General features: G+C 45.0%; 42 protein-coding genes and 2 riboswitches. Of the genes, 25 read left to right on the top strand and 17 right to left on the bottom strand.

Annotation, left to right across the window (positions count from 1 at the left end; translation table 11 throughout):
- The first annotated feature begins 241 nt into the window (after nt 1–241).
- Together B1A98_RS17930 and B1A98_RS17925 are read left to right on the top strand one after the other, a co-directional pair.
- The gene (locus B1A98_RS17930; RefSeq protein ID WP_063384022.1) at nt 242–1,096 is read left to right on the top strand and encodes an STAS domain-containing protein; all 855 of its coding nucleotides are present in this window, start codon (nt 242–244) and stop codon (nt 1,094–1,096) included.
- A gap of 91 nt (nt 1,097–1,187) precedes the next feature.
- Nucleotides 1,188–2,741, top strand: coding sequence for an NAD(P)H-hydrate dehydratase (locus tag B1A98_RS17925; RefSeq protein WP_082821645.1), 1,554 nt, complete (start codon nt 1,188–1,190; stop codon nt 2,739–2,741).
- 59 nt (nt 2,742–2,800) lie between these two features.
- Here the strand turns inward: B1A98_RS17925 and B1A98_RS17920 are convergent, their stop codons facing one another.
- Together B1A98_RS17920 and B1A98_RS17915 are read right to left on the bottom strand one after the other, a co-directional pair.
- Complete coding sequence (locus B1A98_RS17920; RefSeq protein WP_087903789.1) at nt 2,801–3,982, bottom strand: YeeE/YedE family protein; 1,182 nt, start codon at nt 3,980–3,982, stop codon at nt 2,801–2,803.
- 253 nt (nt 3,983–4,235) lie between these two features.
- Nucleotides 4,236–6,341: a molybdopterin oxidoreductase family protein gene (locus tag B1A98_RS17915; RefSeq protein WP_063384020.1), complete on the bottom strand. Its 2,106-nt coding sequence runs from the start codon at nt 6,339–6,341 to the stop codon at nt 4,236–4,238.
- A 213-nt stretch (nt 6,342–6,554) separates the two neighbouring features.
- Nucleotides 6,555–6,659, top strand: a riboswitch (SAM riboswitch).
- Between the two features lie 102 nt (nt 6,660–6,761).
- Between B1A98_RS17915 and B1A98_RS17910 the strand changes: the two genes are divergently transcribed.
- The 11 genes from B1A98_RS17910 (at nt 6,762) to glsA (ending at nt 17,897) form a co-directional block, all read left to right on the top strand.
- Complete coding sequence (locus B1A98_RS17910; RefSeq protein WP_063384019.1) at nt 6,762–7,427, top strand: 2-hydroxy-3-keto-5-methylthiopentenyl-1-phosphate phosphatase; 666 nt, start codon at nt 6,762–6,764, stop codon at nt 7,425–7,427.
- 38 nt (nt 7,428–7,465) lie between these two features.
- Nucleotides 7,466–7,978, top strand: coding sequence for a 1,2-dihydroxy-3-keto-5-methylthiopentene dioxygenase (locus B1A98_RS17905; protein WP_063384018.1), 513 nt, complete (start codon nt 7,466–7,468; stop codon nt 7,976–7,978).
- A gap of 90 nt (nt 7,979–8,068) precedes the next feature.
- The gene (locus tag B1A98_RS17900; protein WP_063384017.1) at nt 8,069–9,262 is read left to right on the top strand and encodes a 2,3-diketo-5-methylthiopentyl-1-phosphate enolase; all 1,194 of its coding nucleotides are present in this window, start codon (nt 8,069–8,071) and stop codon (nt 9,260–9,262) included.
- Nucleotides 9,263–9,416: 154 nt separating this feature from the next.
- Nucleotides 9,417–9,521, top strand: a riboswitch (SAM riboswitch).
- Nucleotides 9,522–9,587: 66 nt separating this feature from the next.
- Nucleotides 9,588–10,226 carry a methylthioribulose 1-phosphate dehydratase gene (locus B1A98_RS17895; protein ID WP_041114210.1) on the top strand — a complete coding sequence of 213 codons (639 nt, stop codon included), beginning with the start codon at nt 9,588–9,590 and terminating at the stop codon, nt 10,224–10,226.
- A 135-nt stretch (nt 10,227–10,361) separates the two neighbouring features.
- Complete coding sequence (locus B1A98_RS17890) at nt 10,362–10,664, top strand: VOC family protein (protein WP_370511079.1); 303 nt, start codon at nt 10,362–10,364, stop codon at nt 10,662–10,664.
- Nucleotides 10,648–11,757: a sugar ABC transporter substrate-binding protein gene (locus B1A98_RS17885; protein WP_041101234.1), complete on the top strand. Its 1,110-nt coding sequence runs from the start codon at nt 10,648–10,650 to the stop codon at nt 11,755–11,757. Before B1A98_RS17890 ends, B1A98_RS17885 begins: the two co-directional genes overlap by 17 nt.
- Before the next feature lie 85 nt (nt 11,758–11,842).
- Complete coding sequence (locus B1A98_RS17880) at nt 11,843–13,336, top strand: sugar ABC transporter ATP-binding protein (RefSeq protein ID WP_223662658.1); 1,494 nt, start codon at nt 11,843–11,845, stop codon at nt 13,334–13,336.
- Nucleotides 13,337–14,341, top strand: coding sequence for an ABC transporter permease (locus tag B1A98_RS17875; RefSeq protein WP_063384014.1), 1,005 nt, complete (start codon nt 13,337–13,339; stop codon nt 14,339–14,341). It begins immediately after the preceding gene.
- A gap of 14 nt (nt 14,342–14,355) precedes the next feature.
- Complete coding sequence (gene mtnK, locus B1A98_RS17870; RefSeq protein WP_063384013.1) at nt 14,356–15,639, top strand: S-methyl-5-thioribose kinase; 1,284 nt, start codon at nt 14,356–14,358, stop codon at nt 15,637–15,639.
- The gene (gene mtnA / locus B1A98_RS17865; protein WP_063384012.1) at nt 15,596–16,666 is read left to right on the top strand and encodes an S-methyl-5-thioribose-1-phosphate isomerase; all 1,071 of its coding nucleotides are present in this window, start codon (nt 15,596–15,598) and stop codon (nt 16,664–16,666) included. Before mtnK ends, mtnA begins: the two co-directional genes overlap by 44 nt.
- A 301-nt stretch (nt 16,667–16,967) precedes the next feature.
- A complete protein-coding gene (glsA, locus tag B1A98_RS17860; protein WP_063384011.1) occupies nt 16,968–17,897 on the top strand; it encodes a glutaminase A in 930 nt (309 codons plus the stop codon).
- A 33-nt stretch (nt 17,898–17,930) separates the two neighbouring features.
- On the opposite strand, the gene B1A98_RS17855 is transcribed toward glsA, so the two are convergent.
- Complete coding sequence (locus B1A98_RS17855; protein ID WP_063384010.1) at nt 17,931–19,208, bottom strand: erythromycin esterase family protein; 1,278 nt, start codon at nt 19,206–19,208, stop codon at nt 17,931–17,933.
- A gap of 185 nt (nt 19,209–19,393) precedes the next feature.
- Here B1A98_RS17855 and B1A98_RS17850 point away from each other — a divergent pair, with 185 nt between their 5' ends.
- The 3 genes from B1A98_RS17850 to B1A98_RS17840 all read left to right on the top strand — a co-directional run bounded on the left by B1A98_RS17850 (nt 19,394) and on the right by B1A98_RS17840 (nt 22,075).
- The gene (locus tag B1A98_RS17850) at nt 19,394–21,340 is read left to right on the top strand and encodes a GTP-binding protein (RefSeq protein ID WP_063384009.1); all 1,947 of its coding nucleotides are present in this window, start codon (nt 19,394–19,396) and stop codon (nt 21,338–21,340) included.
- A gap of 37 nt (nt 21,341–21,377) precedes the next feature.
- Nucleotides 21,378–21,719: a YusW family protein gene (locus B1A98_RS17845; RefSeq protein WP_041101247.1), complete on the top strand. Its 342-nt coding sequence runs from the start codon at nt 21,378–21,380 to the stop codon at nt 21,717–21,719.
- An 89-nt stretch (nt 21,720–21,808) separates the two neighbouring features.
- Nucleotides 21,809–22,075, top strand: coding sequence for a hypothetical protein (locus tag B1A98_RS17840; RefSeq protein WP_223662671.1), 267 nt, complete (start codon nt 21,809–21,811; stop codon nt 22,073–22,075).
- Nucleotides 22,076–22,204: 129 nt separating this feature from the next.
- Here the strand turns inward: B1A98_RS17840 and B1A98_RS17835 are convergent, their stop codons facing one another.
- Entirely contained in the window at nt 22,205–25,255 is a 3,051-nt protein-coding gene (locus B1A98_RS17835; protein ID WP_240492416.1) for an efflux RND transporter permease subunit, read from the bottom strand.
- Between the two features lie 396 nt (nt 25,256–25,651).
- On the opposite strand from B1A98_RS17835, the gene hemG reads away from it, so the two are divergent.
- Nucleotides 25,652–27,034 (top strand): protoporphyrinogen oxidase, encoded by a 1,383-nt coding sequence (gene hemG / locus B1A98_RS17830; RefSeq protein ID WP_063384007.1) that lies wholly within the window; start codon nt 25,652–25,654, stop codon nt 27,032–27,034.
- A gap of 65 nt (nt 27,035–27,099) precedes the next feature.
- On the opposite strand, the gene B1A98_RS17825 is transcribed toward hemG, so the two are convergent.
- The 3 genes from B1A98_RS17825 to B1A98_RS17815 are packed head-to-tail and all read right to left on the bottom strand — an operon-like array spanning nt 27,100 to nt 29,328.
- Nucleotides 27,100–28,377, bottom strand: coding sequence for an FtsW/RodA/SpoVE family cell cycle protein (locus B1A98_RS17825; protein WP_063384006.1), 1,278 nt, complete (start codon nt 28,375–28,377; stop codon nt 27,100–27,102).
- Nucleotides 28,370–28,789 carry a PadR family transcriptional regulator gene (locus B1A98_RS17820; RefSeq protein WP_223662677.1) on the bottom strand — a complete coding sequence of 140 codons (420 nt, stop codon included), beginning with the start codon at nt 28,787–28,789 and terminating at the stop codon, nt 28,370–28,372. The genes B1A98_RS17825 and B1A98_RS17820 overlap by 8 nt, the downstream gene beginning before the upstream one ends.
- A 5-nt stretch (nt 28,790–28,794) precedes the next feature.
- A complete protein-coding gene (locus B1A98_RS17815) occupies nt 28,795–29,328 on the bottom strand; it encodes a sigma-70 family RNA polymerase sigma factor (protein WP_063384005.1) in 534 nt (177 codons plus the stop codon).
- Between the two features lie 192 nt (nt 29,329–29,520).
- On the opposite strand from B1A98_RS17815, the gene B1A98_RS17810 reads away from it, so the two are divergent.
- Nucleotides 29,521–29,721, top strand: a complete 201-nt coding sequence (locus tag B1A98_RS17810; RefSeq protein ID WP_041101255.1) for a cold-shock protein — start codon at nt 29,521–29,523, stop codon at nt 29,719–29,721.
- 89 nt (nt 29,722–29,810) lie between these two features.
- On the opposite strand, the gene B1A98_RS17805 is transcribed toward B1A98_RS17810, so the two are convergent.
- The gene (locus B1A98_RS17805; RefSeq protein ID WP_063384004.1) at nt 29,811–30,653 is read right to left on the bottom strand and encodes an STAS domain-containing protein; all 843 of its coding nucleotides are present in this window, start codon (nt 30,651–30,653) and stop codon (nt 29,811–29,813) included.
- Between the two features lie 146 nt (nt 30,654–30,799).
- Between B1A98_RS17805 and B1A98_RS17800 the strand changes: the two genes are divergently transcribed.
- Both B1A98_RS17800 and B1A98_RS17795 read left to right on the top strand, forming a co-directional pair.
- Nucleotides 30,800–30,988 (top strand): hypothetical protein, encoded by a 189-nt coding sequence (locus tag B1A98_RS17800; RefSeq protein ID WP_063384003.1) that lies wholly within the window; start codon nt 30,800–30,802, stop codon nt 30,986–30,988.
- A gap of 71 nt (nt 30,989–31,059) precedes the next feature.
- Nucleotides 31,060–32,052: a zinc-binding dehydrogenase gene (locus tag B1A98_RS17795; protein WP_063384002.1), complete on the top strand. Its 993-nt coding sequence runs from the start codon at nt 31,060–31,062 to the stop codon at nt 32,050–32,052.
- Between the two features lie 35 nt (nt 32,053–32,087).
- On the opposite strand, the gene B1A98_RS17790 is transcribed toward B1A98_RS17795, so the two are convergent.
- Nucleotides 32,088–32,903: an arylamine N-acetyltransferase family protein gene (locus B1A98_RS17790; RefSeq protein WP_158286041.1), complete on the bottom strand. Its 816-nt coding sequence runs from the start codon at nt 32,901–32,903 to the stop codon at nt 32,088–32,090.
- Nucleotides 32,904–33,169: 266 nt separating this feature from the next.
- On the opposite strand from B1A98_RS17790, the gene B1A98_RS17785 reads away from it, so the two are divergent.
- Together B1A98_RS17785 and B1A98_RS17780 are read left to right on the top strand one after the other, a co-directional pair.
- Nucleotides 33,170–34,564 (top strand): M28 family peptidase, encoded by a 1,395-nt coding sequence (locus B1A98_RS17785; RefSeq protein ID WP_063384025.1) that lies wholly within the window; start codon nt 33,170–33,172, stop codon nt 34,562–34,564.
- Nucleotides 34,565–34,954: 390 nt separating this feature from the next.
- Nucleotides 34,955–36,370, top strand: a complete 1,416-nt coding sequence (locus tag B1A98_RS17780) for an amino acid permease (protein WP_063384000.1) — start codon at nt 34,955–34,957, stop codon at nt 36,368–36,370.
- Between the two features lie 132 nt (nt 36,371–36,502).
- On the opposite strand, the gene B1A98_RS17775 is transcribed toward B1A98_RS17780, so the two are convergent.
- On the bottom strand, nt 36,503–37,243 hold the full coding sequence (locus tag B1A98_RS17775) for an IclR family transcriptional regulator (RefSeq protein WP_063383999.1): 741 nt from the start codon (nt 37,241–37,243) through the stop codon (nt 36,503–36,505).
- Nucleotides 37,244–37,397: 154 nt separating this feature from the next.
- Here B1A98_RS17775 and B1A98_RS17770 point away from each other — a divergent pair, with 154 nt between their 5' ends.
- The 3 genes from B1A98_RS17770 (at nt 37,398) to B1A98_RS17760 (ending at nt 40,774) form a co-directional block, all read left to right on the top strand.
- On the top strand, nt 37,398–38,270 hold the full coding sequence (locus B1A98_RS17770; protein ID WP_063383998.1) for a dimethylarginine dimethylaminohydrolase family protein: 873 nt from the start codon (nt 37,398–37,400) through the stop codon (nt 38,268–38,270).
- 23 nt (nt 38,271–38,293) lie between these two features.
- A complete protein-coding gene (locus B1A98_RS17765) occupies nt 38,294–39,055 on the top strand; it encodes a dimethylarginine dimethylaminohydrolase family protein (protein WP_063383997.1) in 762 nt (253 codons plus the stop codon).
- A gap of 120 nt (nt 39,056–39,175) precedes the next feature.
- Entirely contained in the window at nt 39,176–40,774 is a 1,599-nt protein-coding gene (locus B1A98_RS17760; RefSeq protein WP_063384024.1) for a M20/M25/M40 family metallo-hydrolase, read from the top strand.
- A 62-nt stretch (nt 40,775–40,836) separates the two neighbouring features.
- Here B1A98_RS17760 and B1A98_RS17755 read toward each other — a convergent pair whose 3' ends face one another.
- From B1A98_RS17755 to B1A98_RS20815, 7 genes are all read right to left on the bottom strand, one after another.
- Entirely contained in the window at nt 40,837–42,018 is a 1,182-nt protein-coding gene (locus B1A98_RS17755; protein ID WP_087903787.1) for an MFS transporter, read from the bottom strand.
- A gap of 163 nt (nt 42,019–42,181) precedes the next feature.
- On the bottom strand, nt 42,182–42,526 hold the full coding sequence (locus tag B1A98_RS17750) for a hypothetical protein (RefSeq protein ID WP_063383996.1): 345 nt from the start codon (nt 42,524–42,526) through the stop codon (nt 42,182–42,184).
- Nucleotides 42,527–42,680: 154 nt separating this feature from the next.
- Entirely contained in the window at nt 42,681–43,523 is an 843-nt protein-coding gene (locus B1A98_RS17745) for a prohibitin family protein (protein ID WP_082821643.1), read from the bottom strand.
- Nucleotides 43,495–43,656, bottom strand: a complete 162-nt coding sequence (locus B1A98_RS20600; protein ID WP_169713121.1) for a hypothetical protein — start codon at nt 43,654–43,656, stop codon at nt 43,495–43,497. Before B1A98_RS20600 ends, B1A98_RS17745 begins: the two co-directional genes overlap by 29 nt.
- Nucleotides 43,657–43,853: 197 nt before the next feature.
- On the bottom strand, nt 43,854–45,098 hold the full coding sequence (locus tag B1A98_RS17740) for a PucR family transcriptional regulator (protein WP_063383994.1): 1,245 nt from the start codon (nt 45,096–45,098) through the stop codon (nt 43,854–43,856).
- A gap of 159 nt (nt 45,099–45,257) precedes the next feature.
- Nucleotides 45,258–46,739, bottom strand: a complete 1,482-nt coding sequence (gene putP / locus B1A98_RS17735) for a sodium/proline symporter PutP (RefSeq protein ID WP_063383993.1) — start codon at nt 46,737–46,739, stop codon at nt 45,258–45,260.
- A 215-nt stretch (nt 46,740–46,954) separates the two neighbouring features.
- On the bottom strand, nt 46,955–47,044 hold a 90-nt coding region (locus B1A98_RS20815), incomplete at its 5' end, for a hypothetical protein (protein ID WP_231557211.1).

The following is a 47,044-nucleotide window of genomic DNA, read 5'->3' as shown; positions in this document are numbered from 1 at the left end:
TGGACGGCATTTAATTTAGTTTGTAATGAATATTTGGTCATAGAAAAACTGCACCTCCAATTGTTAGCTGTGTCTAACAATTGGGGTGCAGTTCAGAAACAGGCGGTTGTTTTTTGTTTTTAAAAAAGTAATTAATTTGGAAATTGGAGTTATTATTTGAAAAAGTGATATGATTTATAAAGACATATATAACTAGACAGTGAATAAAGACCAAAATTTCAGTTACAGGGGTGGAAGGGATATGAGGAGTATTGACTCCCAGCTTTATAAGTATTTAATAGATCATTTAACTGTGATTACAGATGAATGGCTCGCTGCGAGAGAGAAAAAAAGCGGGTCTGTCTATTCAGCAGATGCTGACCAGTCGATTGAACAATTGCTGCGGAAGCAAAACCGTTTAACGAATCTTACCGTTGCCAGCAGCCTTTTAGAAGAACAAGATACATTTGAAAAGCAAAAGAAGCAATGGGCGTTGGAAGTGGCAGAGAGCAGAGTGGCCAGCAATACGCCTATTCATGAAGTACAGGATGCCCTGCGCGCAGCAAGAGAAGCCTATTGGCATTTTGTAGAGAAGTTTGTGAAGTTAAATAAGAGCAAAGTGACTCATGAAGATATTCTAAAATGGGGAGTTGTCATTCACAAGGCGTTTGATGAGCTGAATATTAAATTTTCCGAGATGTATTTCGATATTATGATGAGCCGGCTTTCAGCCCAGCAAAGTCTTATTGAGGAGCTTGGTTCTCCTGTTATTCCCATCACCTCTTCCAAAGGTATCCTGCCCCTGGTTGGCGATATTGATACGATGCGCGCCAAAAGCATTTTGGAACAAATACCAAAGAAGTGTGTCGAAGCGGGAATTTCCCATTTATTCATCGATTTATCCGGCGTATCGATTATCGATACAATGGTGGCCCAGCAAATTTTTCAAATTATTCAAGTGTTGAACTTATTAGGTATCAAATCCACAATGACGGGCATTCGGCCGGAGATTGCCCAGACAGCGGTGCAATTAGGCATTGATTTCTCCGAGATAGAGTCCTTCAGTTCCTTGCAGCAAATACTTGGCAAGTATTCTCCGGAAGAGTTTGCTGAATGATGAATGGTTGAAAAAGTACTGGGCCCACTTGCGGTAATGAGCAATAAGGGAGCCTGCTTATTTTTTTATTGGGCAATGAAGGGGGAGTAAAGTGTTGATAGCTGGACAAACAGACATGCAAAGGATGGACCGATATACGATGGAGCAGCTTGGACTGCCCGGTGTCGTTTTAATGGAAAATGCCGGCGCAAAAGTAGTGGAAGAGCTCCTCGCCGCCTCTGCTAGTAAACAGCCGAAGGTAATTGTGCTGGCCGGAGGAGGGAACAATGGCGGAGACGGCTTTGTTGTTGCTCGCAGGCTGTGCGACTTAGGGGTGAAAACGCTTCTTTGCCTGCTTGTTGCCCCGGAACGGGTTAGCGGCGATGCTAAAGTTCACTTGGATGTCTACATAAAGCGAGAGCTGCCGATTTTTTATTTTTGCGAGCAGAAAAGGGAAGAGCTTTATAACTATCTGGAGCGGGCCGATATTATCGTCGATGCGCTGCTTGGAACAGGTATAAACGGGCCGGTCAGAGAGCCTTTTCGCCAAGTGATTTCTATGATCAATGAACAGGCGGGCAAGAAGCTGATTTTGTCTGCAGACATTCCTTCCGGTTTAAATAGCGATAGCGGGAAAGCGGAAGGAATAGCTGTTCAAGCCTCAAAGACAGTCAGTTTCGTGTTTCCTAAACGCGGCTTTTTCTTGCAGGACGGTCCCAGCTATATCGGGGAGTGGAAAGCGGTCGATATTTCTGTCCCTCCTTCAGCTGCGGCAGCTCTCGGCCTTTCACTGCCGCAGCTGATAACGGAGCAGCTCGCTAAAGAAGCTGTGCCGGCACGTCCGCCGCATGGCCATAAGGGCACATTTGGACATGTTCTTGTAGCCGGAGGGTCCCGCCAGTATGTAGGCGCTCCCATTTTTTCAGCGAAATCCGCTCTGCATAGCGGAGCAGGTCTGGTTACCATGGCTGTGCCGGAGAGTATTTACCCGCTGATTACGGCCCAGCATCCGGAAGTGTTGTTTTTGCCATTGACAGAAAAAGAGGGACGCTTTTCTGAGCAAGCAGTCAGCGAATTAGCTCCGAGTCTTCATAAATTTGACAGCGTGGCCGTCGGTCCTGGAATGAGCCGATTTGCCGGCGGCGATAAATGGATGAAAGGCCTTCTGGATTCCTTGCACGGCCAGCCGGTTGTCATGGATGCGGATGCGTTATATTTGATTAAAGACGAACTGGAAATGTTGCACCAATATGAGGGAGAGGTTATTTTGACGCCTCATCCCGGAGAAATGGCTGCTTTACTGAAGAAAACGGTGCAAGAGGTAGAGGAAGACCGATTGACGATCTCTAGAGATTTTGCTAAAGAGCATCAGATTTATGTATTGCTGAAAGGGCACCGCTCAGTGGTGGCTACACCAAGCGGAGAAGTGTATGTCAATCCGCATGGCAATAGTTCGCTTGGAAAAGGCGGAAGCGGCGATGTGCTGACAGGAATGATTGCTTCTTTTCTAGCCCAAGGAGCCCAGCCGGTCGCTGCCCTTATTGCGGCCAGTTATTTGCATGCCAGAGCGGGCGAGGAGAGGGCTGCCTTCTTATCTCATTATGGTGTTATGCCTTTTGATATTATCGCGGGGGTGTGCCATCTTCTGCAGGAGATGGAAAAGTGAAAACAGCAGAAATGAAGAAAGGTGTCCCAAAGTGAAATTTCGGAACACCTTTCTTTTGCTTAACAAAATGTATCGGAGGATTTCGGGTTTTTCAACCCGAAGAGAGGGCGGATAAATAAAGCTGCGTAAGTACCCAGCATAGCCATAACCATCCATACCCAGCCGTGAAGGCTGAAGGAGGCGATTCCGCCGAAATAGGCTCCGATATTACAACCGAAAGAGAGACGGGCGCCATAGCCCATTAATAGCCCGCCAATAATAGCAGCTGCTGCCACTTTCGGCTGAATTTTTTTCGGCTTGAATGTCCCCTGAAACGCCGCAGAAATAAAAGCCCCTAAAATAATTCCAAAGTTCATGACACTTGTAGAATCTGCCAAAACAGTTTGTGTAAGAGCCTCCCCGTTAGCACCCGAGAAAAAGCCCCAGCTTGATACGTCTATACCCATAGCCATAAGCGCTTTCCCGCCCCAAAGAGCAAAGGCGGAAGTAATGCCCCACGGATTTCCTCTAACAGTTAATGTTAATGCGTTTAACAAGGCCAGCACAACAGCGGCGGTGATTAACGGCCAAGAGCCCCGGAATACTTTCTTCCAGCCGGCAGTAGTCGGCAGGGGTTTCATCATTGGCGGGTTTTTCTTCCTGGCAATTTGCACGGTTATCCAATAAATTGCGGCAAAAAGAATCAATTGAACAATGAGCGCGCCGAAGTAGCCAAGCCCTGTTGATTCAGCTAAAGAAATCGGCGGAAGAGATGGCGTCTCTTCCATCCAGAATGTAAAGTGGTAAGCGCCAAGAACAGATCCGGCAATAAAAGCAAGAAGCGTTAAAACCATTGAAGATGCCCCGCCGCCTACCTGATATAACGTTCCTGAAGCACAGCCATTACCAAGCTGCATTCCAATTCCGAAGATAAATGAACCAAAAATCAAGCTTGTGCCTACTGGAGAGACATAGCCGGCGGGAGTGACACCCGTGAAGCTGAAGCCTGTACCCAGTATAAGCGCAAATAACGCCGAAGCCATAGCTAACATAATCATGTGTGCCTGCAGTCCTTGAACGTTGCCGACAGACATTAGCCGGCGGAAGGCAGAGGTAAAGCCGAACCGGGCATACAGCAGCGTCACTCCTAAGGCAAGCCCAATGGTGAATAAAACGCCTTGAGTCCAATTAGCCGTTTGAACAATAGCGGCAAAAAGAAGAATAGCTATAATAATCCCGGCAGCAGCCTGTGGCTTTTGCATTGGATTCAGCCGGGTAACAACCGTTGTAGAACGATAACCTCGGCTCGCCGGTGTTGATAAAGTTGTTTGCGGCAATTAAAACACCTCTTATCCTATTAAAATAGTTGGTATTATTATTTATCATACCTCTTTTTGATGAAAAAATAAAGCGCTATGTGCAAGAAAGAGAGGAAGCTGGCCAGAGCCTGATATCTGCAAAAGAGTATTCCGGTTAAATAAGGCATAAAAAAAGACCGCTGGAAAGCCAGCGATCTCAAATGGTCGGCAGCTGTGCATTTTTCCTGCGGACCGTTCTGCCAGTCTCTTTATCATCGATTACTTGCTTTATTGCTTCCACTTGCACACGTCCAGAGAAAAATACAGCTCCGCCTCCCATATCCGCTAGCCGGTCAGGAGTGAGGGAATTGACCAGACGTTTTTCGCCCGGCTCATCTGACCAAAGCCCTTGGCTCACCACTACGCCCGGAAGAACATGGTCGCCTACGACAGCGGTTAATTGACACTCTCCGCGATGATTCCAGAGGCGGACTGTAGTGCCGTTTTCGACGCCTAAACGGCCGGCATCTTCGTGATTGATAAATAGCTTCGGTGCTTTTTCGAGCTTTCTATGTTTCTCGTTATGAGAAAATGTAGAGTTTAAAAAGTTATGGTTCGGTCCGGGCACAAACAGGAATGGGAAATCCTTCTCTTCTGCTAATGGCATGTGCGTCGGCAGCGCTGGATGACCATCTATTTTCATTTTTTCGGAATACAGCTCAATTTTGCCGCTCGGCGTTTTTAAGCTGTTAAGCGGTACACGTGTATTGGTCGCCTTGACAAAGCGCTTGTTTGTAAGCTCTTCGTATGTGATGACAGGGAAGTGGGGATTGTCTTTATGATTGATAGCTTGTTCGATTAATTGCTCATCTGTATCTTTCAATGCTTGTTCTTCAAAGCCCATAGCCTGCGCCAGCAGACGGAAGACATCAGGATTCGATTTACTTTCTCCGTAAGGCGGAATGACAGGCTCTTGGAGCTGGAGATAGTTATGCCAATAAGATGTATATAAATCTGTATTTTCAAAGGCGGAGGTAGCCGGAAGAACAATATCGGCAAACCGGGCTGTTTCGGTTAAGAACAGATCATGTACAACTGTAAATAAATCTTCCCGTGCTAAGCCCGCTCTCACTTTATTAGAATCCGGCGCTACAACAGCAGGATTCGTATTATAGACAAACAATGAACGGATGGGCGGCTCCAGCTCAAGCAAGGCCTTTCCTAGATGATTCATGTTGATGATCCTTGTCGGCTGCGCCAACAGCTCCGGCCGCTGCAGAGCCCTCGTGTTATAAGCTAAATAACCGGAATTAGATTTAAGGGCGCCGCCGCCTTTTTTTCGCCATTGGCCTGTCAAGGCGGGCAAGCAAGCGATGGTGCGGACAATCATCCCGCCATTGTCGTGGTGCTGCAGGCCGTTTCCGATGCGGATCATGGAAGGGGAGGCTGTTCCATACAAACGAGCCAGCTTGTATATGTCTTCAACAGGGACACCGGTTAAAGCAGAAACGCTCTGAGGCTCGTAAGCTTCCACCTGCTCTTCCAGCTCCTTGAAGCCGACTGTATATTCTTTCAGAAATGACTGATCGACAAGCTTTTCTTTATAGAGAATGTGCATAACACCAAGAGCAAGAGCGCCATCTGTGCCGGGAAGAATGGGGATAAACCAATCGGCCATTCGTCCAGTCTGGTTTTTGTGAACATCAATGACAACGATTTTTGCTCCGTTTTTCCGTGCTTTTTGAGCAATCATCATTTGATGCATATTTGTGCTGACAGCATTGATGCCCCAGAGGATAAATAGCTTGGTTTCCGACATTTCTTCAGGGTCTGTCCCAAAGCTTCCGCCCATCGTATAGCTGAAGCCGACTGAGCCGGCAACAGAACAAATGGTTTGATCAAGCCGGCTGGCCCCGAGGCGATGAAAAAAGCGCCGGTCCATTCCTTCCGCGCTCAGCTTTCCCATGTTCCCATAAAAGCTGTACGGGAGGATGGATTCGGCCCCTTCCTCTGCCATTAGTTTTTTCCAGCGGGAGGAAATAGTTTCGATCGCTTCGTCCCAGCTGATCGGAGCGAATGCTCCTTCGCCTTTTTGGCCGATTCGCTTTAACGGTGTTTTGATTCTTTTATGGTCATATAAGCGTTCGCTCATATTTCTCACCTTGTTGCAAATGCTTCCTTGCGTTACGGGGTGGTCAGGATCGCCTTCGATCTGAACAATTTTCCCGTCTTTTTTGTGTACAAGCAGCCCGCACTGATCCGGACAGTCAAGTGAACAAACTGAAGGCACTGTTCCATTTTGGATATTAATATATGATTGCATGTTCAGCATCCTCTCCTCACAAAAATTGCTTCACCGCTTTTATCATAGCAAATAAATAGTAAGAACGTTCGGAAAATATTTCTATCTTCTGCTCGCTAACCGTCTGGCTTTCAGTAGTTTCCAAATAATGGATAAAGAAAAAACTATTGACACTTTCCGCAGGGCGTGTCATAATCCTAGTAAATTTATATGAATCTGAAAATAGTGAATAAACTCTTATCAAGAGCAGGTGGAGGGATGAGCCCTATGAAGCCCGGCAACCGACTTACATGTAAGCACGGTGCTAATTCTCACAGCAGCAATGCTGAAAGATAAGAAGTTGTTTTTTCGAAAACCTCTTCTTATTTGTGAAGAGGTTTTTTATTTTCTCTCTAGCAGAAAGCTCCAGCTATATAGTAAAAAGAAAGAAGTGATGCCACCTTGAGAAAGCCCGTCATCTTTTGCGACTTTGATGGTACAGTGACGAAGAAAGACAATATCATTAGCATTATGAAGAAGTTTGCTCCGCCCGAGTGGGAGAAGTGGAAAGAAGGGGTGCTTTCCCAATCGGTCAGCATTCAGGAAGGCGTTGGAAATATGTTTGCTCTCCTGCCTTCTTCTCTCCGCCAGGAAATGGTTGATTTTGTTTTAGAAACAGCGGAAGTGAGAGAGGGATTCGGAGAGTTTGTGCGCTACACAGAAAAGCAAGAGATTCCTCTTTATATTGTCAGCGGCGGCATTGACTTTTTTGTGAAGCCGTTGCTTGAACCTTTTCACTCCATTGCGGGAGTATATTGCAACGAAGCGGATTTCAGCGGAGAACATATTCGCATTCTTTGGCCGCATGGCTGCGATCAAGCATGCCCGAGCCAAAACTGCGGCTGCTGTAAACCAGCCCTTATCCGCCGTACCGCCAGCCAGGGAGAGCATACGGTTGTAATCGGTGATTCCGTTACCGATTTGCAAGCAGCAAAAATAGCCGATTCGGTAATGGCCAGAGATTATTTATCTGAAAAGTGCACAGAACTGTCGATCCCTTTTCAGCCGTTTGATACGTTTTATGATTGTATCGATCGTTTGGAAAAACTGAAGCAGAATATAAGATAACAATTCCGAATATTGCCAATAATCGAAGGAGGTTCGTCATGACAACAATTAAAATCCAAGAAACTAATGAAATCATTGATAACCAGGAAGAGGTCGTTTCATTTTTGCAGCAGCAGGACGTTATTTATGAGCATTGGGACATTTCAAAACTTCCTGTTCACTTACAAGAGAAGTATGTGTTAAGTGATGAGGAAAAAAAGGAAATTTTAACCGCTTTTGAAGCGGAAATTAAAGATATTGCTGAGAGGCGAGGCTATCAAGCATGGGATGTGATTTCATTAGCCGATCACACGCCTAATCTAGAAGAGCTATTAACAAACTTCCAGCGTGAGCATCACCATACAGATGATGAAGTGCGCTTTATTGCAAGCGGCCATGGCGTCTTCGTTATTCAAGGCAAGGACGGCCGGTTTTTTGAGGTACACCTCAACCCTGGGGATCTTATTTCGGTTCCAGAAAGCGTCCGTCATTATTTTACATTGTCTGATGACCGCAAAGTGGTTGCTGTCCGGATTTTTGTCACTGAAGAGGGCTGGGTGCCGGTTTACTAAAAGAGCAGTGCCCGTCCAGCTTTAACGGCAGTCTGTGCAAATAGGCGAAAGGCAGATGGAGATTGACCAAATGGCAGAGGAGGACATTTTATGGGAGTAACAGCGACTTATCTGTTTCCGGCACATCCCGATCAGGAAAAGAGAGCGGAGCAATATGCTTTGGGCCTCACCGTCGGTTCCTGGACAGATATCCCGCATCTTGAGCGGCAGCAGCTGCAGAAAAATAAAGGAGAGGTTGTATCGGTAGAAAAGGGTGAAAAGAAGGATACGGTAAAAATCCATTATCCATCCGCCAATTTTTCTGCGGATCTTCCGGCAATCTTAACGACCGTTTATGGGAAGCTTTCTTTTTTCGAAGGTCATGAGCTGATTGATTTAACCTTTGATGAGGAACTGCTTCGGCAATTTCCCGGTCCGCGCTTTGGCGTGGAAGGTGTGAGGGAGCAGTTGAGCCTTTATGACCGTCCGTTGCTGATGGCTATTTTTAAGGGTGTGATAGGAAGGGATTTGTCCTTTTTCTCTGCTCAGTTGGAGGATTTGCTGGCAGGGGGCATTGATTTAATCAAGGATGACGAAATTCTTTTTGAAAACGAGCTGACACCTTTTGAGAAGAGAATCATCGCGGCCAAAGATATTATTAGACGCCATTATGAACATACAGGGCAAAAGGCTTTATATGCAGTGAATGTATCTGGGAGATCAAACGAGCTGCATGCGAAGGCCGAACGGGCGCAAGAGCTTGGCGCGAATGCTTTATTATTCAACGTTCACGCCTATGGCTTGGATACGCTGCAAGCGCTGCGCGAGAATGACAATATTCGCTTGCCGATTATGGCCCATTCGGCTTTATCGGGTGTACTGGCTGGACAGCCGGGCGGCTATTCTTATTCGTTGCTAGTGGGAAAACTGACACGCATGACAGGCGGGGACTTTTCGCTGTTTCCAAGCCCATATGGCAATGTAGCTATCCCATCTGCGGATGCCTTGGCGATTGGCCGCGCACTAACAGAAGAAAGTTATTTTCAGCAAGCCTTTTCTGTGCCTTCAGCAGGGATTCATCCAGGAATGGTGCCGCAGCTGTTGAAGGATTTTGGCAGCGAAAGTTTGGTGATCAACGCAGGAGGCGGGGTATTTGGGCATCCGGACGGACCGATCAACGGTGCGCAGGCTTTCCGGGCAGCTATTCATGCCGGTGTGAGAAATATTTCTTTGCCGGAAGCGGCTGAAATGTCTGAACCCTTAAAGAGAGCGATCGACCAATGGGGAATTGTAACGACTTCATAAAGCGGTTGTTTAGGCTGTCCAACAAGCGGGCGTTTGCCCGTCGTTTCAAAGTTATTTCATTTTTCACGCTTTTTTATAAAAAAGCTATTGACAGTCTAGAAAGATAGTGAAATAATCCTAGTTAACTTATAAGAATGATTAACTTAATAATGCGACCTTATCAAGAGCAGGTGGAGGGATGAGCCCTATGAAGCCCGGCAACCGACTTACATGTAAGCACGGTGCTAATTCTCACAGCAGCAATGCTGAAAGATAAGAAGTTGTTTTTTCGAAAACCTCTTCTTATCGAAGAGGTTTTTTGTATAGAAAGGCAGGTTGATGCAAAATGAGCATATTTATCACCCGTATTCATGAACTGGCAGAAATAAAAGCCGAGCTGGCTGAACGAGACTGGTTTATGGGCACTAGCGGCAATTTATCTATAAAGATTCAGAATAATCCGCTCCAGTTCCTTGTGACAGCCAGCGGAAAAGACAAGCGGAAGAGCACGAATGAAGATTTTTTGATTGTTGACAAAGACGGCAGGCCCGTCGGTGAAACCAATGTAAAGCCTTCAGCGGAAACGCTTCTTCATTGCGAAATCTATGAGCGATCAAACGCAGGCTGCAGCCTTCACGTTCATACGGTAGCTAATAATGTGGTCTCCGAGCTGTATGGCGATGAAGGAAAAGTAGTATTTAAAGGGCAGGAACTGATTAAAGCATTTGGCCGTTGGGAAGAAGACGCGGAGTGGGAAGTGCCGATCATTGATAACTATGCTGAGATTCCCAGGCTGGCAGCTGCGCTGGCCCCATATGTAAAGGCTGATCAAGGAGCGGTTCTGATCCGCAGCCATGGGATTACCGTCTGGGGAAAGGATGGCTTCGAGGCTAAAAAAGTACTTGAAGCATGTGAATTTCTATTTGAGTACCATCTGGCTCTTTTGCAAGCAAAGGCAAACTTACAGGCGATTAAGCAACTATAACACGCATTTATGATAAGGAATGGCGGGAAGGAATTTGCTTCAAAGAATGGAGCATACAGGAATGACGGTAAAGGATTTAGAGAGGTCGGTTTCCAGCTTCTAGGGCGCCTCGATCACCCAAATGGCAGCATAAAGATGGCTTTCATCGGAACAGAGGACAAAAACAGGACGAAAATTGAGCTGCTGGAAGGCTATCATGATTCACTGCCGGCAGAAGGAAAAGTACACCATTTAGCGTTAAAGGCGGAGAATGTAGAGGAAGAGACAGCAAGGCTGAAGGACGCTGGTGCCCGCTTCATTGAAACGGAAAGTACAGAGCTGCCGAACGGCGCCCGTTACCTATTCTTTGAAGGGCCGGACGGGAATAGCTCGAATTATTTGAAATCAATTAATTTACAGAAAATATTCAGGGGGAGTTTAGATGAGAAAATTATTTAAAAAGCTGGCTGTGTCCGGTTTAACCTTCACACTATTGTTGACCGGCTGTTCAGCGGGTGAAGAAGGAGCTTCATCATCCAGTGGAAAGACGCCGGGGAAAATTGAAAATGTACCCGAACGATTCGCAAACGGGGAAGAAGTGAAAGTAAAAGTAATCCGCAAAATTGGCGGTGATGACCATACCGCCCAGTTTTTAGCCGGAGCAAAAAAAGAGGGCGAGGAGCTCGGTTTTAAAGTGGATATTTTCACGGCCAACGGCGATACAGCAAAATTCCATGATGCCATTGCACAAGCGGCGAATCAGGATTACGACGGAGTGGTTATTTCCCACGGGGATGACGCCGCAACAGCAGATGCTGTGAAAAAGTTAACGGAGAAAGGAAAAAGCGTGGTCGCGTTTGACTCTATTGAAAAGTTAAAAGAAGTAGAGGGTGTCACGTTGACTTCCCAGGATGACAAAGCGTTAGCTGCCCTGAGCTTGGATCAGCTGGTGAAGGATTTCAATGGAAAAGCCAATATTGCTTATCTGTGGGTCGATGGCTTTCCGCCAATGGTTCGCCGGAATGCTGTATATGAAGAGACATTAAAGAAGAACCCGGGCATTAAAGAGGTAGAAAGATTTGGCGTAGCCGCAGCCGATACATCTGTACAGACCCAAAACGCTGTTCAGGCAATGCTGAAAAAATATCCGAAAGGAAAATTAGATGCCATTTATGCCACATGGGATGCCTTTGCCATTGGCGCAGCCCGCGCCATTAAAGAAGCGGGACGGGAAGAAGTGAAAATTTACGGAATTGACGTTTCCAATGCAGATTTGCAGCTTATACAGGAAAAAGGAAGTTCGTGGAAGTATACAGCAGCCGTCGATCCGGCGCTTATTGGCAAGATTGATATGAGAATCCTCGCCAAGAAATTGGCAGGGGAGGAGACTCCGCAAGAATACGCTTTAGACGCCAGTTTAATTTCCCAAAAAGAATTAGCTTCATCGAAAGAACCGGTAAATATGGAAAGCTTAAAGAGCGTCATTCCAAACTGGGGAAAATCGGACGCGTTTGAAGAAGAGTGGATGAAAACACTGAAAGAACACTATTAAGAAAGGCGGCATTCGCTGATTTGGCAGCGGATGCGTCCGCTTTACTTAATGGCCATCCCCATTTTAGATGAAGGGAACGAGCACAATGATTGAAATGAGAAACATCTCGATTGATTTCCCGGGGGTAGCGGCTTTGAAAAATGTGAATTTCCATGTGGAAAAAGGAACAATTCATGCTTTGATCGGTGCCAATGGAGCGGGAAAATCTACATTGATGAAGGTGCTATCCGGAGCTTATGGCCATTACCGGGGCGAGATTTATTTTCATGGCGAACAAGCAGCCATTCGTTCGCCGAAAGACGCCAAGCAATTCGGTGTGCAAATGGTGTATCAGGAGGTTGATACGGCGCTCATTCCTCATTTAACCGTTGGCGAAAATATTATGCTGGAGCAAATGATTCATGGAATGGGCAAAAAACAGCTGATTCATTGGAAGCAACTTCATAAGCAGGCAGCGGATGTGCTGGCCAATCTGAATGTAGTGATCTCTACCCATAAGCGGGTGGATGAGCTGACCCTCGCAGAAAAGCAAATGGTGCTCATCGCAAGGGCAATTTCCGATCAATGCAGCTGTTTAATATTAGATGAGCCTACGGCGCCGTTAAGTCAGACGGAAACGGAAGAGTTATTCCGGTTAATCCGGCTTTTAAAGGACAAGGAAGTCGCTATTATTTTTATTTCCCACCGGCTGCCGGAGTTGTTTGCTATTTGTGAGGAAATAGCCGTGATGAGAAACGGAGAGCTGGTCATGAAAGAAAAGACCGCTTTGACTTCCCCGGATGATGTCATTGAACAAATGCTTGGAAAAACGTTAGATGAACAATATCCTTCCCGCCAGCCTTCAACCGGGGAAACGATTCTTGAAGTGAAGAATCTATCGGATGATAACATGGTCAAAAACTTGAACATTGAAGTGAGGAAGGGAGAAATTATCGGCATTGCCGGCCTCGTCGGCGCAGGAAAAACAGAAATTTGCCAGGCTTTATTCGGTGCATCTCTTCAGACGTCAGGCACTATTTTCATCCGGGGCCAGAAAGTAAACATTGCTTCCCCGGCGGATGCTGTGCGGTATGGAATGGTTCTCGTGCCTGAAGAAAGACGGAAAGAGGGAATGATCATTTCCGAGTCGGTTGCCACGAATTTAACGGTTTCTGCCATGAGCCGATTTTCTAAGCTTTTCAGTTTTATTGATTTTAAGAAAGAGAAGCGTGCGGCGGAAGACATGATTCAGCGATTGGGCATTGTGACGCCGTCCGCAGAAGCGAAGGTGGCAAATTTATCGGGGGGAAACCAGCAAAAGGTGGTCATTGGCAAATGGCTGCTGGGTGAAGCTGATATTTACATTTTTGATGAGCCGACTAAAGGGGTCGATGTCGGAGCGAAGCGGGAGATTTTTGGGTTGATCACTGAGCTTGCTAAGCAAGGAAAGGGAGTAATCTACGCCTCAAGCGAGCTGGCCGATATTCTGGGCATGACAGATCGGGTCTATGTAGTCTATGACGGCGAGGCTGTGAAAGAGGTGCCAACCAGCTCAACAAGCGAAGCAGAAATTTTGTATTACTCAACAGGAGGAAAGTAAATGGCGACAGAACAAATAGCCACAGTGAAAAAACAACCGGTCAAAAAATCTTTTCAGCTGTTCAGCTGGTTTTATAAGTACGGCACTCTGCTGACAATCGGTCTGTTAATCGCTGTTTTTACGTGGGCAAACCCCGCCTTTATCGAAGGCGAAAATATCATTAATATTTTACGGTCAATTTCTATTGTTACGATCATTGCTATCGGTGTAACGATCTCTCTGGCGATTAATGGATTTGATCTGTCTGTAGGATCGACTGCTTCGTTGGCAAATGCACTTGTTATCTCGATGTTTGTCTGGTACTCCCAAAATCTATTTGTCGCTTTGATTGCTGCGTTAGCTGCCGCGATCGCAGTAGGGGCAATCAACGCTTTATTGATTGTGAAGTTTAAAATTCCGGATATGCTTACAACTTTAGCGATGATGTTTATTATTCAAGGAGCCGCTTTGACTTATACGAAAGGGGCGACGATTACTCAAAACATGGTGATGCCGGACGGCTCCTTTGCCGCAGGAACCATTAGCCCGATATTTGAAAAAATCGGCCAGGTTCCCTGGATTATTTTCGTAATGGTCGCAGCAGTTGTTCTTGTTCACATCTTTTTGTCATATACCAAGCACGGAAGGTACATGTATATCATTGGAGGCAATCAGGAGGCAGCCCGGCTGTCCGGAATACCGGTCAACAAATATAAAGTCATTGCTTACCTGCTTTCTGCTGTTTGTGCCGCTGTTGGCGGCACGGTGCTCGCCGCGAGGCTTATGACGGCGGAGATCAACGCGGGCTCCCCGTATTTAATGGATGCTGTGGCCGCCGCTTTCATTGGTTTTGCTGTATTTGGAGCCGGAAAGCCTAATGCAATTGGCACATTTATTGGAGCTGTACTAATCGGCATTTTGCAAAACGGTCTTGTTATGATGTCTGTCCCTTACTACGCGATGGATATCGTAAAAGGAGCTGTTTTAGCGTTTGCGCTCGGGCTTACTTATTATAAGCAAAAATAAGGGAGGGGACTCATATGAGAGATTTTGCGTCAGCTTACTTTACGATGAACGAAACAGACGCAGCGGAATATGTACGGGAAAGGCTGAATATTTTTGCTGAGGATGCGGACTTGGAATGCCGGGAGATCGGAGACGGCAATTTAAATTATGTGTTTAAAGTGACGGATCTTAACAGCGGGCAGTCAATTATTGTCAAGCAGGCAGGTCCGGTAGCCCGCATTTCCGACGCTTTCAAAGTGTCTCCTGACCGCAACCGGATTGAAAGTGAGATATTGGCGCTTCAAGGAGAGCTGGCCCAAGGCTTTGTCCCGAAAGTGTATTCTTACGATCCAGTCATGAATTGCTGTGTAATGGATGATTTATCTGATCATGAGATTATGCGTTCAGCCCTTTTAAATCATAAAAAATTCCCATTATTTGCTGATCAGATCACAACGTTTCTTGCGCGCACGCTGCTGCTTACATCTGATGTCGTGATGGGGCATAAAGAAAAGAAAGGGCGGGTACAGCAATTCACGAACCCGGAGCTTTGTGAAATTACTGAAGATTTAGTTTATACCGAGCCATTCTATAATTGCGAGCAAAATGATGTATTCGAAGGAACGAAAGAGTTTGTTCATCAAACGATTTGGAATGACCGAGAGCTGGCATTAGAAACAGCCAAACTAAAGTTTGACTTTATGACCAAGGCCCAGTCGCTGCTTCACGGCGACCTGCATACCGGCTCGATTTTTATAAAAGAAGATTCGGTGAAAATTATTGATCCTGAGTTCGCGTTTTATGGACCGGCAGGCTATGATATCGGGAACGTTGTGGCGAATTTAATCTTTGCCTACGTTCATGCGAGCTACACAATCAAAGAAGAGAAGAGGAAAAACGAGTATCTTCAGTATTTAGAAGAAACAATTGCTCAAGTCATTGAGCTGTTTTCACGAAAATTCTTGGAGTTATGGGATGAAGCAGTGACTGAGCAAACAGCAACTGTTCCGGGCTTTAAAGAGTGGTATGTAGATTCTATTCTGGAAGATACGGCGGCTGCTGCAGGGCTTGAACTGTGCCGGAGGGTCATCGGCATCGCCCATGTGAAGGATTTAACCTCCATTTCTGATGAAGAAAACAGGGTGGAGGCTGAAAAGATTTGTGTAACAGCCGGAAAAGCGTTTATCCTTGAGCGGGCAAGTATCCGCTCAGGAAAAGATTTTGTAAAGGTGCTGCGCCGAAGCGTGGATCAGTTTAGTAAAGGGGCAATCAACCATGACAACACCAGTAACAGCCATTCAATCAGTACGGCTGGATGACGACAACGATATTCTTGTGCTTCTCGACCAGACCCTGCTGCCGAATGAAAAGGTCTTTCTGCAACTCTCAGCACTAGAAGATATTTGGGAGGCAATCTATCATCTAAAGGTCAGAGGAGCGCCCGCTATCGGGATTGCGGCGGCTTATGGCATTTATTTAAGCGTTAAGCGATCCAATGCAGCGTCTTATGCGGAGCTCGCTGATCAATTTCGAAAAGCCAAGCAATATTTGGCGTCCTCCCGTCCGACGGCCGTTAATTTATTTTGGGCGCTGCAGCGGATGGAAGACCGGCTGCATCAAGAAGCAGATCAAAGCGTTGCCGTCATTAAGCAAGCATTGAAGGAAGAAGCGGACAACATCCAGGCGGAAGATGAAAAGGTGTGCCTGGCAATTGGCGAACATGCGCTTTCATTACTGGAGCCAGGATGGGGGCTTCTTACTCATTGTAACGCCGGCACCATTGCAACCGCTAAATATGGCACAGCATTGGCTCCTATCTATTTGGGGCAGGAGAGGAACTATCAGTTCAGTGTGTATGCGGATGAAACGAGACCCCTGCTGCAAGGCGCCCGCCTGACAGCTTGGGAGCTGCAAGAAGCCGGAGTTGATGTGACGTTAATTTGCGATAATATGGCTTCGATTGTCATGAAAGAAGGAAAGGTGCAAGCCGTGCTGGTGGGCTGTGACCGTGTGGCGGCTAACGGAGATACCGCCAATAAAATCGGCACATCCGGTCTGGCCGTGCTGGCAAAGCATTACGGCATCCCATTTTATGTGTGCGCCCCCTTATCTACAATAGACCCGGGGTGCCCATCTGGTGCTGACATTCCAATTGAACTGCGCAGCAAAGAGGAAATAAGCACACAATGGTATGAGAAACCGATGGCTCCTCAAGGCGTAAAAATATACAATCCAGCTTTTGATGTTACGGATCATCACTTGATTACTGCTATTATTACTGAGAAAGGCATCGCTTATGCTCCTTTTGATGAAAGCCTGAGCCGCCTTCTGCAGAAAGAAAATTAAGCGGTCACTCATGGCAAGCATCCATTTATCGCCAAAAGCGGTTCGGAATAGTCGTACTCCGAACCGCTTTTTCCTATCTTTACCGGTCCTGTTGAATGGCATGGAAATCATCCGCCTCCATCCGCCAGCAAGTGAAGCTGTTTTTTGTTTGGATCACACCGTAAAAGACACGCTAAGGGCAAGCCGCCTTTTTTACAGGAGGTCAAGAGCTGAGGCGCACGGGATAAACTTCAATTATTTAGCTGAAACTAATCAAATCAATATCCCGTTTTTAAGAGCCAAAGAACAAAGGAGGATGGGTATGCCTTGCTATTCCAGTGACAAATTAAATGAATTAGTAATGGAAGCAAAAAAATATACAGCACAAGGAAAAGTAGCTGATTATATTCCAGCGCTAAAAAAAGAAAATCCGAATGATCTGTCTATCGCTATTTTTCATTCTGATGGCAAGTGCATTTCGGCAGGGGAAGTAGAGAAAAAAATCACTTTGCAAAGCATATCGAAAGTATTGACGCTGGCGCTTGCTTTAATGGATTGCGGAGAAAAAAGGGTATTTGAAAAGGTCGGGTATGAACCGACGGGAGACCCGTTCAACTCTATCGTAAAGCTTGAACTGTACAATCCGTCTAAGCCGCTCAATCCGATGATTAATGCGGGGGCGTTGGCTGTGACAAGCATGATCAAAGGATCTTCAATTAATGACAGACTGGAGCGCATCCGGGCATTTGTCCAACGGCTGGCGGGCGGCCAGCAGCTCAGCTATTCCGAGGAGGTCGCCCGGTCAGAGTTTGAAACAGCGTATTTAAACCGGGCATTATGTTACTTTATGATGGAGCATAAGATTATTGAAGAGAACGTAGAAGAGCTGTTAGAGCTGTATACAAAGCAATGTGCCATTGAGATGAATTGCCTGGACCTGGCCAGAATCGGCTTGGTCTTTGCGCTGAATGGAGAGGACCCATTCACGAAGGAACAATTAATTCCAAAAGACATTGTCAGGATATGCAAAACCTTTATGGTGACTTGCGGCATGTATAACGCTGCCGGAGAATTTGCTGTCCGCATCGGCATTCCGGCAAAGAGCGGTGTCTCCGGCGGGATCATGGGGGTAGTTCCTAATCGGTTTGGCATCGGCATATTCGGTCCTGCTCTTGATGAAAAAGGAAATAGCATAGCAGGGCTGAAGCTGCTGGAAATGCTGTCGGAGCAGTATTCCTTGAGTATATTTTGAAGCTTTTAACTTCCTGAGAGCGGCAGCAAGCCCTTACTTGTTTGGCACGGCTTTCTTTGCTGCTAAAGGTGCGAGGGCTCTTGTTTGGTCAATATAAATGAACGCATCATAACGGCTGGCAATCTGGGAGGGAACATAATTTCCGTAAGCTTCATATTCAGGATCGTACACTACCCCGATCGCTCTATGGCCAATCCAGTTATTAAACAAGGAGCGGTTGTGCTTATTAAAGAGCAGAAGTTTGTTATAGGCGCCTGCTTGGTGGAGAACTGCTTCCCACGAATGCTTTTGTGCGGGCGGAACGTCGATTGTTTGAAACGGGGCTCCCCATTCTTCAGCCGCAATGACGGTGCCGTGATAAGTGCCGAAGCCAACAGCAAATACTTCTTCTTCCTGATTTTGTTCCCGGATAAGCTGGCCGACGTTAATCATCCCTTCGTTTTTCATATCGGTAGCCGATGCATCACCTATATGGGTATTATGCTCCCAAACGATTAGTTTTGCGTCTTTTCCATGATAACTTCGCAATTCGTTGATCGTTTCTGCCATATGTTCATCACGGATATTCCACGAAAGGGTGTCGCTTCTGACCATGGCTCGATAATACCGCTCAGCGTTTTTGGCCACTAGCGCATTGATTTTTAAATTAAGGTCTGCTTCTTCTGTTCCTGCATACTGTTTTTCGTGAGTGCGGATCGAAGCCAGCAGCTTAGAAACCTCTTCTGTGCATCCATCGGAAAGATTCAAAGTGGAAACAGCATAATTCTCCGGCTGGCGGTTGAAGGGCTCGAAGCAGGAGAATGCTTTCCTGGCCAAAGTTAAATCAATGCCAGCCGGCTTTGTGCGCGATAAGTAATTAAGCACTTCCTCTATCGACTCCCATAAGCTGTATACATCAATTCCATAGAAGCCGACTTGCTGGCGGTCCTTCCTTTTTTCGTTATAAGCCCGCAGCCACTCGATGAGAATGGCCATTTCTTCATTTGCCCACATCCAGGCTGGCCAGCGATCAAATGCCTGCAATGCCTCTTCTGCCTTCCTCTTTTCCGAGTCGTATCCTTTAATATAACGGTTCACCTGCTGGGCTGAAGGCCAGTCTCCTTCCACTGCAAGAATAGAAAATCCTTTTTCGGTGATCAGCCTTTTAGATAGGGCAGCCCGCATAGAATAAAATTCAGAGGTGCCATGACTTGCCTCGCCTAAAAGAACAATTTTGGCTTCTCCGACAGCTTCGATCAGCTTTGTTAAATCCTCATTTGTTTCCAATGGGCTCGCATAGTTCCGAATGGCACCGGCAAGTGAATGATTCATAAATAAAAGCTCCTTTTTTGATTGGTTATCAAGAGAGTCTAGTTTATTATGCACCTTTACAGCCACAATACCCGTGGCATGAGAGAAGAGAATCTTCCTGAAAATGTGAAGCTGCGGACGGTGGCCGGCCGCATTTTTTGATATAATGCTTTGTATATTTCAAAGAAACATAACAGAGGTGTGCAATGAACAAAACCATCGGTGTATTTGCCCATGTAGATGCTGGAAAAACGACTTTTTCCGAGCAGCTTCTTTATCATACAAACAGCATTAAGCAAAGGGGAAGAGTCGACCATAAGGATGCTTTTCTTGATAGCCATGAGATTGAGAAACAAAGAGGCATTACAGTATTTGCCGATCAGGCGATCATGCCTTATGGAAATTCTGTTTATTATTTAATTGATACGCCGGGTCACGCCGATTTCTCTGCAGAAATGGAGCGTTCTATCCAAGTGCTTGACTATGCCATCATTATCATCAGCGCCGTTGAAGGGCTGGAAGGACATACGGAGACTGTTTGGCAGCTGCTCCGCAAGTATAACGTTCCTGTCTTTTTCTTTATTAATAAAACAGACCGTACCGGTGCAGACGCTCAGCGAGTATTAGAGGAGATCCGGTCTGAATTAACTGGAGAGGTGTTTGATTTAACCGATGATTTTCATAAAGGGCATTTGAGTGACAATTTCATTGAATTTGTTGCTGAGCGGGATGAAGGCTTGCTTGAGCGCTACCTCGAAGGAGAGTACGAGGAAGGTCTATGGCTTCGAACACTCCTTCAGCAGGTGAAAGACAGAAGGATCTTTCCGTGTGCCAGCGGCTCTGCGCTTCATGATATCGGCATTGCCGCTTTCCTGGAGAAATTAGAGCGGCTGACGGAGACTGATTACCGGCAGGATGCCCCGTTTTCCGGGCGGGTTTATAAAGTAAAGCATGATCTCAATGGAACGAGGATTACGTTTATTAAAGCGTTGAGCGGCACATTGCGCGTGCGCGACGAGATCCAGTACGGAGAGGGAATGAGTGAAAAAGTAACACAAATCAGGGTGTACAACGGCCATAAGTTTCAAACAGCCAATGAGGCGGCAGCGGGTGAGCTGTTTGCCGTGACAGGACTGTCGCAAGCAGGCGCCGGCGATGGGCTTGGCGTATTAAATGAAAAGGGCGCCTATGAAATGGTCCCGACTTTAAAGGCTAAAGTCAACGTCGACTCATCCGTTCATATCAAAGAGGCTTTGCGCTGCTTGAACATGCTTGATGTGGAGGACCCGTCTTTAAATGTCACATGGGAAGAAAGTTTGCAGGAAATCCATATTCACATCATGGGAGCGATTCAACTGGAGATTTTAAAGCAGGTGATTAAGGAGCGGTTTCGCTTTGATGTCTCTTTCGGTGACCCGGAAATTATTTATAAGGAAACGATTGCTGCTCCAGTCAGCGGCTGCGGCCATTTTGAGCCGTTAGGCCATTATGCGGAGGTTCATTTAAAACTGGAGCCGGCAGCCAGAAACAGCGGCATTGCTTTTAAAAATGCGTGTCATGTCAATGATTTAACGATCGGCCATCAAAATCTTATTCGCCATCATCTGTTTGAGAGAGAACACCGCGGCCTTTTAACAGGATCGGGCTTAACGGATATTCAGATTACGCTTCTTACAGGCCGCGCCCATAACCAGCACACATCGGGCGGGGACTTTCGGGAAGCGGCTTATCGGGCGTTAAGACAAGGGCTGGAAAAAGCAGAAAATCTTTTATTAGAGCCTTATTATGATTTTAAAATCAAAGTAGACATGGAGCAGATGGGCAAAGTGCTCGCGGACATCCAGACAGCACACGGTACATTTGATCCCCCGCAGACGGAGGGGAATAAAGCGGTATTGACCGGAAAAGCACCGGTCGCGACCTTTATGAATTATAGTGCAGACCTTGCCGCTTTTACTCAAGGAAAAGGAATGATCACCCTCGTTTTTGGCGGATACGACTGCTGCCACAATAAGGAAGAGGTGATCACAAGAATCGGTTATAATAAAGATGCGGACCCTGAATACAGCTCGTCATCCATTTTCTGTTCCAAAGGCCAGGGCTACACTGTTGCCTGGGATGAGGCGGAAGCGAAAATGCATTGCTTGCGGTAGGCGATCAGCAAGGAAAAATTATAAAGGGAGTGAGAGGATGAAAGGGAAGTTAGCGGATTTAAAGTTCAAAGAGTTTGAGCTGGAAGTGTCTTATGGAAAAAATAAAGAGTATGAAGCGGAAATCGAGCGAAGCAAAAAAAATCGTACAATTAAAGTAAAGATTGAAGACGAGTTAAACGGATTAGATGTGAAGGGGGAGGAAGCATTTAAGCTGCTTTACCCGCGGCTGAGGAAGCTGGACATCAGAAGAAAAATGTCTAAACGGCAAGCGATTAAAAAGGCGCTGCAAGCATTTGAACTGCCTTTTGGCTACAAAGAAATAGAGCTTGAAATTACGTTTAAAAATGGCAAAAAATTAGAAATAGAAGACGAAAAATAAACCGTTCCGATTCACACCGGTGCATAAGGCAAGGGCTATTTTGACATAGTAAAGGCATACCATATTTGACAGAGAAGGAGGCCTTTATTATGGATCATACAGAAGCCAGCTGGAAAAATGAAAATGTCATTTCGCAATTGCGCAACTCGATAGATAACGTGGCAGAAGCAATGGGGCAGGCGCAATCAAACCCTACAGCTCAGACAATACAACGAGCGCAGAACACAGTCCATCAAGCAGATAGCGCTTTGCAGAACGCATGGGCGAAAAGTGAACATGCGGAACCGATTCAGCGGCTGGAGGAGCAGCTGAATGACAGCAAAAAGCAGCTGGAGCAGCTGAAGCGAAATAAATAAGAAAACCGGTGTCTTTTATCGCAATGGCTGTCTTCTCAGAAGAAAACGGAACAAAAGCTCTTAAGAGAAGCAGTCAGCTGCAGACATGATAAACATCCCTTTTGGATCGGCCAAAAGGGATGTTTGCTGTTAGCTTATATTTTTTGATAAAGAAGCAGTGTCATCTGCTGTTGTTTGCTTCTTTGCGTCCTTGCGCTTGCTCGTAAATAAGCGGTAGACGGCTGGAATTAAGAACAATGTAATAAAGGTCGCAAACAGTAGGCCGCAGATAATGACAGTAGCCATAGGGGCCTGATAGTTGCCGGAAGTGCCTGATGCCAAAGCTAAAGGAATCATGCCGCCAACTGTTGTTAAGGTTGTCATAAAAATTGGGCGCAGACGGGTTTTGCCTGCTTCGGCCAGAGCCTTCTCGACTGTATAGCCTTGTTTGCGGAGCTGATTTGTACGGTCGATAAGCAGAATAGCGTTGTTTAACACAATGCCAATCAACATGATTACCCCTATGCCGGACATCAGATTCAGCTCTCGTTGGGTAACGAATAGCCCAAGGAGAACGCCGGTAATGGTCATTGGGATCACTGACATCACGATAAGCGGATGGCCTAAATGATTAAACTGTACGGCCATCACTACATAGACAAGGAAGAGAGCAAGGACTAAGACGAGAATCATATCCATCATCAATTCCTGCTGCTGTTTAAGATCTCCGGCGGCCGCGACGGTATAGCCGGCCGGGGCTTTAAAATCTTCAATCAGCTTTTGCACATCCCGGTTTACAGCTCCCAGGTCTCTTCCTTCGATATCAGCTGATATGGAAAGAAGGCGTTCGCCGTCTGCATGAGAAATCTCATTAGGCGTTTTCACACTTTTGAAATCGACGAAGGCCGACAGTTTTTCTTCGCCCGTTTTGCCTGGCACTTTCACGTCCAAGAGTGCAGCTTGAGTATTGGTTTTTTCTGACCATTTCATCATTATCGGCACGTTTTCATCCTGCATTTTCATTTCGCCAGCAGGCATTTGCAAGAGCGCCTGTTCAATGAATTGCTTGATTTGTGTTTGTGATAAGCCGGCTTTCTCAATTTCTTTTTCGTTCAGAACGATAACTTGTTCATTTGAAGTTCGATTCATGGAGTGAGTTGCTCCAGTCACTCCATCAATTGTATGAAGCTCTTTCATAAAGTCATCCGCAACAGCTTGCAGCTCGTTGAGATCTTCGCCCTTAATGTTTATTTGGACAGGTGAACTGCCGCCGCCGGACATAGCGCTTTGGACATTTTCAATAGGAACGGTTTTCTGCAGGCTGCGCAGTGATTTCAAAATCTGTTCATTGACGGTTTTTTGGTCTTCTTTGATCTGATCTCCCTTTGTCATGTTGATAATGGCATAGAACACCCCTCCATTATCCATGATATAGTTAGAGTCCACATCCTCAATTGAACGCAATTTTTCATTCATTTTTTGTGCCACTTTTTCTTTCTCGTCAGGAGAAAGCCCTGTTTCCAGATTGACCATTAATTCCGTGTAACGATTAAACATATCAGGCATAATCGTCATCGGAATCTTGGCAGCAAGAGATAACGAACCGGCAAACATGATGAAAAAGAGAACGATCACTGCCAGGCTGTTTCGTTTTTTCTTAATGGTCCAAGCGATCATCCGGTTGTAGCCCCGCATAAAAGGCCCTTCCTTGAGTGTTTTCTTTGGCTTTTGGAGCTTCAACAGCTTTTCCGAAAGTGAAGGAATCAGCGTAAAGGCAATAATGACAGAGCTGATGAGTGTGATAGCAACGACTGCGGACAGCATGATCATAAATTGACCCATATCGCCGCCGATCAGTCCTATCGGCAGAAATACAACGATAGTCGTCAGCATAGAGGCAATAACGGCTGCCGCTACTTCTTTTGTTCCTGCCAGTACCGCGTCAAAATTTCCTAGTCCTTGTTCTTTCTTTCTGTATATCGATTCCAAAATAACGATTGAGGAATCAACCATCATGCCAATCCCCAGCCCAAGGCCGATCAACGTCAAGATGTTGAAACTATAGCCGAACATCCACATGGCAGCGAAGGTCAGCAGGACGGAAGTCGGAATTGACAAGCCAATAATAAAGGTCGCCCGAAGGTTCCGCAGGAAAATAAGAAGTACAGCGATAGCGATGACGCCGCCAATTAAAATATTAGCAGTCACGCCGTCCAACGATTCCTTCACATAATCGGCTTGCGCTACGATTTCGTTTAACTCAAATCCTTTCACAAGCTGCTCTTTTTTGATCGTTTTAATTTCCGCTCGTACGGCTTCGGCCATCTCGATTTGCGTCACATCAGAAGTCCGGCCGACCTGCACAAGGATAAAGTCTTTGGTGCCATTTTTCCAGACGAAGGAGGAGTTTTCCTGCGGATGAAGGGAAACGTCCGCTATTTCTTTTAATTTTACGAAACCTGTTGGTGAGGGCAGGCTGATATTTTTAATGTCTTCGATATTGGTTAGTTTTGTATCCCAGCGTAAAGAGGGGGACTCTTTGTCACCGCTTAATTCGCCTAAGGTGGCTTCATCATTTGCAGATTGGATAGCTTCTGTGACTTGCTGGATATCCAATCCTTTCTCGGTTAGTTTTTTGCGGTCAAATTCAATAGCTGCTTCATGCTCCAGCACACCGGAAAGTGAGACATCTCTAACCTCCGGCAGTGACTCCAGGCGGGGTTCCAGCACGTTCTTGGCAAAAGAAGACATTTCCTCCATGTTTCCGCCGGATACATCTAGAAAAAATTCATAACTCTGGCTCGTTCCATATTGTCCCGACGTAAGATCAGTAATATCGGAAACTTCCGTTTTCAGAGCGTTAGCGGCTGATTCGACTTCCTTATACAGCTCTTTTCCGCGCCCGCGCTCAAAGGTGATTTGAAATGAGCTGCGTCCGATATTTGTTGTGGATTGGGTGTTTTCTATTCCATCAATGGCCTCTAGCCTCTGCTCCAGGGGGATGGTAATGGTCCTTTCCACCTCAGCAGCCGACATTTCACCCGCGCTTATTTCTACAAAAGCGCCATCCATTTCGATCCCCGGCATCAGCTCTTTATCCAGCTTCAGAATCGAGTAGCCGCCGATGATCATAATGAAGATGGTTAGCAATCCAATTAGGATCTTTCTTTGAACAATAAATTTTAAGGCGTTCATCATCATTCTCCTTTTTGTTAATTATGTAACGAGGACCTCAAGTTTCAACTATATGCGTGAAACAGATAGCTTAATTGCAATTGAAATTGAATTATTGCGAAAAATCCAAACGAGTAAAGTTCTAGGAAGATTAGTAAGGACGAACAGTATGTATTTGGTGAGTTCCTTCATCATTTTCCATCCTAACCTATTTCTTCCTATGTCATAATGAACCGCAGACAGATATTTCCCTAAGACTTTAGGCTGAGACGGCTGAAGAGGAGAGAAAGAGATAGCGGGGACAAAAATGGACAAAATGACACAAAATAAACGGATGGATACAGCATAGAAGTGATTCAACAAAAGCTTATTGTGGTACACTTGAAAAGAGTAAAAATGCATCATAAACAGAGGTGTGCATAAGTGAAAACAGTCTTAGTTATCGGCGGCGGCATTACAGGGCTATCCGCCATATATGAATTGCATAAATGGAAACAAGACACCGGTTCAGAGGTTAGCCTTGTGCTTGCCGAAGCCTCTGGTGAGCTTGGCGGCAAAATCAGCACAGTGAAACAAAGCGGGTTTATCATGGAATCGGGGGCCGATTCGATGGTTACGCGCAAGGCGATCAGCCTGCCAATGATCCAGGAGCTAGGCCTGCAAGAAGAAATCGTATATAATGCCACAGGCCGTTCGTTTATTTATACAGATGGAGAATTAAAGCCAATTCCTGCGGATGCTGTATTTGGCATTCCGACAAGCGTAGAATCGTTAGCCAAAACTACGCTTGTGTCAGCAGAAGGAAAAGTCGAAGCGTTGAAAGACTTTTATGTACAAAACGAAACCTTTACAAAGAATGACTCTATTGGTGACTTTCTTGAGTACTTTTTTGGCAAAGAATTGGTCGAAAAGCAGATTGCCCCGGTTTTATCGGGCGTGTATTCCGGTCGCCTCAGCGATTTGACGATCGCGTCAACCTTGCCATACTTGCTGGACTATAAGGAAAAGTACGGCAGCATAATTAAAGGGTTGGAGGCTAACAAGGAAAAGTTCCAAAGCAGCGGCAAAAAGTTTTTGTCTTTCAAAGGCGGATTGGGCACTCTTATTGACGCATTGGCCAGCAAGCTTAAAGAAGCGGAAATCCGAAAGCATGCGCAAGCAGAGCGGATTGAAAAAATCAATGGCCGTTACCACGTATCTTTTACCAATGGCGAAACGCTGGAGGCAGATTATATCGTCCTCAGCATTCCTCATACAGCGGCTGAGAAGCTATTTGATGATCAGCAGCTTACCCGGGCCTTTGCTCCTTTCAAAACAAGCTCGCTGATCAGCATATATGCTGGATTTGATGTGTCTGACAGCTTGCTGCCAGAGGACGGCACCGGTTTCATTACGGCGGATGATCCTGGCTTGTTGTGCAATGCCTGCACATGGACAAGCCGCAAGTGGACGCATACGTCGGCGAACGGCAATCTGCTGGTCCGGCTGTTTTATAAAAGCAGCCATCCATCCTTTGCTTCTTTACAAAGCATGGAGAAATCAGAGCTGCTCCGTCTGGCCATGAGTGATATCCGGAAAGCCTTGGGGCTGGACTTGGAGCCGGCAGTCAGTGAGATCACTAACTGGTCTGACAGCATGCCGAACTATTTAATTACCCACCCTCAAACCGTCGAAAAGCTGGAAAAGACGCTTGCGGCCGCTTATCCAGGCGTGCTGCTGGCCGGCTGTTCCTACTACGGAGTAGGCATCCCGGACTGCATTGAAAACGGCGAAGCGGTTGCCAGACAAATCATCGAGTCGTTTTAAAGAGTTTTCCGTCACCAAAAGAAAAGCCGGTCCAACAAGCTGCTGCTTGTGGATCGGCTTTCTTTTTAGCGGCTTAGCGGTTTCTTTGTGAATAAATAATCTTTTCGCCGGTAGATACTTAAAACAATCCCGGTAAGAAAGGAATAAAGTAACACAGTAATTGTTCCATAACTAATAAATGGCACAAATACACCCATGTAAGGCAGCCATCCCAAAGTCATTCCGAGATTGAGTATGAGCGGGAGTGTGTAGAGCACAAATCCCCCTACTAGTAAAAGTTGACCGAAAGAATCCTTTGCTTTTGTTGTTAACCAAGCCATCCTTACAGAGAAGGCTAAGAGAATAAGCAGAACAAACAGAAAGAAAAGCCAGCCGAGTCCGTAAATAGCCGTTATAAGTACGGAGTCTGTCTGCGCTTCTGGAACAGACAGATAAAATTGCGCTGGGTCAATCGGTTTTCCGAGCCAGCCAGCTTCACTGATGATTTTTTGAGTTTGAGCGTAGAAGTAGTTTTCCTCTGGATGAAGAAAAGCCCGTATTCTTTCGAATTGGTAGTCAGTCAGTTGAGGCCATAAAAGATACGCTGTTCCCATAACAGAAGCAAACACACTACCAGTAAGAAGAGCTAGTGCTTGCGGCTGCTTGCCCAAAGCCCAAATGCACATAAAGAGCACCATCACGCCGTACATCAGCATATTGACTAGGCTAATTGCCTCTAGAAAGAGGTAGAGAGGGATAACAAATAAGATAGCAGCCTGCCACCACTTGATGGGGCGACCAGATAAAAAACCGGCCCAGGCTAAAAAGTAAAGAGGCAAGACAATAGTAGAGTCGCATTTCAATGGTCCTAAACTTAGATAGTAGACCCCATTGACCATTACAGCTGATAAGAATCCTTTAGCAAATACAATCCACAGTAAGAATGTAGCCATACCATAGAAGAGCCAGTTATATTTTTGCAATTTCCGATAATCTGCATGCATGCAACCTAACAGAACGGCTATACCGATAAGAGAAGCCGCCATTTTATTTATCAAAAGCGGATTGCTACGGTCATATGCAACTAACGGGAAAAAGCCGAGACATAAGGCAGCCATGAAAAGAGCGATCATTCCCCACTCTATTTTAGGCTTATGGACTTTTTTCATTTTTTTGCCGAGCTTCACTGGATCGCCCATTTGCCGAATGGCTTCTTTCTCCGCTTCGTCTTTTGATAAGCCTTGGCGCATATAGTGAGAGCGGTTTTTTTCAATATGCTGATTTAACTCAAGAGCGACTACCTGTCTAACGTCCTTAGAGCGAATATGTTTAATCGTTTGGTGAATGAAAGCCTGCTTATCCATGGATCATCGCTCCTTTCCAAATTTCCCGTAAAGAAATAAGAACATTTTGGTTGTTTCTTTCGAGCTTGGACAGAACTTTTATTCCTTTCGACTGGATGAAATAATATTTATTTCCATCTTTTTTCCATTCAGCGGCAATATATCCCTTTTGCTCTAATAAGTGCAGCAGTGTATATAAGAAGCCTTCATTCTGATTGAATTTGCTAATTCCACGACTGCGCAAGTTAGATAATAACTCAAAGCCTTCCTTTTTTTTCTTTAACAATTGGAAGATAGCTAATAAAATCTCTTCCTCTTTTTCTTCTTTTTTGTGAATGTCTTCGTAAATCCTTTTTTGAAGATCTGGTGTAAATTGCAGCTCGGGAAAAGCTTGCTGATGGGAAAGTTTTTTTAAGTCCTTTAGTCTATCCATTATTATCACTCCTCCAGTTGCGTTTTCAACAAGTCTTTGGCTCGTCGCAGCCGTGTTTTTACGGTGTTTATGTTTATGCCGGTAATATATTCGATTTCTTTCAGCGATAAGTCTTCGTAGTAATGCAAATAAATAATTTCCCGATATGGTACAGGAAGTTGTAAGACGGCTTCTATAAGTCCTGCCTGCTTGTCTCTTTTGATTACTTGTCCTTCCACATCTTCTTGAGAAGGGCGGGAGGAGAGGTAATGCGCATCGGCTACCTCCACATAGCGGTTATGCCAACTTTTTAAATAATCCTTGCAATGGTTAATTGCAATTCTCCATAGCCACGTTTTCAGCTTAGAGCCATGGTTAAATGTACAGAGCGATTGATAACACTTTACAAAAATCTCCTGTGTCAAATCTTCTGCAATATCTTTATTTTTAACATATGAATATGCTAGCACTAACACATCTCGGCCGTATTTTGTCATAACTTGATGAAAAAGCAAATCATACTCATCATCCTGCAACACTTCAATAAAAGTTTCTTCCAACTTATTCCCCTCCTGCATTATTAGACGAAGCAGAGGAGGAAAAGGGTTCAATTTTATTCGTAAGTAAAGGTAAAACGCTCTTTTCCTTTTCGCCCGTTTGCTTTTTTGTTAAATAACGTATGAAAAATCAGGAACTGGATACAATAAGTACGTACGACTGAATTGTTATTTAAATGCTAGGAGGCAACAAAAATGGAACACGGAAAAGTTAAATGGTTTAACAGCGAAAAAGGTTTTGGCTTCATTGAGAGAGCAGATGGAGAAGATGTATTTGTTCATTTCTCGGCTATCCAAATCGACGGATATAAAACTTTAAATGAAGGCCAGGAAGTAACATTTGATGTGGAGGAAGGCCAGCGCGGCCTGCAAGCGGCGAATGTAATGCCGGTGTAATTCACTCTATATAAAAACAGACTCACATGCCGGAGTCTGTTTTTTATTGATCTATGCCGCTGGGCGGTGTTGTCCGCCCGCCTGCTTATTTATTGTGTTTTTCTGTCAAAGCCCAAGCTTTTTAGGGCTTCCTGGAGATTCACCTGAGGCTTGAGTTCATCGAAGTCAATACCGAGATTAACAATGGTCTGGGCAATTTCAGGACGGATGCCGGTAATAATTGCCTCAACGCCTGTTAAACGCAACGCCTGGATCACTTGAAACAGCTGATCCGCTACCATTGTGTCAATAATCGGCACGCCTGACACATCGATGATCATATGAGACAAGTTCATTCGGGCTCCTTCATTAAGAGCGACTTCCATGACAAGTTTTGCCCGGTGGGTATCAAGTGTTCCAACTAATGGAATGGCAGCGATTCCTTCAGCAACCGGGACAACCGGGACAGACAATTCCTCAAGTGCTGTATAAGCGATTTTCATCAATTTATTATTATGCGCTTCATAGACTTCCCCGATTACCTTTCCTACTTGGTCGATTAAAGGATCAATCATTTTAGAGACATCGAGCATCGTAATAGCCGCAAATTTTCTTTGTTCCAATTCTTCTGTGAATACATCCCAAATGACTGTACGGTAAGTAGCCACCTCTCTTAGAATGCTGCTTAAAGAAATATTATGCTGGATGGCCATTTCAGCTGTTTTCCGTCCCCATTTCTCCACTTCTTGAGAAATAAGATCCACATCTTCATATAAAGCTTTTCCAAAACACAAGATTAAGTGAGCTCTATACTGTCGTCGTTCCTTGAGGGAGGCGGTATTTTTCACTTCCATTTTTATGTTTTCAGCGGTCATCGCACCCTCTATTCTCTGTGCTAAAGTCAGATGGTTGTCCACAATTTTCTTCCCTATATACAATAGCTCATGTTTCATATACGATACCTCCCCTTGTAATAGCCTTGCTTTTATTATAGTTGATTTGAGGGCTCCAAACAGAAATACTTTATTTTTTCAGAAAATGGTTTAAGATAAGGGATGAATTGCCTTGTATAAGAAAAATGGATAGAGGTGGAAGATGGATGGCTATTATATTTGTCTTCATTGTACTTTTATTGGGTGCAGGAGCTTTCGGCACCATTGTCGTTAGTGCAAAAGGAGACGAGGACTACCGAAAGGCAACGAGAGGGAACATGGTTCGTTTGTCTTGGATCTACGCTGCGTTAGTAACCTTTTCATTGCTGGCAGTAGGCGTGTATATCGTTCTTTAAAAAAGCTGTTGTAGAACCGGGAGCAGATCAGTAAAACATAATTTCCTATTATACTAGATGGAGGGATGGGAATGAAAGCAGTCGTTCACGCAGATAAATCAGGAATGGCAGGACTTACATACAGAGAATTCGAAGAAAGAAGCCCTCAGGCAGGAGAGGTGAGCATCCGCTTAAAAACGGCGGGGCTGAACCACCGGGATTTATTTGTCCTTACCCGGCACAAGCTATCCGATCCGCCTTTGATTGTAGGTTCCGATGGAGCGGGAGTGATTGAAGCGGTCGGTGAGGGCGTGACAGGCATGAAGCCAGGGGATGAAGTGATTATCAATCCGGGGCTGGGCTGGCAAACAAACAGCGATGCACCTCCGGCAGGGTTTGAAATTGTCGGGCTTCCTGATCATGGCACATTCGCAGAAAAAGTAATTGTTCCTGCTGAAAATGCTGTGCCCAAGCCGGCGCATTTAACGTGGGAAGAAGCCGGCGTTCTATCGCTGGCGGCTTTAACCGCTTATCGGGCATTATTTACGAGAGGCAAAATAGAGAAGGGGATGAAGGTGTTGATCCCTGGCATTGGAAGCGGGGTAGCTACGTTTCTGCTGCAATTCGCCAAAGCAGCCGGGGCTGTTGTTTACGTGACTTCGCGTTCGCAGGAGAAGGCGCAAAAGGCGTTGGAGCTAGGTGCAGATCAGGCGCTCGACAGCAATGAAGACTGGGAGAGGGCGCTTGACGGAGAAAAGATGGATCTTGTGATCGAATGTGTAGGAGCAGCTACATTTAATCAATCATTGGCGCAGCTGCGCCCGGGCGGCACAATCGTTACGTTTGGCGCCTCAGCCGGAGATGACGTGAATATAAATTTACGCACCTTCTTTTATGGGCAATTTAATTTGCTTGGTTCTACAATGGGAAGTGCTGAAGAATATAAGGAAATGCTCAAGTTTGTGGAATGCCATCAGCTAAAGCCGGTCATCGATACGGTCTATCCGCTTAGTGAGTTTCATCAGGCTTTTAAACGGCTGGAGGAAGCAGAACAGCTAGGGAAAATCGGCTTCTCTATCAGCTGACCAAAAACCCCGGCATTTGTAATCACCGGGGTTTTTCAGCTTTTGTCTTGGTCGGACGACTGTCTCGCTTTGTATGCTTCAATGGCTTTCGTTAAAGCAGGCGAACAGGAGTCCCGGATAGCTTGAAGAAAATCGTGCTTATCTTCAAAAGAAAAGGTTTCTTCTGTACCGTTCTGCCACTTTCTGTGCTGTCTCGCCTCATTAATTGACTCCGTCCCGCTTGTTGAAGCGCGTGCAATCAGCAACTGTTTATTAAAGGGGGAGTGCGGATGGGCATGAATCAGCTGCTTCATTTCAGACAGCTTTTCCCACGGGACTGCTTGCCAGTCAAAAGCGTAGCAGAGGTCCCAGTCTCCTTGGCTATTCTGGCATTCAGCGGCGATGGTTCCTTTTTCTGTCCGGCGAGTCCGCAGCCTGAAAGTGCCTGCAGGAGAGATAACCTCAGGTCCATCCAGCTTCAAAGGAGAAAGGGCCAGCCGATTGCCGAAGCCGCTGTCAGCTATATATTTTCCATCATTCAACTGCAAGAGGACAAGCGCATGAGTATGCTCAAGAGCCCACTTCCCGTCGTTGTTTACAGTAGCGGCCCCCAGCTCTGCCTCCAAGCCAAGCTCTTGCAAAACAAGGAGCAGGAGCGCATTGGTTTCATAGCAAAGCCCGCCCCGCTGCGTCTGCACCATCTTCCCTGTCAAAAACTCCGGAGTGATTTTTTCTTCATTTCCAGTCAATACATCTACATTTTCAAAAGGAAACCATTCAGCAAATTTCTCTAAGATAAATGATAGTTGTTTTACCGGCGGCCAGGCTTCCGCGTAGCCGCTTTCTTTTATTTTTTCTGCTAGCTGACTCATCATTTCCCTCCTTTTTAAGGGGTAATTGTCATTGCAGCATAAATCAAAAGATCATCTCTATTAGTATAGCAAGCAGTGATGATCCAAACAAGAAAAGCGGCCTTCTCCACAAAATGACCCGGACGGAATAGACTATTTTAAGAGTTTGAGAGGAATTCTTATAGAAAAACGCCAGATTGTTTAGTAATTATTCCTCTATTTATAATATTCAGATTGTTATAACATACCTCTAGAGGTACAAAAAAACTTAATGGAGGGAACAAATGATGAAGAAACCAATCGTAAAAATCGCGCTTGCGGCTTCACTAACCTTCAGTGCATTCGGCACTCAGGCTGCATTAGCTAAGCCGGCTGAAACAGTAAAAAATCAGCCTTATAAAGTGTTTGATCAAAAAATTGTCAATCAAATTAATGTCGATAATATTTACAACAACATTGATTATTTAGCAAAGGTGCCGCGTGTAGCAGGCACGGAAGCAGAGCATGATGCTGTTCAGTTCATTAAAAACACCTTTAAATCTTATGGGTATGATGCCGAGGTGCAAGAATTCACCTTTACTGGTTATACACCGCCGAGCACTACATCCTTATCTGTAGAAGGATTTACTGAAAATCTGAATCCGTCTTCTTTTACATACACAGTCAGCGGTGACGTAACCGGGGAGATCGCTCTTGCTGGTTTAGGGAAAAAGGAAGAACTCGCCGGTGTGGATTTGACGGGTAAAATCGCGCTGATCAAGCGGGGCGAAATTTCCTTCGGTGAAAAAGTCTTGAATGCAGCCGCTGCCGGAGCAGCCGGTGTAATTATTTATAACAATGCCGATGGAGCGTTAAACGGCACGCTCGGCGGAGCAAATGATAAATATGTTCCAGCTGTGGCGTTAACTAAGGCTGAAGGAGAAGCCCTGGCTGCTTATGCGCAAAGTCAGCCGGTTAATGCTTCTTTAAAAGTCGAGGGAGCCAAGATAGAAGAGAGAAAATCTCATAATGTCATTGCTACGAAAAAACCGACAAATAAAAAGAAAGCTACTAACGACGTCATTGTCGTCGGCTCTCACCACGATTCTGTGGAATTGGCCCCTGGAGCTAACGATGATGCCTCAGGAACAGCTATGACTTTAGAGCTTGCCCGCGTGCTGAAAGATGTACCGACTGACACGGAAATCCGCTTTATTACATTCGGAGCAGAAGAGCTTGGTCTGATCGGTTCCACTTATTATGTGGACAACCTTCCGCAATCTGACTTAAACCGCATTATTGCGAACTTTAATTTGGACATGGTTGGAAGCAAGGATGCCGGCGACTTAGTAATGAATACGATTGACGGACAGCCTAATCTCGTCACAGAATTGGCACAAGCATCCAGCCAACGGCTGAATGGCGTACCGACTCCTTATGCGGAAGGCGGGCGCAGTGACCATGTGCCGTTCGGCGAAGCCGGCATTCCAGCCGCCTTATTCATCCATGAGCCTACTGAGCCGTGGTATCACACTCCTGAAGACACCATTGATAAAATCAGCAAAGAAAAGCTTCAGGATGTAGCGGAAATTGTCGGCACAGCTGTGTATGACAGGGCGCGTTTTGACCACATGGGCCCTAAGCCGAAAAAAGTGAAAAAGGCAAAGAACAAGGAACTTTACTACAATGAAAATGTAAAATAATTTGTTCTGGTTTCCCCGCTTGTGAAGGGCTTTCACAGCCGCCGCCATTATTACGGGCGTTTGGAAAACAGAAGAAAAACGCAGCGAGCAAATAGCCGCTGCGTTTTTTGCTGTCTTTTTCATCATCCATGTAATACAGCGAAACCATCCTATTTTTCAGAAGCGCTGAAACGATCAGCAGCCTGAACCTTTCATGCTGAGAATAGCGATAAATATAAGTCGGAGAATTCAAAAAATATTGACATATTTATAAGCGGTTATTTATAATTTATCAAAAGTGATTCCTTTATATAGAAAACATTTCCGTTATACGGAAAATGAGGAGGGGGAAGTCAGCTGCTGGCAGTGTGACAGAGGAGAGTTCTTATTAAGCGAATAGGGGGTTAGGGAATGGAAGGGATCAAAAATCACGAACAACTAAACCGTTCCATGAAAAAGCGGCATTTATTTATGCTTTCGCTCGGCGGGGTCATCGGCACAGGGCTATTCTTAAATGCCGGTTATACGATTAATCAAGCAGGAGCGGGCGGAGCCTTGGTTGGCTATTTGATTGGCGGCGTTATTTTATACATGGTGATGGTTTGTCTGGGGGAACTGGCTGTACATATGCCGGTTACGGGTTCATTCCAGAAGTACGCTGCTAATTACATCGGTCCTTCAGCGGGCTTTGCGCTCGGCTGGATGTACTTTGTCGGATCAGCGGCTACCGCTGGTGTTGAATTTACAGCTGCCGGGATTTTAATGAAACATTGGTTTCCCCACACTCCTGTTTGGATATGGTGTGCAGTATTTATCGTTCTGTTGTTTGCCTTAAATGCCTTGACGACTAAAGGGTTTGCTGAAGCGGAGTACTGGTTTGCCGGGATCAAAGTTATTGCGGTTATCGCATTTATATTTATTGGGATCGCCGGCATATTTGGAATGATTCCTTTAGCGGACCGTCCAGCTCCATTTTTTGAAAATTTGGCGCCGGCAGGCCTGTTCCCTGCAGGAATCGCTATTGTGTTCGTCACGATGATGAATGTGATTTTTTCCTATCAGGGCTCGGAATTAATAGGCATCGCTGCCGGAGAAAGTGAAGAGCCCGAAAAGAATATCCCGAGAGCGATTCGCAATGTGCTGTTTAGGATCATTGTGTTCTACATTGCTTCTATTATTATTCTTTCTGCTATATTTCCTGCCTCTGAGCTTGGCTTGCTGGAGAGTCCTTTTGTGACATTAATGGAGCTGGCGGGAGTTCCATATGCCGCTAGCATTATGAATTTCATTATTTTAACGGCCATTTTATCAGTTGGGAATTCCTGTCTGTATGCTTCTACCCGCTTGCTGTGGGCGATGGCGCATGATGGCATGGCACCGAAAGTGTTTGGCAAGCTGTCCAAAAGGAAAGTTCCATTGAATTCCTTGCTGTTTACGATGAGTTTTTCGCTTTTATCCTTGCTGACCAGCTTTATTGCGGCAGATACCGTGTTTGTTCTTCTTATGTCGATTGCCGGGATTTCTGTTACCATTTCATGGATGGGGATTGCCTTGTCGCAATATATGTTCCGGAAAAAGTTTTTGAAGGGCGGAGGGAAGCTGGAGGAGCTGAAATATAAAGTGCCATGGTATCCATTTGTTCCGCTGTTTTGCGTTGGATTTTGCTTGTTGATCCTCGGCTTTCTGCTCTTTGATCCGACTCAGCGGATCGGTGTACTTTACGGAATCGGCTTTTTAATTGCCTGTGTATTATTTTACAAATTGAAATTGGCCAAAAAAGCAAACCCGTCAGAGCAGGCGGATACAGAGGACGAGCGTATTATTTGAGCGGCTGAGCATAAAGAAAAGGGGGTGTCCTAAAAGGTCATGAAGAATGACTTTTTGGGACACCCCTTTTTTCGATCTTCTTCAGATTCATGTTAGAAAAAATGCGTTTCTCTCTTGGCAAATAGCCGTGCATTAAGGGCCTGTATATCCTAATTTAGCAGATATGCGCTTGCCTGTGTCCATCACATGTTCAATCAGAAAATCCAATCTGTCATCGGATAAGTTAAAGCTGACAAAGCCAATACTTACGGCTCCATGCACCTCTCCAAAATGGTTCAAGATCGGAGCAGCGACTGAAGTTGTTCCTTCTGTTCTTTCACTGTGGCTGATGCCGCATCCTCTTATTCTCGTTTCTTTTAAAGTTTGCCAAAATTCCAGCCGCTGCGGCTCTGGCAAGAGTGCATCAATAATTTCTTTTGCTTGCTGGTACGACATGTAAGCAAGCATCGCTTTATTGGCCGCACCAATATTCATTGGAATCCGCAAGCCAAGCTGATCATATACACGAATCGGGTTTTTTTCACTGTCGATTCGTTCAATAATGAGAGATTCCATGCCGATTGGCTGGCTAAGATAAACGCTTTCGTCCACTTTATTCATCAGCCGCTCTAATTCTGGTCTAATCTGGCTAATATAATCCATCCTGTCATACATGCGCAGACCGTATTCGAGCCAAATATTTCCTAATCCATAATGTTTCGATTGCTGGTCCTGCCTGATGAGTCCATGCTTAGACATGGCCTTGAGTAAGCGGTGCATGGAGCTGACGGGAAGGCCGCATTTTTGCGATAGCTCCGTGATGGAAAGCTGACTGTCTGATGATTGAGAAACAAGCACTTGAATGACGTGCATCGCACGGTCGATTGATTGCATACTTATATCACCTGTCTTTCACTATAAAAGTCGCAATTTCCCTTTTCTAAAAATTTAAAACATATTGACATTATATCATATTAAATTTTATAATTTAAGAAAAATTCCTATTGATGGAATTCTTTTTCATTATACGGAAAAAGGGGAAGAGAGAATGGCTTATTGCTCATCTATGTACCGACCATTGAAGCGGGTAATTGTGAAACATCCAAAGGATGCTTTTATTAGTCAAGAGCACGTAAGTAACGAGTGGAAGAAGTTCAACTACATAGAAGAACCTAATTTTGATGAAGCACTCAAGGAATATCAAGATTTCCTCTCTATTCTAGAGCAGCATGTTCCGCATATTGATTACTTGCCCTTCTCTTCAGCGGCAGGACTGGATTCCTTGTATGCGCATGATCCAGTGAAGCTCACAAGTGAAGGCGCTATTATTTTAAAATCGGGAAAAGCGTTAAGACAGCCTGAGGCAAATGTTTACAGACAGTTCTTGAAGGAAAAGGATATTCCGATTATCGGTGAATTAACGGGTGAGGCTGTAGCAGATGGAGGAGATCTGGTCTGGCTTGATGAGCGCACGCTGGCTGTTGGGTTAGGATATCGCACAAATGAGGAAGCAGTCCGGCAATTAAAAGAGCTGACGGCTCGCTTCGTTGATGAATTGATTGTCGTTCCTCTTCCTCACGATCAAGGGGAGGAGGAATGCCTCCATCTTATGTCGTTCATCAGCATGGTAGATCATAACCTGGCTGTTGTCCATTCCCGGCTGATGCCTGTCTTTTTCAGGCAGCTTTTGATCAAGCGGGGAATTCAGCTGATTGAAGTCCCTGATGATGAATATACGAGCTTAGGCTGTAACGTGCTGGCATTGGCTCCGAGAGTTTGTGTAATTGTTTCCGGAAATGATTGTACGAAACAGCAGCTGCTTGATGCCGGAGCTGTGGTCTATGAATATAAAGGGCATGAAATTAGTTTTAAAGGAACCGGCGGTCCGACTTGTTTAACTTGCCCAGTGGTCCGCAGCTAATAATAGAATTGGGGGAATAAAGTATGTTTAAACATGTGATCGTTAAAACACCAGGAAGAAGCTATGTCAATGGATTAACTACATCAGACCTCGGAACACCAGATTATGAGACGCTGCTTGAACAGCATGCGGCCTATGTAGAAGCGTTAAAAGCATGCGGCGTATCAGTTACGCATTTGCCGGCAAGCGAGGAGTTTCCAGATTCAACCTTTGTGGAGGATACAGCGGTTTTAACGCAAGAATTTGCTATTGTCACTAATCCAGGGGCAGATTCGAGAAACGGTGAAATTAAAGAAATGGAACTTGTTCTTAAGGACTTTTATAAGCAGCTTTATTCTATTAAAGCTCCGGGAACATTAGACGGAGGCGATGTTCTTCAAGCAGACGACCATTTCTATATTGGCATTTCAGACCGTACGAATGAAGAAGGAGCACGCCAATTTAAAGAGATTGCAGAAGCGGAGGGCTATCAAGCAACGATTGTGCCGCTGCAGAAATTTTTCCACTTGAAAACCGGTATTGCTTACCTTGGGAATAACCTGATGGTTGTTGCTGGGGAATTTATTGATCATCCGGACTTTGAAAAGTACGATAAATTGACGGTGCCGGCTGAAGACGAGTATTCAGCGAACTGTATTCTTGTTAATGATTACGTCATTATTCCAAAAGGATATGAAGAAACAAAGCGCAAAATGAATCAAGCGGGCTATCAAACGATCGAATTAGAAATGTCTGAATTCCAAAAGCAGGATGGCGGGTTAAGCTGCTTATCGCTGCGCTTCTGACATTGACCGCTATTTTTCCTTATATAGTTAAGGGAAGGCTCTCTTCCAAAGATTCTGTTAAAGAACAACAGTGTGTATGAAAACAGCTTGAAAGAAAAACGAATTGGAAAGGTGATTTTTATGAGCCAATTATTATGGGGTACGCCTGAAGCTCTGCGGGAACTGTTATGTGAACTTGTCGGCTGGGACAGCCGTACTCTCACAGATGGTGAACGTCAATTTGCTTATCATGTTCAGAAGAAATTAAGCAAGCTTGATTATTTCCAAAAGCACCCGGAGCATTTATCTCTTCATGAAGCCGATCTTGGCCGCCATTTTGTGACTGCTTTTTATAAGCATCCTGATGTGGAGGATACGGTTGTATTAATTAGTCATTTTGATACTGTCCAGATAGAGGAGTATGGCGATCTTGAGCCTCTTGCTTTTCAGCCGGAAAAGCTGACGAAAGAACTATTGAATCGAAAAGACAGCTTACCAGAAGAAGCGCGGCTGGACCTTGAATCAGGCAAATATTTATTTGGCCGGGGAACGATGGATATGAAAATGGGGCTCGCTCTCCATATGGCTCTTATCGAAAAAGCGAGTGTGGAGCAGTGGCCGATCAATTTAGTTTTGTTAACCGTTCCTGACGAGGAAGTCAATTCTTCGGGCATGAGGGCAGCAGTGACAGAACTTGTAAAGATGTGCACCAAATATAAGATAACTTATAAATTGTTTTTAAACAGTGAGCCGTCCTTCTCCCAAAAGCCTGGGGATGAAAATCATTATATTTATTCCGGAACATTGGGAAAAATTATGCCGGCTGCGCTCTTTTACGGAAAAGAAACGCATGTGGGCGAGCCCTTAAAAGGGATGACGGCGAATTATATAGCTTCCTTTCTGACACAGCTGATGGAATGGAATCCGCTTTTTCACGAAAGTGATTTAGGAGAAAAAACGCCTTTGCCGGTTTCTCTCCAGCAAAAAGATTTAAAAGCCCAATATTCAACCCAGACGCCTCACCGGGCGGCGGCCCTTTATAATGTGTTTCTAATGAAAAGAACGGCTTCGGAGATTATGGATTTATTTGAACAGATTGCCGGTGAGGCAGCAGCCAGATGCAATGCTTCTTATCAATCCTTGTGCGAGAATGAAAAAGTGGAGGGGATCGGCGAGGTTCGCGTGCTTCGCTACGAAAAGCTGCTTGCTTACGCAGAAGCAAAACTGGGACGAGAGCTTGTTCAAAAGATGAAAAGCGAAGTTCAGGAGAATAGCGAATGGGATGAACGCGAAAAGTCGGTACGGATTGCTGATAAACTGCTTATTCAATGTCAGGAGCTAGCCCCGGCCATTGTCTTATTATTTGCACCTCCTTATTATCCAGCTGTTAACACATCGAATGATCCACTTGTCGCACATTCGATTAAGGTGCTAAAGCAAGCGGCTGCCGGCTTTGGATTGGAGGTCCATCAAGTCCATTATTTCAACGGATTGTGTGATTTAAGCTATGTCCACTACAATGACCAGACAAATGGCTGGGCTGCTTTCGAAAGAAACACACCGGTGTGGGGAGATCTGTACAGCATTCCTTTTGCAGATATGCAGCAGCTTCAAGCTCCGGTATTAAATGTCGGGCCGTTTGGAAAAGACGCTCATCAGTTCGCAGAGCGTCTGCATATAGACAGCGCCTTCGTTCAGACCCCAGCTATGCTGGAGTCTGTAATTAAAAGCTTGATGTAAAGACAAATAGGAAAGAGGCTGGTTCAAACAATCGTTTGAGCCAGCCTCTTTTAAAGCTGTTGTTATTTCCAGGCAGCTGCTTTTTGTCTTTTTTGCCATGCCATCGATACGAGCATGGTAAGCAGCAGGACAATGAGTCCCAGTAGAAATGGATAATACATATGAACATCGTAGAGAAGACCGGCGAGTGTCGGACCAAGAACATTGCCGATACTCATATAAGCATTATTCATTCCCATTGCAAATCCCTGTTCATTGCCAGCCAGTTTGGAAACAAGTGTATTCAGTACTGGACGCAGAATGGAAGAGGCGAGGAAAATAATAAGCGTAACAGCGAAAAACAGGGCATAGCTTCCTGCTAAGAAAGAGAAAAGAAAACCGATGGCTGTCACTGCAAGAAACATATTTAACACGGCGCCTTCTCCGTATCGTCTAACAATGCGGTCAACGACAAATAATTGCACGATGACACTAACAATTCCAGTCGAGGTGACCATGACGGCGATTTCTTGCGGGGTAGCCCCGAACTTATTATCGATAAAAAGCCCAATGACAGACTCATAGGCCATTAAACCGAAGCTCATGACGAGTGTAATAACAAGCGGAATGAAATAAGGCTTGTTAACCGATTGAGCCAGCTTTTTTATCATCGGGTCTTCAGCTGCTGCCGAGGCAAAGCTGTCTTTTTCTTTGCTTTCCTTTAACCAAATAGCAGAAAAAATAACTGCAGCGACACCGATAATGGCTGACACAAGCAATGGCATTTTTAAGCCGAAGTCAGCGAGAAATCCTCCGATTCCGGGGCCAACAACGATGCCAAGAGACATGGAGGCGGAAATGAGGCTATTTCCTTTGGCTCGCTGGTCCATTGTGGTGATATCAGCAACATAGGCGAAGATTGCGGGAATCAGCAAGGCTGCGCCAATCCCGCCAATCACCCGTGAAAGGTACAAAATGCCGATTGTGTCGGAAAAGTAAAAGACAAACATAGAGATCGCCAATCCGCTCAGACCGGCTATAATCATAATGCGCCGGCCGTATTGATCCGCCCATTTTCCTGCGATTGGCGACATAATCAGCTGGGCGCCGGCAAAAATAGCGATGATTAACCCGGCGGCGGTGCCTCCTTGGCCGATGGATAGCAAATATGCCGGCAAAATTGGGATAATAATGCCAAAGCTGCCGACGGCTATAAACATATTAATCATTAGAATCATCATTTTTTTACGCTGTTCCGGTAACAAAAAAAAACACCTTCTTCCCTTAGACAATTTCTTCTGAAAATGCTAACAATTCAATATAGCGGGAGATGAAGGAAATGTCAATTATATATTTATGATTAGGTATTAGGGACGGGAGAAGGGGACAGCAAAATAAATAACCCCCTGCATAAGGGAGCAGGGGGGATTAGGCGTGAAAGCCAATAAGGGTAGCTTTTTTGTCAAGACCAACCGTATCTTTATTCGGGAAAGTAATGACCGAGCTGATATATTCCCATCTAATAAATAGGTGGACAGCGCAGGTTTCCTCTTTCTGATGCTCAAAAGGGATTTCATCTCCCGACTCGTCCATGACTTCTGTCCGTTTATGGCAAGGGTTTTCTACCCAGATGCCCATGCTTTCTGTATGGACAAGCTTCACCATATACCACTGATCGGGCTGATAGATGCCAGTGATGGAGCCAACAAGGTCTTCCGGGAAGTTGCGAAAGCGGATTTGAATTTTCTGACCGGTAAAATTATCGAGATACATGATCATCGCTCCTTTATATGAGTTCCTTTCACCTTTCTTTTCCCGGTATTTCATTAATAAAACAGAAACATGCTGCCGATGCAGATGGCAGCATGTTTCTGTGGAAGGTATGAGGCAGGCCGCAACTTGCTGCGGCCGTTGATCACGGCTTCGATTATTTATTTGGCTGGGAAGGAGCATCATCCATCGGAATTTCAATCAGCTGATTAGAACCGGTAGCCTTTGGCATTTTGCCATCCCATTTTTCGATCCATTTATTTTGGATGACTTCTTTAGAAATGGATTTCTTAATAATTTCATTGTATTTGGCAATACCTTCAGCTTCGATTTTTTTCTTTTGGGCTTCTGCTTCAGCAATTTTCAACTCAATTTGTTTTCTCTCAAGTTCTTGGGCAGCTTCGACACGCTTATCAATGGCTGCTTGAGTTGATTTATCTGGCTTCGGCACGCCAAGCGTCAAATTATCAACGGTAAACCCTAACCGGCTGACATCATCGGCGAACAGATCCTGCACTTTTGAAGCGGCTTCAGATGATTTTTCACCGTATGTATCGATGACCGAGTATTTAGCGATGGCTTTACGCCCTGCAGCCCATAGGCGTGTACGCAAGTAGGATTCTTCAATTTGTTCGACTTCTACTGGACCGAATTTATTAAAGACAGCCACTACCTTGTCAGGTTGAATGCTATAGTTATAAGCAAAGTCGACGGTCACGCTTTTTCCGTCTGAAGTGGCCACTTGAATATCTTTATAATTGACCGTTTGCATTCTGACAGGGTACTTTGTTACTTTGTCAAATAAGCCGACCAGATGCCATCCTTGACCAAGCGTTTCGTTTTGAACGCCGCCGTTCGGACTGTAAACGACACCTACGTATCCGTTTGGGATTTTTTCAATAAAAAGGGAAAGCAACGCGATACCGGCAATTAAGGCAATAGCGATAATTGTGCCTCCCAAAATCTTGCGGTTATTTGGTTTCTTTTTTGTTTGTTCCATTTTCATCCTCCTCTAATTTTTCTTTCAGACGATGAGCTGTATCTCCTACCCTTTTAAATGAAGGAGAAAGCATTAACCAAATGCCAAAGCAAATAATAAGTATAATGATGACTGAACCTATAAATACTTTCATTTTATCGCCCCCGCTTCTATTTTGACATTAGTTTACAAGTTTGTCATCATAAGCAGTCACATTTAGTAGAATTTAGTCGAGAGCTGATCAAGGTGCTCTTTGTAAGAGGCAGGAAGTGCAAATAGTTGGCGTCTTTATATATCTATGTAGGCCGCTGGAAGAATGAACTCCATTTTAGAAAATAAAACAAACACCGGTCATCGACCTGGTGTTTGTTTTTTTCGCTTCATCAGCTGCAAATCAATAAACAGCTGACAGTTCATATTAAAGTCGTTAAAGTCGATATCAGTTAAATCGGTAATTTGCTTCAAGCGGTATTTTAATGTGTTTGTATGGATAAATAGCTGTTCAGCAGCAGGCTTAATGCGGCAGTTGTTGAGCAAATAAGCTTCCAGTGTCTCTAGAAGATTGGATTGGCTTTCTTCGTCCTTTTGTTTCAGTTTTAGCAATTGTTCATTGGTATACTGTGTTTCACTGTTAAAGCGGGCCAGCGCTTCGAGGTAACGGAACACTCCTATTTTGTTGTAAGTCAAGGCCAAAAGGGAAGGATCACCTAGAAATTCAGCTGTATGGATCACCCGCAGCGCTTCGAGATAGCTTTGGCGCAAATGAAGGAGGGAAGTATATTCGCCGCCAATTCCCGCATACACTGATTGAGGCTTGCATTGGGTTAATACAGTGTTTGCCAGCTGTTCCGCATCCTCCGTTAACCGGCCTCTTGCCGTCGAATTGCTGCCGATAATAACAATGATTTTTGATTTATCCGTGAACAGGTAGGAAGGGCGGTTCAGCGCATGGACAAACAGCCGAATGGTTTCTGTCAGTTCATCGAACAGCTCTTCACTGATTTGCGTTATAGTAAAGACTGTCACGAGAAAAGCGGCGGGCAGTACGATGTTGGCGTTTGCTGCTTCCCATTTGATTTGATTTTCCGTCCGGTACGTTTCATTAATGATCTTCTGATAAAATTGGTGCTTCTTTTCATCTTTCATGACTTTCAGCTGATTTTCTTTATATAGCAGCCTTCCTACGTGGATGGACACCTTTTGCAAAAAATCCATTTGTTCGGCTGTTAAAGGCGGATCAGTTTCCTGAACCCAAATGTATCCGAAAATTTGATCCTTATATTTGGCACTTACGACGACACGGGGGTTTAATCCGATGTCTTTGATCGGGGGCACATGGAAAGGGCCGGGAATGGTTTTTAGCTGTTCCACTACGCCTTCTTCCATAAATTTTTCTAATATCGGGATCGGCCAACGCTTAGCAAAGATGGTCTGCTGGTTGGCTTTATCAAATTGTTCAATGTAATAAGAACTGTAGGCCAGCAATGAGAATTGATCACTTTCTACAACGACAGGTTTTTTTAAATAGGTACTGACCATTTCAGTAATATCATTAATAGTTGTCAATGCAAGAATCTTTTCCAGTGACTGGCTCATTCAGTTCCTCCTCCGCGTTTTGGATGGTTATCAAGTTAATCATACTGATAAAGCGGCTGAATGTATAGAGCAGAATAGTAAAAAGGACCGAATGGGAAATAGTTCCATTCGGTCCTTTAAATCATGGCCGGCCAGCAGGCTGACGGCAGCCATCAGAAATTAACGTTCTTTTTTAAGAATTTCCACTGTTTCTGAGAACTCTCTGTCAATTTCAGCATTTGGTTGATATGTGGCAAGACTTACAAGATAAGTTACAATCCAACAGAGGATGAAGCCAGGAACAATCTCATACAGTGTGCTTGACAATGCATTGACGTTCCCCCAAATAAGAACGGTTACGGCACCTGTAATCATCCCCCAAAGAGCGCCTTTAGCGGTGATCTTGCGCCAGTATAGGGAAAGCAGGATGATAGGGCCGAAAGAGGCTCCAAAGCCCGCCCATGCGAACGAAACGATTTTTAAAACCGTATCGTTATTTGGCCAAGCGAGTATCATCGCTACAATTGATACGAGAAGAACAGCTATTCTTCCATAAAATACGTATTGTTTATCTGATGCATCTGTTTTAATAACTGCTTTATACAAATCTTCAATCAGAGCTGAAGATGTAACGATCAGCTGAGAAGAAATTGTGCTCATAACAGCCGCAAGAACTGCTGCTAGCATAATACCCGCAATGAACGGATGGAAGATGATTTGTCCCAGGGCAATAAACACTGTTTCTGCATCATTCAGTGTCGTGCCGCTTTGATGGTAATAGGCAATTCCGACAAGCGCTGTCGCTACAGCTCCAAAGAGGCTGAGAAGCATCCAGCCGATTCCGATACGGCGCGCGCCTTTTATTTCTTTTACTGAGCTGATTGCCATAAAGCGTACAATAATGTGAGGCTGGCCGAAGTAACCAAGGCCCCATGCAACCGCTGACAAAATTCCGAGGAAAGAAGCGCCGGAAACGAAGTTTAATAATTGCGGATCAACATCGCGAATGCTTGCTGCTGTTTCAGAGAATCCGCCTGTAAGAAATAGTCCAAAGATCGGTATGAGCAGAAGGGAAAGAAACATAATCAGCCCTTGAACAACGTCGGTGTAGCTAACCGCCAAGAATCCGCCAAATAAAGTATAGAAAATAACGACAGCAGATACGATTAAAAGACCGGCATGGTAGTCAAGTCCAAATGAGCTTAGGAAGAACTTTCCTCCTGCAACCATTCCTGAGGATACATAGAAAGTAAAGAAAATTAAAATAACTATGCCTGAAGCAATGCGCAAAAGACGGGATTTATCTTTTAAGCGACTTTCGAGATAACTTGGAATGGTGATGGAATCACTTGATACTTGTGTGTAGACGCGAAGACGTGGTGCAACAAGTACATAGTTTAAGTAGGCGCCGACTGTCAACCCGACAGCAATCCAGGTTTCAACAAGACCGTTCAAAAAGATGGCGCCCGGCAGACCCATAAGCAGCCAGCCTGACATATCCGCAGCTCCGGCGCTCAAAGCCGTAACCGCCGGTCCAAGTGAACGTCCGCCAAGCATGTAGTCAGTCAAGTTGGATGTACGTTTAAATGCATACCAACCGATGAAAATCATGGCAGCCATGTAAATAATAATCGCAATTAATTGATACATTTCATTGGACATGGTAAAACTCCTTTTTAGATTATTTTCACAGCATTCATTTATTATTGCCTAGAAGTCATGCATAAGTTGATTTGCATGAGAATATTAAAAGTAGAGGCTGTCCCATAAATAAACACCAGGCATCTATCTCTTTCAAAAAAAGATGAGCTTTTATTGAAGAAGGAGAGGAGGGCCTGGCAGGCGGGGCAGCCTCCTTTGAATGGTACTTTGTTTAATTAGAACGTTTCAGATGTTGTTTTTGCTTGCATGTGAAGCTGTAAATAATCCGGACCGCCGGCTTTAGAGTCTGTTCCTGACATATTGAA

The sequence above is a fragment of the Pseudobacillus badius genome, from assembly GCF_002189605.1.
Lineage (GTDB): Bacteria > Bacillota > Bacilli > Bacillales > Domibacillaceae > Pseudobacillus > Pseudobacillus badius.
The sequence above is the reverse complement of the archived record's forward strand: the minus strand, read 5'-3'. Positions and strand labels throughout refer to the sequence as shown.

Bases quoted from the DNA above. Each gene is read 5' to 3' on its own strand.
- B1A98_RS17930 (WP_063384022.1), top strand. From the start codon at position 242: ATGAGGAGTATTGACTCCCAGCTTTATAAGTATTTAATAGATCATTTA.
- B1A98_RS17920 (WP_087903789.1), bottom strand. From the start codon at position 3,982: ATGCAAAAGCCACAGGCTGCTGCCGGGATTATTATAGCTATTCTTCTT.
- B1A98_RS17915 (WP_063384020.1), bottom strand. From the start codon at position 6,341: ATGCAATCATATATTAATATCCAAAATGGAACAGTGCCTTCAGTTTGT.
- B1A98_RS17905 (WP_063384018.1), top strand. From the start codon at position 7,466: ATGACAACAATTAAAATCCAAGAAACTAATGAAATCATTGATAACCAG.
- B1A98_RS17900 (WP_063384017.1), top strand. From the start codon at position 8,069: ATGGGAGTAACAGCGACTTATCTGTTTCCGGCACATCCCGATCAGGAA.
- B1A98_RS17895 (WP_041114210.1), top strand. From the start codon at position 9,588: ATGAGCATATTTATCACCCGTATTCATGAACTGGCAGAAATAAAAGCC.
- B1A98_RS17890 (WP_370511079.1), top strand. From the start codon at position 10,362: ATGGCTTTCATCGGAACAGAGGACAAAAACAGGACGAAAATTGAGCTG.
- B1A98_RS17885 (WP_041101234.1), top strand. From the start codon at position 10,648: ATGAGAAAATTATTTAAAAAGCTGGCTGTGTCCGGTTTAACCTTCACA.
- B1A98_RS17880 (WP_223662658.1), top strand. From the start codon at position 11,843: ATGATTGAAATGAGAAACATCTCGATTGATTTCCCGGGGGTAGCGGCT.
- B1A98_RS17875 (WP_063384014.1), top strand. From the start codon at position 13,337: ATGGCGACAGAACAAATAGCCACAGTGAAAAAACAACCGGTCAAAAAA.
- mtnK (WP_063384013.1), top strand. From the start codon at position 14,356: ATGAGAGATTTTGCGTCAGCTTACTTTACGATGAACGAAACAGACGCA.
- mtnA (WP_063384012.1), top strand. From the start codon at position 15,596: ATGACAACACCAGTAACAGCCATTCAATCAGTACGGCTGGATGACGAC.
- glsA (WP_063384011.1), top strand. From the start codon at position 16,968: ATGCCTTGCTATTCCAGTGACAAATTAAATGAATTAGTAATGGAAGCA.
- B1A98_RS17855 (WP_063384010.1), bottom strand. From the start codon at position 19,208: ATGAATCATTCACTTGCCGGTGCCATTCGGAACTATGCGAGCCCATTG.
- B1A98_RS17850 (WP_063384009.1), top strand. From the start codon at position 19,394: ATGAACAAAACCATCGGTGTATTTGCCCATGTAGATGCTGGAAAAACG.
- B1A98_RS17845 (WP_041101247.1), top strand. From the start codon at position 21,378: ATGAAAGGGAAGTTAGCGGATTTAAAGTTCAAAGAGTTTGAGCTGGAA.
- B1A98_RS17840 (WP_223662671.1), top strand. From the start codon at position 21,809: ATGGATCATACAGAAGCCAGCTGGAAAAATGAAAATGTCATTTCGCAA.
- B1A98_RS17835 (WP_240492416.1), bottom strand. From the start codon at position 25,255: ATGATGATGAACGCCTTAAAATTTATTGTTCAAAGAAAGATCCTAATT.
- B1A98_RS17825 (WP_063384006.1), bottom strand. From the start codon at position 28,377: ATGGATAAGCAGGCTTTCATTCACCAAACGATTAAACATATTCGCTCT.
- B1A98_RS17820 (WP_223662677.1), bottom strand. From the start codon at position 28,789: ATGGATAGACTAAAGGACTTAAAAAAACTTTCCCATCAGCAAGCTTTT.
- B1A98_RS17810 (WP_041101255.1), top strand. From the start codon at position 29,521: ATGGAACACGGAAAAGTTAAATGGTTTAACAGCGAAAAAGGTTTTGGC.
- B1A98_RS17805 (WP_063384004.1), bottom strand. From the start codon at position 30,653: ATGAAACATGAGCTATTGTATATAGGGAAGAAAATTGTGGACAACCAT.
- B1A98_RS17800 (WP_063384003.1), top strand. From the start codon at position 30,800: ATGGCTATTATATTTGTCTTCATTGTACTTTTATTGGGTGCAGGAGCT.
- B1A98_RS17795 (WP_063384002.1), top strand. From the start codon at position 31,060: ATGAAAGCAGTCGTTCACGCAGATAAATCAGGAATGGCAGGACTTACA.
- B1A98_RS17790 (WP_158286041.1), bottom strand. From the start codon at position 32,903: ATGAGTCAGCTAGCAGAAAAAATAAAAGAAAGCGGCTACGCGGAAGCC.
- B1A98_RS17785 (WP_063384025.1), top strand. From the start codon at position 33,170: ATGAAGAAACCAATCGTAAAAATCGCGCTTGCGGCTTCACTAACCTTC.
- B1A98_RS17780 (WP_063384000.1), top strand. From the start codon at position 34,955: ATGGAAGGGATCAAAAATCACGAACAACTAAACCGTTCCATGAAAAAG.
- B1A98_RS17775 (WP_063383999.1), bottom strand. From the start codon at position 37,243: ATGCAATCAATCGACCGTGCGATGCACGTCATTCAAGTGCTTGTTTCT.
- B1A98_RS17770 (WP_063383998.1), top strand. From the start codon at position 37,398: ATGGCTTATTGCTCATCTATGTACCGACCATTGAAGCGGGTAATTGTG.
- B1A98_RS17765 (WP_063383997.1), top strand. From the start codon at position 38,294: ATGTTTAAACATGTGATCGTTAAAACACCAGGAAGAAGCTATGTCAAT.
- B1A98_RS17760 (WP_063384024.1), top strand. From the start codon at position 39,176: ATGAGCCAATTATTATGGGGTACGCCTGAAGCTCTGCGGGAACTGTTA.
- B1A98_RS17750 (WP_063383996.1), bottom strand. From the start codon at position 42,526: ATGTATCTCGATAATTTTACCGGTCAGAAAATTCAAATCCGCTTTCGC.
- B1A98_RS17745 (WP_082821643.1), bottom strand. From the start codon at position 43,523: ATGGAACAAACAAAAAAGAAACCAAATAACCGCAAGATTTTGGGAGGC.
- B1A98_RS20600 (WP_169713121.1), bottom strand. From the start codon at position 43,656: ATGAAAGTATTTATAGGTTCAGTCATCATTATACTTATTATTTGCTTT.
- B1A98_RS17740 (WP_063383994.1), bottom strand. From the start codon at position 45,098: ATGAGCCAGTCACTGGAAAAGATTCTTGCATTGACAACTATTAATGAT.
- putP (WP_063383993.1), bottom strand. From the start codon at position 46,739: ATGTCCAATGAAATGTATCAATTAATTGCGATTATTATTTACATGGCT.